This window comes from Algibacillus agarilyticus (assembly GCF_003286125.1).
Lineage (GTDB): Bacteria > Pseudomonadota > Gammaproteobacteria > Enterobacterales > Alteromonadaceae > Algibacillus > Algibacillus agarilyticus.
On the sequence record NZ_QMED01000027.1, the window covers coordinates 1 to 57671 of the forward strand.

Here is a 57671-nt window from a genome sequence, read left to right on the forward strand (position 1 = left end):
AACTGAACCAACGGGCGATATAGATGCTCCTGAGATTGAAGTCGATGATGAAATAGATTTATCCGAGTTTGAACTTGAAGAAGATGAAAATACTTCTGTTCCAGATGAATCTAGCGACGAGCCAGTTGAAGAACCAACTCAACCCACGGGTGATATAGATGCTCCTGAGGTGGAAGCCGAAGACGAAATTGAGCTATCCGAGTTTGAGCTTGAAGACTCAGATGACGATATTGATCTAGCCGCGTTAACTTCAGAATCTGAAGATGATACTGAAACGCCTGAATCAGAGTTTGTCGATTCAGATAATGATATTGATTTATCTGAATTTGAACTTGAAGAAGACGAAAATCTTTCTACTTCAGATGAATTAGCCAACGAGCCAGTTGAAGAGTTAACTGAGCCAACGGGTGATATAGATGCTCCTGAGATTCAAGTCGAAGACGAAATTGATCTAGCCGAGTTTGAGCTTGAAGACTCAGATGGCGATATTGATCTAGCCGCGTTAACTTCAGAATCCGAAAATGATACTGAAACGCCAGAATTAGATCTTACCGAATTTGAGCTTGAAGACTCCGATGACGATATTGATCTAGCAGCGCTAACTTCAGAACTTGAAGATGATGAGAATACTCCTGATACAGAAAAATTAGCCGACGAGCCTGTTGAAGAGTTAATTGAGCCTTCGGGTGTTCTAGATGCTCCTGAAATTCAAGTCGAAGAAGATGAAAATACTTCTGATCCAGATGAATCTAGCGACGAGCCAGTTGAAGAACTAACTGAACCAACGGGCGATATAGATGCTCCTGAGATTGAAGTCGATGATGAAATAGATTTATCAGAGTTTGAACTTGAAGAAGATGAAAATACTTCTGTTCCAGATGAATTTAGCGACGAGCCAGTTGAAGAACTAACTGAACCCACGGGTGATATAGATGCTCCTGAGATTGAAGTCGATGATGAAATAGATTTATCTGAATTCGAACTTGAAGATGATGAGAATACTCCTGATACAGAAGTATTAGCTGACGAGCCAGTTGAAGATCTAACTGAACCAACGGGTGATATAGATGCACCTGAGATGGGAGTCGAAGACGAAATAGATTTATCCGAATTTGAGCTTGAAGACTCAGATGACGATATTGATCTAGCCACGTTAACTTCAGAATTCGAAGATGATACTGAAACGCCAGAATTCGATCTTACCGATTTAGACACTGATTCAGATAATGATATTGATTTATCTGAATTCGAACTTGAAGATGATGAGAATACTCCTGATACAGAAGAATCTAGCGATGAGCCAGTTGAAGAGTTATCTAAGCCAACGGGTGATATAGATGCTTCTGAGGTGGAAGTCGAAGATGAAATTGATCTATCTGAGTTTGAGCTTGAAGACTCAGATGACGATATTGATCTAGCCGCGTTAACTTCAGAATTCGAAGATGATAATGAAACACCTGAGTTAGACCTGACCGGTTTAGACACCGATCCGGATGAAGATATTGATCTAGCTACATTAACTTCAGAGTTCGAAGATGATAATGAAACACCTGAGTTAGATCTGACCGATTTAGACACCGATCCGGATGAAGAAATTGATTTAGCTGCGTTAACTTCAGAGTTCGAAGATGATAATGAAACACCTGAGTTAGATCTGACCGATTTAGACACCGATCCGGATGAAGAAATTGATTTAGCTACGCTAACTTCAGAATTCGAAGATGATAATGAAACACCTGAGTTAGATCTGACCCGTTTAGATGAAGAATCAGATGAAGAGATTGATTTAGAATCGTTAAACGCTGAATCAGAAAAACACAGCGAGTCTGCAGAAGCGGGTCTAAACAGCCTAAATAAAGAAAAAACATTTGAAATTACATCGCCAGATGATGAGCTGCTAAAAGCGGAATTTGATGAACTTGATGCATTATTAGCTGATGCAACTGACGAGTTTGATGCTGATTTACATAAATCGATAACAGATGACAAAGCGGTCAGCAATTTATATGAAACGGAAACGGTATCTGAACTCGATAGTTTATTAAATGATAGCGATGATGCAGATGATCTTGACACCATTGATGAAGTAGCCGAGCTTGAAAATATTGATTTTGACGAGCTATTAGGCAGCATTGAAAAAGTACCTGAGTTAACCCCTGAAGATTCAATTGAAGATTTTGCAGACAGTATTGATTTAGATAGTTTACTTGAAGAAGAAGTTATTCCTGAACCAAGTCACTTGAATTCAGAAGAACCGTTAGAAGATACCGAACTTGCTGATGAAGATGAGTTAATCGACATTGAAACGTTATTAGAAAGTAGTCATGATGCCGAGTTAAAAGATGAACCCTATACACCTAAAAATATTGATGTAGGCTTAGAAGAGTTTATCCAAAAAGAGAATATTGATCTTATTGATGTTGATGAAGGTAATGAAAAAGGCATGTCTTCACAATTAGATTTAGCGCGTGCGTATATTGAGATTGGTGATGTTGATGGGGCTATCACCGCATTGGAAAAAATCATTCTTAAAGGTGATGAATCACAAAAAGCACAAGCTGAAATATTATTAAAGCAAATTGAATCTTGATGTTAATCGTGATTAATCGGGCCGTTTTTAGCTCCTTTTCTATTAGGCCGCGTTTGGTAATTGCGTAAAGTTTAAGAATGGTTGATACTATCGCCTTTTTTGGTGGAGTAAAGATAAAGCAATGCGTTATGCGGTCGGAATAGAGTACAACGGTGCTAATTACTGTGGTTGGCAAAAGCAGTATTTAAAAAATGTAATTGGGGTCGAACAGCGGGTAGAAGAAGCGCTATCGAAAGTTGCTAACGAGCCTTTATTACTGACTTGTGCCGGAAGAACCGATACAGGTGTGCATGCAACTGCACAGCTTGTACATTTTGAGACCAATGCTATCCGCTCTGAAAAATCTTGGGTATTGGGTGCAAATAGCAATTTACCAGATGATATCTCTGTTAAATGGGCGGTTCCCGTTAGTGATGATTTTGATGCTCGATATTCTGCAACTGCTCGCCGTTACCGTTATGTGATTTTTAACCGCCGTGAGCGGCCTGCTATATTACGAGAAGGTCTAACGCAATGTTACGAGCCGCTAGATCATGAATTGATGCATCAGGGGGCGCAATACCTCGTTGGCGAACACGACTTTTCAGCGTTTAGATCGTCTAGTTGTGAATCTAAAACACCTTGCCGACATATGACTCATATCAAAGTTAATCGTTTTGGTGATTATATTGTTATTGATGTGCAAGCTAACGCCTTTTTACATCACATGGTCAGAAATATTGCAGGGTCATTAATGTTAATTGGCTTAGGGACTCAACCTGTTAATTGGCTTCAAACTTTACTTGAAGGCAAAGATCGTACGGTTGCCGGTCCGACTGCTAAACCAAATGGTTTATACTTAGTGCGGGTAATATACCCTGAAAAATTCAATATTCCTCAAGTTCCAATGGGCCCTATATTTTTTACTGATGATTAAAAAGTAACCGAGTTTAAATGAGTTGCTTAATTATTCAGTTAATTTAGACAGTTTAGACCAGTTAAGCTTAATATTTCATACAGTTTATGATTTAATTAGCGCCAAATTTTCCAGGTAGTTGTAGCATCCTTGTATTTTTGATGTATTCTGCGGCTATTAAATATTCCAAGTATTATCTGTTAGAGATCACTCATGAGTTGGATAGAAAAAATTCTGCCTAAGACCAATGTTAGCGCACAGAAAAAAGCAAATGTTCCAGAAGGTGTCTGGGCTAAATGTTCAGATTGTAATTCAATTATTTATCATGCTGAGTTAGAGCAAAATTTAAATGTTTGCCCTAAGTGTGACCATCACATGCGTATTGGTGCTCGAAAACGTTTAGAAAGTTTTCTTGATACTGAAAATCGAGTTGAATTAGCCGCTGATCTAGAACCTCAAGACGCTTTAAAATTTAAAGATTCTAAAAAGTATAAAGACCGCATTAGTGCGGCACAAAAATCAACTAACGAAAAAGATGCATTAGTGGTAATGAAAGGGCAAGTTAAAGGCGTTCCTGTTGTTGCTTGTTCTTTTGAGTTTGCTTTTATGGGTGGGTCTATGGCTTCGGTTGTGGGCGCTAAATTTGTTAAAGCGGCTGAAGAGTGTTTAAAACATGATTTACCACTTATCTGTTTTTCAGCGAGTGGCGGTGCCCGTATGCAAGAAGCGTTGTTTTCATTAATGCAAATGGCGAAAACCAGTGCCGCGTTAGCTAAAATGACCGAGAAAGGTTTACCGTATATATCGGTTATGACCGATCCGACAATGGGCGGTGTATCGGCAAGTTTAGCCATGCTAGGTGATATTAACGTTGCTGAACCTAAAGCGCTAATTGGTTTTGCTGGCCCTCGCGTTATTGAGCAAACAGTACGTGAAAAATTACCTGAAGGCTTTCAGCGTAGTGAATTTTTACTTGAGAAAGGCGCTATCGATGTGATTGTTGATCGCCGTGATATGCGTAACAAATTATCAGGTATCTTAAGCAAATTAATGAACTTACCTTCGGTTGAACAATTTTAATTTGCGTTATTGATTTATAAATGGGTAACCACTTTTATGAAATTTGATTCACTTTCAGCATGGCTTACCCATTTAGAATCGATTCATCCTAGTAATATAGAACTGGGTTTGTCACGCGTTAAAACCGTTTTTGATGCACTCGCATTAGATTTTACGGCCAGTAAAATTGTGTTAATTGGTGGCACAAATGGCAAAGGCACAACTTGTCATTTATTACAAAATTTACTCACATCCCAAGGTTATCGTGTAGGGTGTTATAACTCACCCCACATGGTCGATTATCGTGAACGTACAACTCTCGATAATGAATGGTTCACAGAAGTGGAGCATTGTGCTGCATTTGAGCAAATAGAATTAGCTCGTAAAGAAACACTGCTGACTTATTTCGAGATGGGTACGCTCGCCGCACTTTGTCTATTAGCTAAAGCTAAACCTGATTATATCTTGCTTGAAGTTGGATTAGGGGGGCGTTTAGATGCAACCAATATCATCGAACCTGATCTCTCTATCATCACGACCGTGGCCTTAGATCACCTTGACTGGTTAGGTGATACACGAGAAAAAATTGGCTACGAAAAAGCCGGTATCATGCGTCATAATAAGCCTTGTATCTGCGGTGATCTTGAACCCCCAACGAGTTTACTTAAACACGCTGCTAGCCTTAATACTTCGCTCTATTGTGCTCAGCAAGATTATAAATGGCAAGAAAATTCAGCTGTTTGGCATTACCAAGGCTCGCATGCATATACTGATTTGCCAGTGCCTAATATGCCTATACAAAATGCGGCAGGCGTATTAAAAGCCTTAGAAATTTTAAATGTAACGATATCTGTTGAATCTATCCGATCTATTTTATCTCGTTTTAAACTACAAGGCCGCTGGCAAACGGTTAAGTATTCACCTCATGTTATTGTTGATGTTGGGCACAATGAACAAGCGGCTACCTATATTCTAAACCAACTTGATGCCCATTTGATGCTGCATCCGCACGTTAATGTGAGCGCCGTTGTCGGGATGCTAAAAGATAAAGCCGTTGAAGAGACGCTTAAGTTATTTATTGGCAAGTTTACACGTTGGTATCTTGCGTCGACAGATGGGCCACGAGGGACAAGTTCTGAGTATTTAGCTTCGGTATTACCCGCTTCTGAAAAAAAACAGTTGTTTCCACATGTATTAGATGCGTATCAAGGCGCAATTAATGACTGCGCTTCAAATGATTTGATCTTAGTGTTTGGTTCTTTTCTCGTTGTATCTGACGTTATTCAAAAGGAAAGTTATTGTGTCTAGCGCATTTCAGAACCGTCTAGTGGGCACTATTGTTATCGTGGCTTTATTAGTGATCTTTTTACCTGAATTTTTAGATGGAAAAAAAGAAAGCCATCAGGATAAGTTTCAAACAATTCCAACCGCACCAACCTATAATATACCGATTGCAGATATACATTTTCCGGAAGAAGAATATCAAACTTTATCTAGCCAGAATGAATTAAGTGATGAAGTTGCATTAGATGAGCATTTTGAAAATGCGACTAAGCTAAATACTGATGCAATAGATGTTGAAATAGAGCCAGAGCCTGAACCCAAAGCTGATGAATCTAATTTAGTCATTGATGTAACGGCAACAAATACACAATTAAAAAAAGAACAGTCACAGTTTGAGCATCCGGCTTGGGTGATCCAACTGGGTAGTTTTAAACATCAAAAAAATGTCACGATATTATTGGAAACACTAAAACGCGAAGGCTATATCGCATTTACAAAACCAATTGAAACAAAATCGGGTCCATTAACCAAAGTATTTGTCGGACCGGATTTAGAAAAAGAAAAATTGAACAAGTTGATCCCCGAGCTACAAAAATTAACTCGACTAAGTGGTAAACTCGCGGTATATCAACCTGCTAATTAATCGCCTCTGATAAAAAATGTTTTTTCAGATAATTTAACTTAAGTGCACGTAATACTACTCACGCATTTATATCATTTATTTTTAATAATATAAGGCAATTAGCTAAGGCTTCTGGTAGAATTCGCCCGCATTTTTCAACACGGCTATAATCGTGGATTACATGATTTGGATTGATTACGCCATTATTGGCGTTGTAACAATTTCTACATTAATTAGTTTAGTTAGAGGCTTTGTTAAAGAGGCGCTTTCGCTCGCTATATGGGCTGCTGCGTTCTTTATATCAAGTCAATTCTATTCTGACCTCTCGGCTTTCATCACTCAAGTTGATGATCTTATGCTGCGTAAAGCTATTGCGGTGGCTGCATTATTTATTGCAACGATCGTATTGGGCTCACTCATTAGTTACCTTATTGGCTTGCTGGTTTTAAAATCCGGTTTGTCGGGCACTGATCGTGTGCTTGGTTTAGTCTTTGGTGGTTTACGAGGTGTATTAATTGTGGCGGCTATGCTGTTCTTTTTAGATGCGTTTACGCCAGCATCAAGTTCAGAGTGGTGGACTCAATCTGTTTTAATTCCCGAGTTTAGAGACGTGATTGAATGGTTTTTTGAATACCTAAAAAATTCATCCAGTTTTCTAAATGACGTTAAGCCTGTCTAAGAGGTAGTTTACTCATGTGTGGTGTAGTAGGAATAGTTTCTCATTCTCCTGTAAATCAATATTTATACGACGCGTTGACTGTTTTACAGCATCGTGGCCAAGATGCCGCTGGTATCATGACAATAAACAATGGAATGTTTAAATTACGTAAAGCTAACGGTTTGGTTAAAGATGTGTTTGAACAAAAACATATGTTTCGCTTAGCCGGAAATTGGGGAATTGGCCACGTACGTTATCCAACTGCGGGTTCAAGTACTTCAGCTGAAGCTCAGCCTTTTTATACCAATTCACCTTTTGGTATTTCTTTAGCGCACAATGGTAATCTAACCAACGCAGAAGAGCTCGGTAACCGACTCAAAGTTGAAGCTCGACGTCATGTGAATACATCGTCTGATTCTGAATTGTTGATGAACTTATTTGCTCATGAAATCGATGAAGCTTCAACGATGGATTTGAAGCCTGAGAATGTTTTCACTGCTGTTCGAGCTGTGCATGAAAAAGCGCATGGCGCTTATGGTGTTGTTGCGGCTATTGTTGGTTATGGTTTAGTTGCTTTTAGAGATATTAATGGTGTTAGACCGCTTGTCTTGGGCATCAGAGAATCAGAAAGTGGCAACGAATACATGGTTGCTTCTGAAAGTGTTGCGTTAGACGCTGTTGGTTTTAAATTTGTTCGTGATGTTGCACCTGGTGAAGCGGTTTATATCACTGAGCAAGGCGAGTTATATTCTGAGTTATGCTCGGACAATGCTAAATTAGTGCCTTGTATTTTTGAATATGTTTATTTCGCTAGACCTGATTCAACTATCGATGGGATCTCGGTTTATGATGCTCGCGTTCACATGGGCAGAAGTTTAGGTGAAAAAATAAAGCGTGAATGGGATCATTTAGACATTGATGTTGTTATTCCTATTCCTGAAACGTCATGTGACATAGCGTTAGAAATTGCAACAACCTTAGATATTCCTTACCGACAAGGTTATGTTAAAAACCGTTATATTGGTCGTACCTTTATTATGCCGGGACAACTGCAACGTCGTAAATCAGTGCGTCGCAAGTTAAATGCAATAGGTAGTGAGTTTAAAGGTAAAAATGTTTTGCTAGTAGATGACTCTATTGTACGTGGTACAACATCAGAGCAAATTATTGAAATGGCAAGAGAAGCAGGCGCTAATAAAGTTTATTTTGCCTCTGCCGCGCCTGAAATTCGTTTCCCTAATGTATACGGTATTGATATGCCAACCCCTAATGAGCTTATCGCACATGGTCGAGACGTTGATGAAGTTTGTGAACTCATCAAAGCAGACGGTTTGATTTTCCAAGATTTAACCGACTTAGTGACTGCTGTTAAAGCTGATCATGAAAATATAACTCAATTTGAAACATCTGTTTTTAATGGTTGTTATATAACGGGTGATGTTACGCAAGAGTATCTTCAGCACTTAGATAATCTACGTAATGACTCTGCCAAAAAAGACGAGAGTCAAAATCAAACTGCCAGTCTAGATATACACAACATAAACTAAAATACTGAAGCCGCTCATAGAGCGGCTTTTTTGTATAATTGGCTAAATATCTGATCCTTATATGCTAAAGTAGCATCTGCATAAAAATTTTTAATACGAGTCTATGTCTTTTAAGCTAATCGAAAATCAAACCGAACTTGAATCATTATGTAAAGTTTTGAATCAACGCACGGTACTCGCCATTGACACCGAATTTGTGCGTCAACGTACTTATTACCCTAAAATTGGTTTAATACAAATAAATTGTGGTGAACACATCTATTTGATTGACCCACTTGAAGTTGAAAGCTGGCAATCTTTTAATCGTATTTTAGAAAATGAAAATATTATTAAGGTGATCCATTCATGCAGTGAAGACGTTGAAGTTTTTAAATCGGCTTTAGGTGCGAATGTAAAAGGGTTTTATGATACACAGATTGCTGAATCTTTTTGTAGTGGGGCGATGTCTTTAGGCTTAGCCGCGTTAGTTAATCAATACAAACATATTCAACTAGACAAAGGCCACGCGCGAACTGATTGGTTACAGCGTCCTCTCACGCCAGAGCAATTAAATTACGCTGCATCGGATGTGTTATATTTACTCGATATATATCATTTGCAAATAGTAACATTAGGTCAAAAATATGCTCAAGCAAAAGAAGATGTTGAGTCGGTGATCGCTAAAAAATACCTGATTCCAAACCCTGATTTAGCGTGGCGTGATATAAAATCTAATTGGTTGCTAAGTCCTCGGCAATTAGCCGTTTTAAGGTTACTCGCTAAATGGCGTTTAGAAAATGCGATTGCTCGAGATATGGCAATTAATTTTGTTATTCATGAGCGCTCTATTATCGCTTTAGCGACTCGTCAACCGATGTCAATAAATAGCATGAAAAACGTACCTGATATTCATCCAATGGAGATCCGAAAACACGGTAACACATTACTTGAATTTATTGAGCAAGGTAAAAACGTTCCTATCGCAGAATGTCCTCCAAAAGTACGCCGCTTATCTGAATTAGCACAATACAAACCTTTATATACAGAAGCTAAAGCATTAATAAGTGAAATAGCGCAAACGGTTGGTATTAATGTTGAATTGTTAGCGTCTAAACGGCAGATTAACCAATATATTAGCTATCACTGGCAGATAAACCCGTGGTGCCAAGATGAATTGCCTGAGTTAGGGACTGGCTGGCGCGGTGAATTGCTAGATGATGCGCTTAAAAATATTGTATTAAAAGGTTGAGAATTCGACCTTTTTTATTAAAAAACACGTTATTGTTCTTCCCCCGCTTTACCTAGGTTAGCCTTGCATTCCTACTGAAACCCTGTATAATTCGCGAGCTTTTTTTGAGTCAGTAATCAATTGATTCAACTTAAGCAAGCCAATTAATCGGGGAGCAGACCTCCCTACATTTTATTAACTTTCATTTATATTGAGGACGATATGGTAACTATTCGTTTATCACGTGGTGGCTCTAAAAAGCGTCCATTCTACCAAGTAGTGGTAGCGGACAGCCGTCGTAGCCGCGATGGTCGTTTCATTGAGCGTATTGGATTTTTTAACCCAATCGCACAAGGCAACGCAGAACGCTTAAAAATCGATTTGGATCGTGTTGATCACTGGGTAGGTAACGGTGCACAAGCTTCAGATCGCGTAGCGAAATTAATTAAAGACGCTCGTAAAGCGGCTTAATTACAGTATTTAGAAGGTTTAAGTTATGTCATCAACTCAAAATAAAGTCGTTTTAGGTCGCCTTGGCGCTGTTTACGGCATAAAGGGTTGGTTAAAAGTGCAAGCTTATACTGACTATGCTGAAAGCATATTTGATTATGATAAATGGCAGATAGGTCAAGATGATTCTTGGCAAGAAGCTGAAGTTGTCGAATGGCGCAAGCATAATAAAGGAATCATCGTTAAATTTAATAACGTTGATGTTCGCGAGAAAGCCCAATTGTTAACAGGTATGGAAGTTGCTGTACTTGAAACACAGTTGCCTGAATTAGCGGAAGATGAGTTTTACTGGCGCGACTTGGTCGGAATGGCTGTAGTGAATACACAAGGCTATAACATGGGTGAAGTTAAATCACTTATGGAAACCGGCTCTAATGACGTGTTAGTCGTCAAAGCTAATAAAAATGACGCCTTTGGCAAGACTGAGCGTCTGATCCCTTTTGTTGAATCTCAAACGATTTCTAAAGTAGATCAGGAACAGCGAGTTATAACTGTTGAATGGGATGCGGATTTTTAATCTATGTCATCATTAAAATGGATTGGGGTGATAAGCCTTTTTCCCGAAATGTTTGACGCAGTCACTCAACATGGCATAACAGGTCGTGCGTTTAAAAAAGGTTTGTTAGAGTTTCATTGTTGGAATCCACGTGATTTTACTCACGATAAGCACCGAACAGTTGATGATCGGCCTTATGGTGGTGGTCCCGGGATGCTCATGATGGTGCAACCATTAAAAGATGCGATTAAAGCGGCTAAAGCATCGGCTGGTGAGGGTGTTAAGACTATATATTTGTCTCCTCAGGGTCGTAAATTAGATCAGCAAGGTGTCGTTGAACTGGCTTCAAATGAGAAGTTAATCTTGGTTGCCGGTCGCTATGAAGGTATCGATGAACGATTAATTCAATCTGAAGTCGACGAAGAGTGGTCAATTGGTGATTATGTGTTGAGTGGCGGAGAGCTACCGGCCATGACATTAATTGATAGCGTTAGCCGCATGGTACCCGACGTGTTAGGGCATAAGTTATCTGCTGAACAGGACTCGTTTACAGAAGGCTTATTAGATTGTCCACATTATACACGTCCAGAAAATCTTGATGAGGAATGTGTGCCCGAGGTATTACTGAGTGGTAACCATAAACTTATTGAGAAATGGCGAATGAAACAGGCATTGGGTCGGACTTGGCTTAGACGTCCCGACTTATTAAAATCCCTAGCTCTGACTGATGAGCAGGCCAAGTTATTGATTGAGTTTAAAAACGAATATCAAACTGAGTTTGCAAAAAATACAGTCCATTCTAGGTAAAGAGGTTAAAATGAGTAATATTCTCAAAATGCTCGAAGACGAGCAATTGAAAGCAGACTTACCAGCGTACGCGCCTGGTGATACAGTTGTTGTTCAAGTTAAAGTTAAAGAAGGTGAGCGTGAGCGTTTACAAGCATTCGAAGGTGTTGTAATTGCTAAGCGTAACCGTGGTCTACATTCAAGCGCTACTGTTCGTAAAATGTCAGGCGGTGAAGGTGTAGAACGTACTTTCCAAGTACACAGTCCTCTAGTTGATAGCATTACGGTTAAGCGTCGTGGTGCGGTACGTCGTGCTAAATTGTACTACTTACGTGGTCGTACAGGTAAGGCTGCACGTATTAAAGAAAAGCTTAGTTAATTGGCTGATTGACAAGCAATATAATTATATTGTTTGTATATTTAAAAAGGCTCGCATTTGCGAGCCTTTTTTCGTTTTAAAGCAGGCCTTACTAGGTATACCAATCGTTCTTAATAGCAGGGCACCATAGTAATTACCAATCCGTAATAATAAGTGCCCACTCAGCGATCGTTTCAATGCGCATAATCAAGGTGCTTGAAAGAATAGTGGTGCTCTTTTGAGTTCGATCAATATAGAGTAAGCGCATTTAAAAATCGTTTGAAAGGAATACCCAGCGGATTTTGACTTGCGTTATCGGTATTTGAAAGGGAGCAACCATTCCTACACAAAAATGTCTGGAACATTTTTGAACCGCTTTCTAGCTTTAGCGAAAGGCAGGATGCCTGAAGTACACTGATGCCTTGTTTAAACCGCTGGATTCATTTTGAGCGATCACTTATTAGTATGAATTGGTATCAGTTAAAATACTGGATAAAATGGTGTTTGAAATTAACGGGTAGAAATACGACTTTGATGGTTTTTACTTTGTTCTCAATCTTTTTCTTATGTTCATCCGGTTCACTTATTTACTTTGATTGCTATAAGAATTAAATCTATTGTCCCTATTTGACACATGGTAGAGGTGAATCATTATTATTGTCATTATTTGGGGTTAGTTTGTGTGTGATTTTTTTGACGTCAAATGGTATATACAGGGCATAAAAAAAGCCCGTTCAAATATCCTTTGAACGGGCTGGGAAATGGCTCTCTAGAGCCTTGCGCTAACAAAAAGGGTTAAAAAACAATTAAGTAAGTTACTTAAGTTACAGTAATTGTAGTTAATAATTTGAATTTTTGTTGAATTAAAATGATATAAAGAAATGGTTTTAAACGTTTTAATTTATAACAGGGGTTATTAACCCGTAGTCACTTATATAGGCTACTGTTTTATATGAATTAATAATATTTAATTGGGGGATTAAAGGTATTATATAACATATAGATTGAATAGTTATATTTTTGAGGTTAATTTTATTTTTATGTTATAAGTTTGATTTGTTATCTGTGGCGGCGATGCATTATTTGCTTAGTATGATTGGGCTGCGCATTTTAAGCGCTAACGAGCTTCAATAAATTTAAAAACATCAGTCATTATTCAAATATACAAATCTCAGCCTAAAAGAGTAAGGCCAACGGCAGATATATGGTCGATCAATTTATTTTCAAATACGTAATTTAAACTTAAATGACTGTGGGTTAGTTACCTAAATGCTTATTAAATTATTTTAAAAATGATAGCCCTTCATACTTAAATTCAAGAGCGTCTTATCATAAATATCGCCGTATTTTATTTAAAGCGAGCATGTATTTGGAGGCCGAATTTAATATCTAATATCAGAGCTGTTTAAAAATCATGCTAAAAGGCGAGATTTATGCTGAGTGGCGGCATATTAATTTGAGGCTCTAATAAACGCTCATCTAACTTACTACCTTTAAATTGAGTGATTTTTAGCTTCAAATTATAACGTTTGTTAAGTGCTTTAACTATTGCATATTGCGACCACATTCTATTCGAATCTAGATGATAGATCCCGCCGTTGAGGTTTAAATGGTTTGTGATAGCCAAGTAAGTTTGGTTGATAAATGAACAGGCTGGATAATAATGTTTATTCAGTAGTATTTTTTCGTCAGACGTACTTTGCTTAATAATATCACTGATTAGGTGCGATTTATTTTCACCTTCAGTAATCAGCCAACCCACTCGGTATATTTGACAAGTAGGGCATTCAGAAAGCAGCGAGTATTCTGCCATTCTTTTTTCATAGCCAATTCCCGAGCGCGCAGTTGCTTTATCTTGTTTGCGATAAGGGCCTGTTATCGTTGAAGAGAAAACGTCGCTTGATGATAAATAAACCAATTTTATGTTGAGTTTAAAACACACTTTGGCTAATAATCTAGGCCACTCGTAATTAACTAACCAAGATTCATTTTTGATCCCTTGATTGTATTTTTCATTCGCTAAATGAAAAACCGTATCAACACGTGTTCGGGATAAAAATTGATATATTTCTTTTTCATCAAATATAGAAACGATATTGCGATCCCAAGCTAGAACTTGCCAGTTTTGATTATGTAAATGATGTACTAGGTATTGACCTCTAATATGGGTAGAACCGGTCACAATCGCTTTCATGTAGATACCTCAAGTTTGACTTCTCTTTAAGCATACTTAATTGTGGATGCTTTTGATGTTTACGCATACGTATTCATTTAACAAATATTTAACTAGTTAACATCATTATTCATGATGTGTAAAAGGGTCATATCTAAAATAGTCTTTTATTAACAATATGTTGAAGGTGAACGATTCTGTTTAAATGCTGTAGGTTTGTTTTTTTGTATTGTTTTTGTGTTTTTATTGTAAATATTGCATACGTATGCGAAGCGTTGAATTCAAGCACGGTAGTCTACTATGCTAAAAACGAGTATTAGTAAGGTACTAATTGTGAGCTTAAATCTAGATTTTCCAATAGAGGACGTTTGATGAGTACACTAGAGTGGTGGCGTGGGGCTGTCTTATATCAGGTTTATCCACGGAGTTTTATGGATAGCAATAATGATGGTATAGGTGATTTAGCGGGGATTACTTCAAAGCTGCCTTATATTGCTGATTTAGGTGTTGATGCGATATGGATTTCACCATTTTATAAATCGCCCATGGCTGATTTTGGTTATGATGTAAGCGATCATTGTTCTGTTGACCCCATATTTGGTGATCTTAATGATTTTAGCCAGTTAGTGCAAAAAGCGCATTCTCTTAATTTGAAAGTGCTAATTGATGCCGTATTGAATCATACCTCTGAGCAACATGAATGGTTTAATGAAAGCCGCCAAAATCAAGATAACGCTAAAGCTGATTGGTATGTTTGGGCTGATCCTAAAGAGGATGGTACACCACCTAATAATTGGCTATCTATATTTGGAGGCCCCGCTTGGGCGTGGGATCCTAGACGTAAACAATATTATTTACACAACTTTTTAGCTGCTCAGCCCGATCTTAACTATCATCACTCTGGTGTGCGTAAAGCTGTATTAGAAAACATTGAATTTTGGCTTAAGTTGGGAGTAGATGGAATTAGAGTCGATGCCGCCAATTTCTGTTGTCATGATCTATTACTAAGAGATAACCCACCTAGAACTAAAGAACGATTAACGGTGATGGGGATCAGAGGGGATAACCCTTACGCTTATCAAGAGCATTTATTTAATCATACTCAACCTGAAAACCTTGAATTTATCAGCGAGTTACGTCAGCTGTTAAACCAATACCCGGGTACTACGTCATTAGCCGAAATTTCATCTGAAGATTCACTTGCCACCATGGCTGAATACACTAAAGGTCAACATGGCCTTCATATGGCTTATAGTTTTGAGTTACTTAATGATAAGTATAGCGCCGCACATATTCGCCAAACCATTGAACGTTTAGAAGATAAGCTTGAAGATGGTTGGCCTTGTTGGGCGCTAGGAAATCATGATGTTGAGCGTGTTGTTACGCGCTGGGATCGCAGCCAAAGACATGAAGACAAAGCAAAAATGTTAAATGCTTTATTAGGTTCGTTAAAAGGCAGTGTTTGTGTTTACCAAGGAGAAGAGCTCGGTCTACCTCAAGCTGATATACAATTTGAGGATATGCAAGATCCGTATGGCATCAATTTTTGGCCTACTTTTGCTGGTCGAGATGGCTGTCGAACGCCTTTACCTTGGAATCGCACCATGAATGCAGGTTTTTCGTTAGAAACACCGTGGTTACCGATCCCAGATGAGCATATAAAAATGTCTATTCGGGACCAGCAATTAAATAGTGAATCGGTTATTAATGCATTTAAATCTTTTATGAAATGGCGAGCAACACAACCCGCATTGATTGAAGGCGATATCAAGTTTTTAGATGCACCAGAACCTATTTTATTATTCTGTCGTCATGCTGAAGATAGGGCAATTGTATGTGGCTTTAATCTGTCAGGCGATTCACAACAATTTACTTTGCCAAGTCATTTACAAGCACACCAACTCGTTGGACATGAGTTTAACAACACATTGCTAGATGAATCTAATCAATTAAGATTTTTACCCTATGGTGTGTTTTTTGCTGTATTAAATACCGCCCAATGTAATTAGGCGGTTTTATGTTTGTTATTCGGGGGTGGTGTCTTCGTTCTTTTTCTTTTTAAGGCCTAACCCTAAATATTGGCCTTGCCACCGTGCATAATAACAAGCACCGGTAAAAAATAGCACACAAAGGCAAAATTCAACAATAGCGAGGATTCGCTCGCCCGGTTCGGCATACATAATTGTTAAACTGTGTAATACATACAGTAAAGTTAAAAAATTAACCCATGCATAAGTATAAGGTTTACCTTGAATTAAACCTTTCATTGGTAAAAATAACGGCAGCCACCAAAGGGTAAGTAAAAAGCCGAGAGAAATCTCGGGGTGAGGGGCAATTTCAATATGCCACAAAGGCACAAGTAAAAATAACCCCCAATAACCTGTAAGTGCCGCTATTTTCGCTTTTTTAGTTTTAGCGATATGTTCTGGTGTATTGTATATGTTAACTGCTTCAACGGTACTATTTGTCATTTGATAATCGTATTACTGTTTTTGCCAAACGTTGGCCTAACGAAAAAGCTAGATTATATTCCTCTTCACTTAATTGTGCACGTTTGTTTGATGATAAATGTGATGCACCGTAGGGTGTACCGCCTGTCTGGGTGTGCATTAATTCACTTTCGCTGTACGGGATCCCCATTAATATCATGCCGTGATGCAATAAAGGTAACATCATGGAGATTAATGTTGTTTCTTGCCCGCCATGCATTGAGCCTGTTGACGTAAAAACGCCAGCCGGTTTGTCTTGTAGTGCACCTTTCAGCCACAATTCACTTGTTGAGTCTATGAAGTGTTTTAATGGCGCTGCCATATTGCCAAAACGTGTTGGGCTGCCCAATAAAAGCCCATCACAATTTTTTAAATCAGCAAGGGTACAGTACAAGTCACCTTCATCAGGAATGGTTGGGGCTGTTTGTTCTGCCACATGAGATAATTCGGGCACTGTTCTTATTACCGCTTCAGCACCTGTTGATTCAACCCCTTGAGCAATCGCCTCTGCTAAGCGTTTGGTTGAACCATGACGGCTATAATATAAAACTAATAGTTGATGCATGAGTTAAATTATCTTTAGCACATTTTCAGGTGGGCGGCCTAATGCGGCTTTTTGACCGTTAACGACAATTGGACGCTCTATTAATTTGGGGTATTTAAGCATCGCTTGTATAAGCACTTGCTCATCGGTTTCTTTGGCGAGGTTGTTTTCTTTATAATCCGCTTCCTTAACACGCATTAATTGTCTGGCGCTGCTAAACCCAAGTTTCGTTAACAATTCGGTTAATTCTGCTGAAGTCGGCACCGTTTTTAAATATTCAACTATTTCAATATCAAGGTTTTGTTCTTTTAATAATGCTAACGTTTCGCGGCTTTTAGAACAGCGGGGATTATGAAAAATTTGGATCGACATGGTAGGTCTCTTGTTAATTGTTTGGGTTATAGTTGAGTAAGCTTGTCTTGTGCTTCTCTGAACTGCTTAATACGAGCTGATATACGTTTTCTATCGGCTATGTTCTCTTTTGGCGTTTTGTTATAGCCAGTGTGTAATTCATCGATAGCAATTAAATACCCCAATTTTTGTGCATACACCTCTGCTTTAGCTTGATGATATTGGCTAGCTTGTTCATTACCTAAGTAGGCTTCGGTGAGCAGTTGCCAAGCTAAATGATGCTCAGGGTACAATAAAATAAAATCTTTTAGTAAATCGATGGCTTGGTTGTATTGTTTGCCATAGGTCAGTGCATTGGCATAATTTAAAACAATAACCTGGTTGTTTGGTCGTTTTTGTAAATAGTTATCTAATAGGGTGAAGATTTCATCAAACTTATTTAAACCTATCATCGCATCAGTTAAAGCATCAACAAAGTGCAAATTATTGGGATCAAGCGTTAATAATTCATCGATGAGTGCTTTAGCTTCACTGTATTTTTTAAGATCAATTAAAGCCAGTGCTAACCCATATTGCGTGAGTATTTTATCTAACCCTTGTGCTGACTTTAAATGATGCTTAAACGCTTTTTCATGGTAGTCAGGTGCTAAAGTATTGCGAGTTAAAGTACGAGTTCTTATAAATTGAAACTCATCATTATCGCTGTAAAAACGGTAAGGTAAACTGTCTACTCGTGCTTTGATATCGGCCATTCTCGCTTCGGGTAACGGATGAGAATAAAGCATAGGTGGTTTTTTAGTTGTGTATCGTTGTTGTTCGGCTAGTCGACCAAAAAAGGTTTCAGCGCCTTTAGGGTTAAATCCAGCTTGTATTAATGTTTGCAAACCAATTCGATCGGCTTCTTTTTCATGATGCCGAGTATAATTTAGTGCCATTTGTTGCTGTGCGCCAGTTGTTGTCATTAATGCCGCGGTACCCACGCTTGGGTTAATCATGGTTAAGATAACTGAACCGAGTAATGCCGCCATTGAGGCCGCACTTGAACGAGCATTAAGTTCGCCTTTACGGGCTATATGACGTTGTGTAACGTGTGCTATTTCGTGAGCAAGCACCGAAGCAAACTCACTTTCTGTTTGAGCTTCAATTAAGGTTTCGCTATGTATGACGACGGTGCCACCAAAAGTTGCAAAAGCGTTTAAGCTTGGTTCTTTTAGTGCAAAAAAGTGAAAGGGGTATTTGACATCATCTGCTTTTGCGACGAGCTTGTTACCTAAATGGCTTAAATATTCACTTAAAAGAGGATCGTAAATAACCGGGGCTTGCGCTCTTAATTGGCGACGTATTATATCGCCCATTATTTTTTCTTTTTCAATTGATAATGTAGAAGACGCGACAGTGCCCATTTCGGGTAAGATATTTTTGTCTTGCTGGTTAACACTGTAGGCGCTTGGCGCGATCGAGAAAGTGAGGGCAAATAACACTATTTGGGGCAAATATTTACAAATTGTTTGTCGGATCACGTTATTTATCTTTTTTGAATGAAGGCTCTGTAGATAGGTTTGACTCGTCAAAGGCGATAGTGTTCCCTTTAAGATCACTTAATTCAAGCTCATCCATATCATACTCATCAAGCAGCTTACGTTGTTGCTCATAAAATTGCTCTATTGTAATGCCATCCACTTTAACAACATTTACATGGTTTTTCATATAAGTGATTAAAATATTAACTAATTTAATGGTATGTTTAATTAAAGCATTGTCTGCTTTATCACCACTTTGAAAAGAGTACGCAATAAATTGATGCAACATATTAATGCGGCAAAGCAAGCGCATTGAACCTGGATCCCATGTGTTGAATTCGACTAAACGGTGATTTTTTATATATTGATCTATTTCTTTATTTTTGGCAAAAGGGAAGCAATGGATCTCAAAACCTCGTTCAGTAAACACTTGATACATCGAAATTCGCGGCAATCTTTTTACATGCACTTCATTGTCTTTATCGATATAACCATCGAGTAAGTCTAAGTTCCAATTATGTTTATCCAATATTCGTTTTAAGGCGTTATCGAATCCCATGGAACCTAAGCTTTCAAGTTCACTGACGGATGAGGATACCAAGTGATAAAAAGCGGGCATATCACCCCAATTAAGTTGCTTTTTAAACTTATTGATGTCCTTTACTTTGTGGTTTGCAGGCAATTCAGGACGGTTTATCGAGCTGTCTGACATAATGATCCTCAAAATGTTTTCGGTCTCAAGTGGTTTAGGTTATATTGTTTATATTCATATCCATTTTTAGCTTAAACCCAAAGGCTTCAAATGTCACATAAATTAGATGCACGAGGTTTAATTTGTCCTCTGCCGCTATTAAAATTAAAACTTAAATTAAAAGATTTAAATCAAGGTGATAAGATTCAAATTATTGTTTCTGATACAGGCTCTCGTGCTGATATTCCTAAATGGGCTAACAAAATGGGTTATGAAGTTTCAATCAATAAATTGTCATCACACGAAACTGAAATAAACATCAAAATATGATCTATAACAATAAAAAGGATATTTAAGTGTTCAACGCGTTATCTAATTGGTTTTATCGACGATTTTCTGATCCGGATGCGATTGGTTTAGCCTCAATCTTACTGCTTGTTTTTTTAATTCTCTATTTTTTAGGCAACATTTTAACGCCCGTTTTATTTGCGCTTGTGATCGCTTATTTATTAGAGTGGCCCGTTTGCAAATTAACCCAATGGGGAGTTAGACGCACTTTTGCTGTTGTCTCTGTGCTGTTTGTTTTTATTTGGCTAACCGTTGTTATGTTATTAGGCTTAACACCTCTGATATGGCAACAAGCCGCTAATTTAGTCTCGGAATTTCCGCAAATTGTACAAAATGGTCAAACATACCTTTTTGAATTACAACATAAATACCCAACCTTAATAAGCTCAGAACAAGCGGCTACTTTTATTAATGATATTACACAACAGATGGTTCAAGCTGGTAAGTCGTTAATATCAATCTCGTTTTCGTCTTTGTTTAATTTAGTTGCTGTGCTTATTTACTTAGTGCTCGTGCCTTTAATGATCTTTTTTATGCTGAAAGATAAAGACGAGCTTTTGAGAAAGTCATTGCGTTTTATTCCTCGCCATCGTCGGTTAGCGATCAAAGTTTGGGGGGAAATGGATCTGCAGATAGGAAAATATATTCAAGGCAAAGTAATTGAGATTTTCATTGTTGGCATTGCGTCAGTGATCGCATTTTGGCTTTTAGATTTACGTTATGCTGTGTTATTAGGGGTCGCGGTAGGGCTTTCCGTGTTAATTCCTTATATTGGTGCTGCCGTCGTGACAATTCCAGTTGCTATGGTGGCTTTGTTTCAATTTGGCATCAGCGCTGAGTTTTGGTATGTGATGATAGCTTACGGTATCATCCAAGGTATTGATGGTAACGTGATTGTACCTGTTTTGTTTTCTCAAGCGGTTAATTTGAACCCTGTTGTGATTATTATCGCTGTTTTATTTTTTGGTGGGATATGGGGATTCTGGGGGATCTTTTTTGCTATCCCTTTGGCTGCTTTAGTTAAAGCGGTTATAAATGCATGGCCTGCTGTCGTTAATGAAGAAAATTAATTAAAAACAAAATCAAAAAAGGCGCTGTTAGCGCCTTTTTTGTATCATATGTTTTTTATTGATTACATATTCTTGATAAAATCAATCACTACTTCATGATGATCTTTCGTTTTAAATTTATTGAAAACATGCACTATTTTACCGTCTAAACCAACTAAAAAGCTAATACGGTGTATGCCATCATACTCACGGCCCATGAACTTTTTCAGGCCCCAGATACCGTACGCATCGGCAATCGCATGATCTTCATCAGACAATAAGTCGAAATTAAGAGATTGTTTGGTGACAAAGTTAGTAATACGCTTGACCGGATCGGGACTGATACCAAATACTTTAACATTTAAGTCTGCTAATATTTGATCACTATCGCGTAAATTACAGGCTTGCACTGTGCAACCCGGGGTTGATGCTTTTGGATAAAAATAAACGAGCGCATATTGCTTGCCGATTGTATCGGCCAAATTAACGAGCTCATCATTTTGATTTTTTAAAGAAAAAATAGGGGCGATAGTGCCGACTTCGATTGGTTGCATATTTTACCTATATATTTTAATTCGAGAGTAATTCGATATTTAAATTTCTATTGTGCCTTGAACTTGCATTTCATCTAACAGTTGCTGTAAACCGGCAACAAATGCATCAGGGTCCCAGGATTCAGGTTTATTGAAAGCAATTTCAGTCAGGGCTTGACCTTTACCTGCATCAATGGGAATGCCTTCACAACGCAAATTAGCCAAGCTAACACCTTGTTGCGCAAAATATTGCGTGAATTTAGACAGCAGACCGGGTTTATCCAAAGCCGTGTAGGTTAACTTACCACATCGTTGTTCTATTTCTTGCTTGCGATGATTGCTTGTTCGTTTGACAACGCTCATCAAATCAAGCCGGGCACATAAGTTAATAAAAGCGCTTTCAAAACGATTAATCCGCATTGATGAGCCTTCAACCAGCATAACATAGGTAAATTCATTACCCATGATGGCCATTCGGCTATACAAAATATTGAGTTCATTTGCAGCTGCAAGCGACGTAATTTCGTTTACCATACCGCGTCGATTTGTACCAATTGAGGTGACAACAAGTTGTTCTGACATTGATTTAAACTGTATGAAAGTAAGTTAAATTGAGTAATTTACACATAGTAACATAAAAATTATTTATTATGGCTTTGAATTCTTTGCTGATTCTTGTCTTTAGTTTCAATGCCAAGTACCATAGTGCGCTTGATTGAATGAGGATGAATAAATGATTCGTGGAAGTATAGTTGCATTAGTTACACCAATGACATCGTCTGGTGATGTCGATTTTACGGCATTAACGACTTTGGTGGAACATCATATTGCGGCTGGCACGCATGGTATTGTTGCTGTTGGCACAACGGGTGAATCCGCAACATTACCTGTTGGCGAGCATATCAAAGTGGTTACTGCCATTGTTAAACAAGTGGCAGGCCGAGTTAAAGTGATTGCCGGTAATGGCGGTAACTCAACAGCTGAAGCAATAGAATTAACGAAAGCAATCACCCCTTTAGGTGTTGATGCTTTTTTAAATGTAACACCTTATTACAATAAACCATCACAACGTGGTTTGATAAAGCACTTTGAAGCGATTGCGAATAGCACCGATGTGCCACAAATTTTATATAACGTACCTGGGCGCACAGCGGTAGACATGTTACCTGAAACCGTTGCTGAACTTGCTAAGCACCCTAAAATTATTGGTATAAAAGAAGCGACTGGCAGTTTACAACGTTTAAAAGATATTCAAGCATTGGTTGATGATAGTTTTATATTATTAAGCGGTGATGATGAGACGGGGTTAGACTTCTTAAAACTGGGTGGTCATGGGGTTATTTCTGTAACCAATAATATTGCGGCTAAAGAAATGGCTGAAATGTGTAATGCGGTTGTAGAGGGTGATTTTGAATTAGCGGATGCGATTGATCAACGTTTAAAAGCGGTTCATTCCGCTATGTTTGTTGAATCAAACCCTGTGCCTGTAAAATGGGCTTTATGCAAAATGGGCCTTATTCCAGAATGTATTTATCGATTACCTTTAGTTGAACCGGAACTAAATACCCAAAACGTAATCGAAGAAGCATTAAAAAATGCAAATTTATTGTAGTCGGGAGACATTTTGAAAACTGCGCATCAACTTATAATTGCTTTAGCATCACTCACTATTTCAGCTTGTACTGTTGCTCCTAAAAAGGCAGAAGGCAGCTTTGAATATATCAATGCTAAAGTAAGCCAACCGATTGTTGTTAGTGAAGGACTTGATAAACCTAAACATAATCCAGAATTCGACATTCCATCGACTGTTGTTAAGCGCAGTATTGGTGAATCTATCTCTGTTTTTCCTCCGCGTTTATTAATGGCTTTGGCTGAAGGTAGTCGAGTTGATGAGCAAGACCCCCATTCGACAATTTGGTTTGAGCAAACTGAAGACATAGCCAACCTTGAAGCAACCATCTGGGATGCTTTCACGCATTATTTCCAAGACAAAAATATTCCATTAGTTAAATCTGATCGTGCGACTGGTTTTATCGAAACAAGTTGGGTTCCGCATGTTATTGAAACCGGTTGGTGGTTATGGGAAACCGATATTGTTGTTGAAAGTCGTCGCTTTACCTTTAAAGTCGATATGAAGCCTCATGGTCGTACGGGTACGGTCAAAGTTGATTTAATTGAACGAAAAGCTGAAGGTTTTACTCGCGCTTCATCACTTAAGGCGGAAGAAAACCCTGGTTTAGCAACTGATATGCTAAACAGTTTGATTGGACATTTTGATTACCGTTTGCGTTTAGCTGCTGAACAACGTCGGGCTGAATACGCTAAAGGGGTCGTTGTTGAAACGTATACCGATACGAATGACGAAATGTCGATGATCGTCAAAGCTCGATTTGGTCATGCTTGGTTACGCACTTTGGATGCCATGAACAAATTAGGTTTTGTTATTACTGATTTGAATAAAATTGAAGGTCGTGTTTATGGCCGAATTAACAAAAAGAATGTTGGGTTGTGGGATTCGCTATTTGGGGAAGAAAAACAATCTGAACTGGCATTTGAACCTGGCGATTATGTTATTGAGTTAATTCGAAAAGAAACAGAAACCGAAGTTGTATTCACGACTAATAACTTAGAAGCGGTATCTAATGATATTCTTAAGCAGGTGTTTCCTGAATTCATAGAGATTATGGGTAAGAACATCGATTAAGTTCAATTGGCACTTGGCTTATATCAAGTGCCAAATCATCACCTTATTTCGCTTCGAATCTATCTTGTAAAAAATTCAACATCATACTGACTTATTTAGTTGATTTTTATAGTAGGCAGATTCTGTTAAAAACTATACAATACGCGCCATACAATCCCGGTTACCTAAGACATTTTTAAGCAGGAGACACCATGTTAACTCGCAGCATGCAAATAGCTGATTTTGACCCTGAATTATATCAAGCAATTCAAGCTGAAACCGTTCGTCAAGAAGAACACATCGAGCTGATCGCTTCAGAAAACTACTGTAGCCCTCGAGTACTCGAAGCTCAAGGTTCACAATTAACCAATAAATATGCAGAAGGTTACCCTGGTAAGCGTTATTATGGTGGTTGTGAGCATGTTGATGTGGCTGAAAGTTTAGCTATCGAAAGAGCTAAAACATTATTCGGCGCTACCTATGCTAACGTGCAACCTCATTCTGGTTCACAAGCAAATGCGGCTGTTTTTCAAGCATTACTTAAGCCACATGATACGGTTTTAGGAATGAGCCTTGCACACGGTGGTCATTTAACTCATGGTTCACATGTGAACTTTTCAGGTAAAACCTATAATGCTGTTCAATATGGATTAAATGAAGCCACAGGCGAGATTGATTACGATCAAGTTGAAGCTTTAGCATTAGAGCATAAACCCGCTATGGTTATTGCGGGCTTTTCTGCTTATTCAGGTATTGTTGACTGGGCTCGATTCCGTGAAATCGCGGATAAAGTGGGTGCTTATTTAATGGTTGATATGGCTCACGTTGCAGGTTTAATTGCAGCTGGCGTATATCCTTCACCTATGGCTTATGCTGATGTGGTGACAACCACAACTCATAAAACATTAGCGGGTCCACGTGGTGGCTTAATTTTATCGGCTAAATCTGATGAAACGATTGAGAAAAAATTAAACAGTGCTGTTTTCCCTGGTGGTCAAGGTGGTCCTTTATGTCACGTGATCGCAGCAAAAGCGGTTGCTTTTAAAGAAGCATTAGAACCTGAATTTAAAGCTTACCAAACACAAGTGATTAAAAATGCACAAGCGATGGTTGCTGTTTTACAAGAGCGCGGCTACAGAGTTGTGTCAGGTAAAACTGAAAATCACTTGTTCTTAGTTGATTTAATCGACAAAGATATTACAGGTAAAGATGCAGATGCTGCATTAGGTTTTGCTAACATTACGGTTAATAAAAACTCAGTACCTAATGATCCGCGTTCACCGTTTGTGACATCTGGTTTACGTATCGGAACGCCTTCAATTACGCGTCGTGGTTTCCAAGAAGCAGAAGCGAAAGAGTTAGCCGGTTGGATTTGTGACGTATTAGACAACATCGAAAATCAAGATGTAATCGATACGGTAAAAGCAAAAGTATTAGACGTTTGTAAACGTTTACCTGTTTACGCTTAGTTTTTATACTGAACTTAGTTACACCCATTTAAGGTCGCTTATAGCGACCTTTTGTTTATGTTTAGTTTGAAGGTACGGCATGCATTGTCCGTTTTGCTCAGCTCAAGATACCAAGGTGATCGATAGTCGGCTTGTTGGCGAAGGACATCAAATAAGACGTCGCCGCACATGCATTGCTTGCAATGAACGTTTCACCACTTTCGAAACCGCCGAATTAGTGATGCCTCGTGTTGTTAAAACCGATGGCACACGTGAACCTTTTAATGAAGATAAACTACGTAATGGTTTGATCCGGGCTTTAGAAAAACGCCCTGTCAGTGTTGAAGAGGCAGAACAGCTCATTAACCGAATTAAGTCTGAACTAAGAGCGACAGGTGAACGAGAAGTTTCAAGCCAATTAATTGGTAATTTGATGATGGAGTCGTTACGTAAACTCGATCAAGTTGCCTATGTTCGATTTGCTTCAGTTTATCGATCTTTTGAAGATATTAAAGAATTTGGCGAAGCCATTGCTAATTTGAATATAACAGGGGTTAACCCAAAATCATGACTGTCACACATGCTGATCGTAAGTGGATGGCACAAGCGGTTGCACTCGCTAAGCAAGGATTATATACAACCTCTCCCAATCCGAGAGTCGGCTGTGTCATTGTTAAAAATGACAATGTCATTGCGCAAGGGTTTCATATTCAAGCGGGTCAAGGCCATGCTGAACGCAATGCACTTGCACAAATTAAGGGTCAAGCTCAAGGCGCGACAGCTTACGTAACACTTGAGCCTTGTTCGCATTTTGGTCGAACACCGCCTTGTGCCGATGGGCTCATCGAGGCCGGTATTTCAAGAGTCGTTGTCGGTATGATTGATCCTAATCCATCTGTTCAAGGACAGGGGATTGAAAAATTACGAGCGGCAGGTATCAACGTCGACTATCCTTGTTTAGAACAAGATTGTAATGCGCTGAACCTTGGCTTCATTAAACGCATGGCAGAAAAAAAACCATACGTTCGACTTAAGTTAGCGTCAAGTTTAGATGGGCGAACAGCGATGCATTCAGGCGAAAGCCAGTGGATAACCGGTGCTGAAGCCCGAGCCGATGTTCAACATTATCGTGCGCTAAGTTGCGCTATTATAACGGGTTCCGGCACGGTCGAAGTTGATCAACCCTCATTAAATATACGAGCTGAACAGCTTAATCGGCCTTATCCAACTCACAATATACGCCAGCCATTACGCGTTGTTGTTGATAGTAAATTACGGGTGAGTGCTGATAATCCTTTTTTCTCTGTATCAGGGCCGATTGCTGTTGCCACTCTAGTTGAGCGTTCAACTGAAGATTATTCTGCTAATGTTAGCGTGCTGCATGTAAATGAATGTAATGGCAAAGTTGATTTAAATCATTTACTAGAACAATTAGCCCAACAGCAAATTAATGAAGTTTGGGTTGAAGCCGGTGCCCATATGGCAGGGGCTTTTATTGAGAATGATTTAGTTGATGAGCTTATTGTGTATCAAGCCCCCTTGTTAATGGGTGAAAATACACTTGGAATGGTCAATTTACCGAATGTCGTCTCATTGAAAAATGCGAGCCAATGGCACTATAAATCAGTAACCCAAATTGGCTCAGATATAAAATTAGTATTGGTAAAAAAATAGATATGTTTACAGGTATTATCGAAGCCGTTGGTAAAATAAAATTACTGGCATCACAAGGTCAAGCATTCAAATTAAATATTAATGTCGGCAAACTAGATATGTCAGATGTTAAATTAGGCGACTCTATCGCGGTTAATGGGACTTGCCTTACGGTAACCGCATTTGATGACAGTTCTTTTTCAGCTGATGTTTCAAGTGAAACCGTTCAACGAACAAAGCTTGCTCAATTAAGTATTGGCAGTGCCGTTAATTTAGAAAAAGCCTGTACACCCCAAACTCGTTTGGGTGGACATATAGTCAGTGGTCATGTTGATGGTGTGGCTGAAATAGCATCGGTTAATAAACAGGCTAATTCGACAGACTACTGGGTTACCGCCCCAGAAAATTTAGCTAAATACATTGCCGAAAAAGGGTCGATTACGGTTGATGGTATTAGCTTAACGGTGAATGAAATTAGCGGTAATAAATTTAGATTAACGATTATTCCTCATACCACAAGTGAAACGACAATAAATGAATGGAATAGTGGCAGCTTGGTTAATATTGAAGTTGATATGTTAGCCCGCTATTTAGAACGATTAATGAATTATAAAACGCCACAAGCACAAGATGATAATATGATGAGCTTGCTGGCTAAATCTGGCTTTATTAAATAAATTTTAGAGATCTCGCATGAAATTAAATACCGCAGCAGAATTAATTGAAGACATTAAACACGGTAAAATGGTTGTTTTAATGGATGATGAAGATCGTGAGAATGAAGGCGACTTGATCATGGCCGCTGAATTTGTCACACCAGAAGCCATTAACTTTATGGCAACGCATGGCCGTGGATTAATTTGTATGCCTTTAACCGCGGAACGCTGTGCTCAATTAAACCTACCATTGATGTCTGATCGTAATAAAGCGGCATTTGCAACTAATTTTACGGTTTCTATTGAAGCCGCAGAGGGCGTTACCACGGGCATATCGGCGGCTGATCGTGCGACTACAATACTCGCTGCCGTTGCTAAAAATGCGTTACCAGAAGACATTGTTCAACCTGGCCATATTTTTCCATTAATGGCACAAGATGGCGGTGTACTCAATCGAGCCGGTCACACCGAAGCGGGTTGCGATCTTGCACGTTTAGCTGGATGTGAACCTGCCGCGGTGATTGTCGAAATTCTTAAAGAAGACGGCAACATGGCACGTCGACCTGATTTAGAAAAATTTGCTGAACAACATCAATTAAAAATAGGTACGATTGCTGACTTAATTGAGCATCGCAATGTGACTGAAACAACGATTGAAAAAATAGCTGAGTGTAAACTACCCACCGCGTATGGCGAGTTTGATTTAATTACCTTTAAAGACACGATTGATGATCAAATCCATTTTGTATTGAAAAATGTTGATGTTAAACCTGAAGAACCAACTTTAGTCCGTGTACATTTGATAAATACTTTCAATGATTTATTACGCTCTACTCGTGATAATAATAGTCATTGGTCTTTAAACCGGGCGATGAAAAAAATAGCAGATGAGGGCGGTGTCGTTTTATTACTCGGCAAAAATGAATCCGCTAATGAGTTAATTAATATCGTAGAACGTTTTGCTAATGAAGATGTAGGTAAAAAAGTGAAAACGAAATCAACTGTGGGTACTTCACGCACTGTTGGGGTTGGTTCTCAGATTTTAGCGGCGTTAAATATTGGCAAAATGCGTTTACTCAGTGCACCTAAACGTTATCACGCCTTATCAGGTTTCGGTTTAGAAGTTGTTGAATACGTAACTGAATAAATTAACAACCAACTTAATACAAAATTATACGGTGTTTTGGTCTACTTTTTGGTAGACTACGCCGAAAAATATACTCACGTTTAAAATAGGAAAATTCATGCAGGTTATCGAAGGTCAAGTTTCTGCTAAAGGTAAAAAATTTGCTTTAGTTATCGCTCGTTTTAATGCTTTTGTTGTTGAAAGTTTAGTTGATGGTGCGGTTGATGCACTCAAGCGTTACGGTGATGTAAGTGCTGAAGATATAACACTTATTCGTGTACCTGGTGCTCATGAACTTCCCGTTGTTACTAAAAAAGTAGCGGCGTCAGGTAAATATGATGCCATTATTGCATTAGGCGCTGTTATTCGCGGCGGTACACCACATTTTGAATTTGTTGCTGGTGAAGCAAGTAAAGGGTTATCAAGTGTAGCCTTAGAATATACTATTCCTGTTGCTTTTGGTGTTATTACAACAGAGTCAATTGAGCAAGCTATTGAGCGTTCGGGTACTAAAGCCGGAAATAAAGGCGCTGAAGCGGCTCTTACAGCCATTGAAATGGTTAACGTTTTAGATCAAATTTAAGGTATAAAATTGAAAGGTTCACAGCGTAGAAAAGCCAGACAACTTGCGGCTCAAGCCATTTATTCTTGGCAAATAACCAATAATGCGGTTTCAGACATTATTGAATCGATGGAAGAAGAAAACAACGTTAATGAATTTGACGTAGTATACTTTGAAAAATTGGTTAATGGTGTTTTTAGGCATCTTGACAGTATTGATATTGCTTATAAACCGCATTTAGCACGAGCTATTGACGAAGTTGATCTAGTTGAAAAAGCCGTTTTACGTGTTGCAACTTATGAACTTTGTGAGTGCAGAGAAGTACCTTATAAAGTCGTTATAAACGAAGCCATTGAAGTGGCAAAATTATTTGCGGCTGATGATAGCCATAAATTCGTTAACGGCGTATTAGATAAAGCGGTTAAATTTATTCGTAAAGAAGAGTTTAAGTAACACCCGCCAGTGGTATTATCAGCATTAACTCAGCTGATAATACTGCAATACTCTCCCTCTAAAACACACTCATCACATGAATGAATTTCAGTTAATCAAAACTTACTTTTATCGTTATGTTTCGGCCGAATCTGCAGCTGACATTATTATTGATAAAGGTGATGATTGTGCATTATTAGCGCCTGTTAAACATGCTTTGGCCATTACGACTGATACTTTAGTTGAAGGCGTGCATTTTTTACCCACTATTTCACCTCATGCATTAGGGCATCGAGTGTTAGCCACTAATTTAAGTGATTTAGCGGCGATGGGGGCAATGCCTAAGTGGTTTAATTTAGCCATTACTTTGCCGGCTTTAAATGAAAATTGGTTAGCCGAATTTAGTGAAGGCATGTGGCAATTAGCTACACAGCATAATATTGCATTAATTGGTGGTGATACAACCAAGGGGCCGTTGTCTATTACGATCTCAGCGATGGGTGATGTTGAGCCAAGTAAGGCATTGAAGCGCAATGCGGCGCAATTAGATGATGATATCTATGTTTCAGGCACGATTGGTGACGCAGCTGCGGGGCTACAGGTATTATTAGCTGAACAAGTTAAGTATACCGATAGTGAGCAATATTTAATTACACGCTTTGATTATCCGACTCCGCGAGTCGAGCTTGGTTTAGCATTATTAAATGTTGCGCATGCCGCTCTCGATATATCAGATGGTCTGTTAGCCGATTTAGGTCATATTTGCCAAGAGTCGGGTTTAAATGCCCAAATACATATTGAATCTCTACCTTTATCGGTCGCACTTAGAACGTCTGTGGATCCACAAAAAGCGGTGCAATATGCATTAAGTGGTGGTGATGATTATGAGCTCTGTTTTACCGCTCCTCAATCTAAAAGAGCTGATATTCAAAAAATAGCGCAAAATTTAGGATTAACGTTAAGTCGAATTGGTTCTTTTACAGCGACGAATGAGCAAAGCCCAACCATTGAGTGTTTACACGAAGGCCAACCTTATTTAGCTAAGGCTGATGGCTTTAAGCACTTCTAACGTGATCAATACGTAATTGTTTGTTTGCGTTCCAATGCCTTAACTTGTTCGTATAACCGTTGATTATTGACTAATTCTATCTGCTCTTTTTGCGCTATTTTGACTAAATAGCCGTTGATATATTCAACCTCGGTTTTACGGTTATTCGCAATATCTTGACGCATCGAAGAGTAGTTGTCTCCTGTTGCATGCGCGACTTTTTTTACGGCTTCAACCAATTCTTGGGCCGACAATTTTATATATTGTGTTGCTGCTATTTGACTTATTTCTTGGCATAAATCACGAATGAGTACTGAATATGCCGGTTGCAATACCGATTTATTACGTTGTTGATTTATGGCGGTGATCGGGTTAATACACGCATTAATGGCGAGTTTTAACCAAAGTGATTTGGCTATATCGTTTTGCCATTCGATTGTCGCTATCTGTTTAATTAGGCTTTTGATCGTGCTGGGCTGTATTTTTGTGGTTGTATCGGCAAAACCCAGATAGATGTTGCCCAAACCTGTATGAATTATTTTGTTGTCTTGAATCAGCACCCCATGTGTTACCGAGGCCAAGAGTAAAGTTTGTTTAGGTTTTAAAAAGGGTTTGATCGCCCCAGCGACACCCATTCCATTATTTAATAAGATTATACAAGCATTAGGTGATAGCCTATGACTTACTTGCTTAAATGCACTCACAATATCATAAGCTTTTAACGGTAAAAAAAGCGTCGTGATTAACTCATCATCAGGCAATAACTGAGTGTAAAAGTCCGTTTCATTTTTTGCAAAATCAATAAAAATATTTGGTTTTCTGTGTTGGTTCTTTTGTTTAAGAACAACATTAAAGCCGAGTTGGCTTTGATAAAGTTGGTATGCAATCAAAGAGCCTATGGCGCCTTGGCCCACCACTGTGTAATTTTTTGCCATATGTTATATTTCAACATTAAGAAAAAAGTAGCGATACCAACCGCATCGGCCAATAAATCTAACCAACTACCACTGCGGTTAGCGATCCGAGATTGAATAACTTCAATGGCAGCGCCATACATTACTAATGAAATGGCTTTGGTGTAAATATCGTAAGTAAACGCTTTGTTAACCGCAAAGCTGAGGATGAAAAAAATACCAAAGTGTGCCAATTTATCTAAATGTGTATAGCTTTGTAGGCCATGTGGTACTTTCTTTAAAAATAAAACAGTGAAAGCCACAATAGCAAGGGCAAATAGGGCTAAAAAATAAGGGTTACGCATTCCAGTTTCGCTTTTAACAACATAAACTAATTATCTAGTGTTACTGGATAAAAACCAAGTCTTAAACGTGTTTAGTTTGATTTATTTGTTGTTTGCAAAAAATTGATGAATGCATCAGCGGTTAATGGTTTGCTATAAAAGTACCCTTGTATTTCATGGCATCCCATCTGATGCAATAAATCCCAATGTTTTTGTTTTTCGACCCCTTCTGCGATTAAAGTCAGATTTAAGTTACGACCTAAATCAATAATGGTTTGCACAATAGATTGATCTTTAGGGTTAAGCTCAAGCTCTTTTATAAACGCTTGATCAATTTTTAATTTATCAATCGGAAAGTGCGTTAAATAACTTAATGAAGAATAACCCGTACCAAAATCGTCAATCGACAGTTGAACTCCTAAACTACGCAATTGATCTAATACTTCAATCGTATCGTGTTCATTTCCTAAAATAACACCTTCCGTGATCTCTAATTCTAGGTTTTTTGCCGGTATGTTGACTTGATTGATTGTACTCGACACGGTTTTTATAAAGTCAGGGTGCCTAAATTGGCGTGGTGAAATATTGACTGCAACCACTAAATCATAACCTTGTTCTAATAATGTTTTAGTAAATATACAAGCTTGTAATAATATCCAATCACCTAGTTTTATGATTAAACCGCTTTGTTCCGCGATTGGAATAAATTCGGCAGGTGATATCCATTGTCCATTGTGGTGCCAACGAACTAAAGTTTCCATACCGATGAGTTTTTGATTTTGAATGTCATATTGTGGTTGAAAGTTTAGACAAATCTCTTGTTTCGTTAGTGCATAACTCAATTCATTTTGTAAATTTAAGCGCTTGTCTAACAGTAAACCTAGGTTATCAGAATAAATAACAAAGGTACTATGCTCATGTTCAATGGCTTGGTCTAATGCGGCACGAGTGTGTTTAAGTAAATCGGTTTTATGCTGGCCATGTTGCGGATAACAACTAAAACCAAAATCGAGTTCTATTTTTAATTCACCACATTCAGTACTTATTGGTTTTTCTATCTCAACTTCAATAAGCTTACAAGTTTGTTCTAAAGCATTAACATCGGTTTGATTAAGAATGATAAGGCCAAAAACATGTTGGCTAATATGAAAAAGCTGAAAATTATCAGTCTTTTCAAATTGTAAAATGGACTTATTTAATTGTTCAGAAAATGTTTTGACTAATGTTAACGAGGCTTCTATGCCTTGCCCGGCTAACAATTGATTAAAATGCCGTATTTCTAGCATACCGAGCGAAAAAGAAAGGCCTTGTTGAACAAGCTCGTCTAAATGCGTTAATAATTGATGATGATTTGCTAAGCCAGATGTTTGATCATGGAATGCTTGAAATGTTAACTTTCTCTGGGCCATTTTTTGCGCAGTAATATCCTGAATATGCACATCGAAACCACCTTTAAGACCATGCCAATGAATGTTAGCTAGCAAAAAAGTTGAATTAATTGCATATTCGATTTGAAAATGCTCATCACCTTGAGCTAAGTGAGCTGAAAAATCTTGTTGGTATGAGGTCGGTAATAAACACGTCGGCGATAAATTACCTTCAGCACAGACCTTTTCCATCAAACGATGTGTTGCTGGGTTGGTATACGTTATTGTTAACGTGTTATCTAAGCTAATAATTGGATTAGGGTTAGCCATTGGAAATAACGCTAAGCGCTTACTCTTAGCCGACTCAAGCACATAACTTTTTAATAATCTAGCGACAAAGTAAGAAATAATAATAAGTGAGAAGCTATAAATAAAAACCGTTATATTGGTCGTTTGTAATTGCTCATTATTCTCTTCATAGGCTTGTTGTACGGCTTGTTTTATATCTTCATGCAAACTGACTAATAATGGTTCACTGTCGTTTCTAAAATCCGCAATTTTACTTAAACTGCTTCTGGCTTGATCCCAGTTGGTATGAGTTGATGCCATATTCGCATGCAACATTAACGCTTCTTGATCCATATAAGATAATAAATATGACAACTGCGTAATGCGCTTATCAGCATTTAATTCACTGGCTAACTGAGTGAGTAAAGCTTTGGTCTTAATACTTTGACTGGTGAAATTATGGCCGCTATCGTCAGTTTGATACAACAACCCATTATCGGTTGCATAATACTCATACAGTAAACGTTCTTGATCAATCAGGTTTGATCTGAATTTTTCGACTAATTGATATTGCGGAATATTATGGTCGACTAAGTTTTGCGTGGTTGTGGCAACACGTTGTGCAGACAAATAAACCATTACGGATAAACCCAGACCAAGAAACAAAACCAAACTAAAAATAAAGCGGGTTTTTAGATCTAATAATTTAGCGTAAATATTCATTTTTAATTAGGTATCCGTTTCCAGTAAGAAATGAGGTAGCTTATTAATAATAGACTGGAAAATGCACAATAATATTTCAATACTCATTAAATTTAAAAAATAGGGTTGTTTCTACCCATAATTCAACTGAATTCGATGGCTTAGACAAGAACGACTCGATTTATAACCAAACTGGCTAAAAATGTACTTGCTAAAAGTGGCGATACAGTGAAGAATCATAGGGTTGCTCCTACATATATTGAATTAACAAGATAGTAATTAATAATGATAATTTTACAGCTGTATTTTACATCGTACTTCTCTACCTACTATTATTAATACGTAACTTTAATTTTATATAAACCACGCTCTAATTCTAAATTCCAAGCTCGGACCTAAAATGCTTAAAGATACTTTAAACAATGTGCATGTAAATGCAGAAGAGGTGTTAGTTACACCCGAAGAGTTAAAAAAAGAACTACCGATTTCACAGCATGCACTTGATGTTATTTCTAAATCACGCCAAGTGATTGCAGACATCGTACATGGTAAAGACAAACGCTTACTTGTTATTAGTGGCCCTTGCTCAATTCATGATGTTGATGCCGCTATTGAATATGCTAAACGGTTAAAAGTACTACATGATGAATTAGGTGATTCAATCTATGTTGTGATGCGTGTGTACTTTGAAAAACCTCGTACCACGGTTGGTTGGAAAGGGTTAATTAATGATCCTGATTTAAACGGCACTTTTAATATAGAAGCTGGTTTACGCAAAGCGCGTAAATTATTAATTGCGATCGCTGAAATGGAATTACCGATGGCAACTGAAGCGCTTGACCCAATAAGCCCTCAGTATTTAGCCGAATTATTTAGCTGGTCAGCAATTGGTGCACGCACAACTGAATCGCAAACACATCGCGAAATGGCTTCAGGTCTTTCAATGCCGGTTGGCTTTAAGAATGGCACTGATGGCAGTTTAGGCACCGCGATTAATGCATTAGAGGCTGCTGCATCGGGTCACTCATTTATGGGTATAAACCAAAGTGGTCAAGTTGCGGTTATTCAAACCTCTGGTAATCCAGATGGTCATGTTATTTTACGTGGTGGTAAAAAACCAAACTATCAAGCGGAACATGTTGCGGCTTGTGAAGCATTGCTTGAAAAATCAAACTTACCAAAAGCAATTGTCGTTGACTGTAGCCATGGTAACTCAAGTAAAAATCATGAAAACCAACCACTGGTTGCACGTGATGTAATACAACAAATTACAGCGGGTAATGAATCGGTTATGGGGATCATGTTAGAAAGTCATATTAATGCAGGTAACCAACCTTCTAACGTTGATAAGTCAGAGTTTAAGTATGGTGTATCTATCACTGATGCTTGTATTGATTGGCCATCAACAGATGCATTATTGCGTGAAGCCGCGGCGGCATTAGGTAAGCGTAAATAATCTATTATGTCTGATTTAGCCTTACAACAAAAGATGGATTTGCTGCAACGCAATATCGAAGCTATGCAAGCTGAATATCAAACGTTAGCAGCTCAACTAAGTGCACAAACCAATCAAACGACAATAGCTTTACAAAGACGTAATATTGTCGTTGTGGGTGGTGCCGGTCGTTTAGGTTCACTTTTTGTAAAATGGTTTAAATCGTTTGGCCATCAGGTTGCTGTTGTAGAGCAGTCTGATTGGTCAAATATTGATAATATAGTCGCCAAAGCTGAATTAGTCTTAGTGTCGGTGCCGATCAATCAAACTGAAAATATTATCAATTTGTTAGCACCACATCTAGCTAAAACGACTATTTTAGCTGACGTAACAAGTATTAAAGTAAAGCCTCTGGCAACCATGTTAGCGGCTCATAATGGACCAGTGGTTGGTTTGCACCCGATGTTTGGTCCCGATGTTGAAGATTTAGACGATCAAGTTATTGTTCATTGTCAAGGGCGTCAAGCCGACGCTTATGCGTGGTTACTTGATGAATTTAAACAGCAAGGTGCAAATTTACATGCCACCACGGCTGAATCACATGATAAAGCGATGGCTTTTATCCAGGTAATGCGTCACTTTACGACGTTTGTTTATGGTTTACATTTACAACAAGAAAGCCCTGACTTAAAGGAACTAATCGCCATTAGCTCTCCAATATATCGCTTAGAGATTGCGATGGTTGGTCGTTTGTTTGCACAAAACTCTCAATTATACGCCGACATTATTTTTTCTAATGCCGATAACTTTGATTTATTAAAGCGGTATATGCTGCATTACCAAAAAGGCATTGAATTGCTAGAGCAGGGTTGCAAAGAAGAGTTTAAAAAAGAGTTTAGCAAAGTGACCGATTGGTTTGGCGATTTTGCTGAACATTTTTTAGAAGAAAGTAGCGACTTACTCGAAGCCGCACACCACACCGTAAAAAAACATAACAGTATTTTATGGAAGTAAACGTTTATACTTTATTGTGTTTTGATTCCAGAAATCGCTTCTAATCCTTTGGGATCAAGTAGAGTAATAAATTTACCATTCACTTCGATTAGCTTTTCTTTTTGATATTTACTCAGCAAACGGCTAATTGTCTCAATTGTTAAACCCAAATAATTACCTATATCGGCTCTGGTCATTGATAAACGAAATTCTTTTGCTGAAAAACCTCGTTGCTTAAATCGATAAGATAAGCTTGAAATAAACGCCGCTAACTTTTGTTCTGCTGTTTTTCTATTTAACAGTGCAAAGAGTGCTTGGTCGGTGGTGATCTCATTACTCATTAACTTCATTATTTGATGGCGTAATTCAGGCATGGCAACGGACATGTCATCGAGTGTGTCATAAGGTATCTCACAAACAAGAGATGTTTCAAGTGCAAGCGCAAAGCTTGGGTGTTTACGGCTATTGATCCCGTCAAACCCAATAATATCACCGGGTAGATGAAATGCAGTCACTTGCTCATCGCCATTATCGGCTAATGTATAAGACTTAAATGAGCCCGAACGAACAGCATAAAGCGATTTAAACTCTTTATCCGCTTTAAAAATAAATTCGTTTTTTTGTAAAGGTTGTTTACGCTCTACAATATCGTCGAGTTTTGTTAAATCAGTTTGATTTAATGCAACAGGGAGGCAAAGTTGACTAATACTGCAATTTTGACATGAGACTGAACAATCGAAATTTGATTTTTGCATATTTAACCTTTTATGTAGCGGTCAGTCAAAGCACTAAACTCGTTAATGTTGAAAATAGAGTAGGTGATTACTGGTGCTTAAATCCTTGTTCTTTAAGTTTAATCGGTAAAGGATCAGAGTTGCAAGAGGGCAATGTAAATAGTGTAGCTACCGTACATAATAAGTAGACTCCCCGACACTCTTTTTACGTTATTATTCTTCAAATACCCTAAGATTTGTTGTGAAAATATCGATGTAAGCAACATTGAAGGTAATGTGCCTAGGCCGAAAAATAGCATCAATAGTGGTGATAACTGGCTATCAGTAAAGGTAGCAGACCAAGCTAACGTAGAATATACCAATCCACAAGGTAACCACCCCCATAAGCAGCCTGCGATAAAACGATGATAATAAGAGTTTAAACTGAGTGAGCGTGCCGCTTGAGGTTGGATAACGCGCCAGATAGGGACAAATAAAGCTTCAAATTTTGTCAATAAAAAACTCCATCTCGCGATATATAATCCCATTAAAATAACGAGGAAGCCTGCTAATAACTTAAGCAGGAGTAAAGCTTCGGAGTAAGCTGATAATGTAAATTCGCCTAGTAGTCCAACAATTAGACCCAGTAGCGAATAAGTACAAATTCGACCCAATTGATAAGTGATTATTTTACTTAATGTCGTCGATTGACCTAAACTGGCTGCAATACCTCCACACATTGCGATGCAATGAGTAGAAGCTAAAAAGCCAATCGAAAATGCGGTAAAGAGTGAAATAAGCACAAGTGTTAATCGTTATTTGATGGTTGGTCTTTTCGTTGTTCGTTATTTTTATTTGCTTGATCAGGCTCTTCATCAAATAAAATACTGTGGCCTTGGCGATCTAAATCTTCAAATTGTTCCGATTTTACAGCCCAAAAAAAGACAGCAATAGCGATTAATATAATGACAATAGCGATTGGGATTAAAACGTAAATAACATTCATTTTTTGAGTAATCTAGTTGAATTAATAGTAACTAACAAAGAGCTAAGTGACATGCCTAAAACTGCAACGTAAGGCGATAAAATATTCATGCATGCGAGCGGTAATACAAGCGTGTTGTAACTAAGCGCCCATAATAAATTTTGCTTAATTATTAAGTTTAGTTTTATGGAGTGACTAAACAGCGTATTGATAGAACTTAATTGGCCATTCATTAAAATAATATCGGCTTTTTGTTTACTTAAATCTGAAGCATTTGCGACAGCGACACTCGCGTCAGCTTGTGCCAGAACCATTACATCGTTTAACCCATCACCGACCATGCCCACTAAACCGGTCTGTTGTAATTTGACTAAACGTTGAACTTTATCTTCTGGTGATAATCCTGCTTCAAACGGTAATTTTAGCTGTTTAGCAACGCTCTCAACTGAATCTTGTTTATCACCACTCAAGAGTATTTTATTACATGTCAGTGCTGAGAGCATCGAACTGCTATCTTCACGTAACGGATCTGATAGGTAAATTGCCCCCATGAGTTCAGATCCTTTAGTAATAAAAATACGTGCAGCTTGATGTTCACTCGGTATGAGGTGTTGTATGTAATCAGCATTACCGATTTTTAAATGTTGTTCGTTGTAATAACCTTCAATGCCTTTGCCCGCTGTGATATTGATATCTGAGACAACCTTATTGCTGATATATGGCTTGAAAGCGCTGGCAATAGGATGCGCTGAATGGCTTTCAATAGCGGCGACAATACTCAGTAATTCATCTTGTTTTGATTTTGAATTTAATAACGTGGGTGAAAACCAAACACAATGCTCAATGGCTAACGTGCCTTTAGTGAGTGTTCCGGTTTTATCAAAGGCCAGCGTTTTCAATTTACTAAATGTTTCAAGTGCTTGTGTACTATTAACCAGTATACCACTACGTTTTAATGAGGTCGCTGCGGCTGTCATAGCTGTTGGCATGGCTAATGATAAGGCACAAGGGCAGGTTGCAACTAAGACCGCAATCATTGGCCAAAAACCGTTACCGCCGAGTAAAAACTGCCAAACGAAAAAAGTGACCGCTGCAATTAATAAGACCGCACTGACAAAGTACTTTGCTAATTTATCGGCAACGCCAACAAAAGATGAATTTGAACTTATTTGTGCGTCTGAACTTGCGATCTGTAAAAGTGTTGTTGCAGCGCCTGCAGCCGATACCGTAAGCTCAATTGTTTGGCTAGCTAATATTGAACCTGCGTATACCTGATCGCCTTCTCGTTTTTGTACGGGCTCACTCTCGCCCGTTAACATTGATTCATCGATGTAACAGGTTTTATTAATCAAACAGCCATCAGCGGGTAATGCATCACCTTCAAGCACCCTTATTACTTGGCCAGGTATTAGAGCACGGGCAGACGTTTCTGTATAAGTACCATCTTCTTGTTTTAAAGTGGCGGATAACGGGATCAGTTTTAATAAATTTGCGGTTACACTCGCCGCTGCTGACTTCACATTGTGCTCTAAATACCGCCCTAATAATAAAAGGAGGGTAAACATAGAAACGGATTCAAAATAGACTTCACCCGTTTGGGTTATGGTGGCATATAAAGAGGCGATAAAGGTGCCCATAATCGCAATAGATACCGGTACATCCATATTAACGGTTTTATTTAATACGGCCCTGCAGCCTGAACTAAAAATGGGATAGGCCGAATAGCAAAAAATAGGTAAAGTCAGTACTAAACTGACCCAACGAAAAAATAATTCAAATTCTGGTTCAATAACACCTGAATACATTGCAAAAGCAAGCATCATAATTTGCATTGTCATGAGCCCTGCAACCGCGACTCGCTTTAAAAATTGACTGTTTTTTTGCTTAAATCTGACTTCTTGTTCACTTAATTTAAAGGGGTGGGCATGGTAACCAATTTCATTAATCGCTTTGAATAAATCGCTAACACTTAATTGCTCTGTGCGCCAACTGATTTGTGCACGTTGTGTTGTTGAGTTAACTTGCACTTTACTCACGCCTTCAATAAGCAGTAAGCGCTGTTCGATTAACCAAGCACAGGCCGCACAATGCATACCTTCAATGGCTATATCGGCTTTTCTTTCTGTATTCGATAATTCAGTAATAAATTCAGCTTGGATCGCAGGCTCGTCATATTTTAAATATTCATCAAGCTTGGCTGCAGTCGAAATCGTTGGGCTTTTTGTTGTTCTAAATTGATAATATTGGGCAAAACCGCCTGCAAGAATGGTTTCAGCAACCGCTTTACAGCCTTCACAACAGACAGCGTTATCTTGATTGTTTGCTCGCACAGATAAATGCACATTATCGGGAACGAGCTCTGTACAATGAAAACAGCTTAAACTCATCGAGGCAATAAAACCTGTTTTTCTTCTAAAGGTAGCGTGACCCGCTGTTGAATTTTCCATGATTTATCATGGGGTTCAACCGTGACTTGCCAATTACCATTGGATAATTTGTCGCTTGACGCTTGAAAAATGCCATTAGCACGTTGTGTTGCCATCACTTTAAAATCGCGTACCGATAAAGTGGAATGGTAAAAGCTAATCGATAAAGCGGCTAACTCCGGTGCATTTTTTCCTTTATTGACATCTAAAAGAATATTATTGCCTTGCACATCGAGAATGGCACTTAAACCGTAGGTTTTTGCGAGTTTAATACGGCTAAGCTCTTGGTTTATCGCTTTGCCTTTTTTGTAATAATCATCGACCACCATTTCAACATTATGATTGTTAAAGGTTGAAATCATATAAACGGCGGCACTCACACTTGTGAAAGGTAAAATTATTAAAAACCAAGTCCAGGGCTCTTTATACCAAGGACGTTTGTTGTCGTTGTCTGTCATTTATTATTCATGCTTATATAAAAAAGCCCTGCACGAAACAGGGCTTAATAGTGTATTACTGCGATGCCTTATTTACTGTTAGATAAACTGTAAACATAAGCTGAAATTAAGTGAACTTTGTCTTTACCTAAGATGTCTTTCCAAGCGGGCATAACACCGTTACGTCCATAGGCTAGTGTCTCTTGTATTGCACGCTCTGAACCACCGTATAACCAAATATCATCAGTTAAGTTTGGTGCACCCATCGGCAAGCCTAATGCTAAGCTACCTTGGCCTTCAGTACCATGACAAGCACTACAAATGGCAAATTGAGCTTTACCGGCAGCGGCAGAGCCTTCTTTTGCTTCACGACCACTTAAGGTTAATACATAAGCTGTCATGTCTTTAATGCCCTGATCACCAAGCGATGCTTGCCAAGCTGGCATTGCCGCTTTTCGGCCGTGCATTAATGTTTGTTTAATTTGCTCAAACTCACCACCGTATAACCAATCTTTATCGGTTAAGTCTGGGAAGCCTTCACCACCACGTGCATTTGAACCATGACACTGTGAACAGTTTTGTAGATACAAGCGCTGCCCAATCTCCAGTGCGTCATCATCAGCCAAGAGCTGGTTGATATTTTTTTCTGCAAATGCTTTAAAAATAGGGCCAAACACTTCTTCGGCGTGCACTATTTCTTTGTCATATGCAACGCGAATGCCGGCTTCTTTAGAGGCGACTACAGCCGCTTTAGATTCTGCAATTGAACGAATATCTTGGTTTGAACTTCTCCAACCACCAAATAAACCTTCAAAACTCCCTAAGCCAGGGTAAAGCGCTAAATAAAAAATAGCCCATATACCGGTTGCCCAATACATGTTTCGCCACCATTTAGGTAACGGGTTGTTTAATTCTTTAATGCCATCAAACTCGTGGCCCATTTCTTCGCCTTCTTCCACACCTGTATAATTTTTCTGATTTAAATACAAGGTGATGAAAACGAAAGCCAAACAGATTAGGGTTATGATAATAACCCAAGCACTCCAAAACGTACTCATGTCACTTCCTCAATTCTTTATCATTAGCTTGCTTGTCGACCGCTTCTTTTTGATTATCTTCTTCAAAAATAGAATTAGCTGCATCATCAAACTTAGACTTACTTGTTTTACTATAGGCCCACCAAATGATGCCGCCAAATACCAGCATCATGATTATGGTGTAAACGCCTCGATAAGTACCGTAGTCCATACTATTTAAGCGCCGTGCCTAACGTTTGCAAGTAAGCTATTAGCGCTTGCATCTCTGTTTTACCTTTAACCGCAGCCTGTGCACCGGCAATATCTTCATCGGTATAAGGCACGCCAAAGTCTTTAAAAACACTTAATTTTTTAGCGGTGTATTCACCAGTAATAATGTTTTTAGCTAACCAAGGAAAGCCCGGCATATTTGATTCAGGTACAACAGCACGTGGATTGATTAAATGAACACGATGCCAATCATCTGAATAACGACCGCCCACACGTGCTAAATCTGGACCTGTACGTTTTGAACCCCACAAAAACGGATGTTCCCATACCGATTCACCTGCAACAGAGTAGTGACCATAACGCTCTGTTTCTGCACGGAAAGGACGGATCATTTGACTGTGACAGTTATTACACCCTTCACGAATGTAGATATCACGACCTTCCATTTGTAATGCGGTATAGGGTTCTAAACCATCAACCGGTTGAGTGGTTTGCTTTTGAAATATAAGCGGTGTTATTTCAACTAATGCACCAAAACTGATAACAATAATGGTGAATATCGCCATCAAACCTATATTTTTTTCAAGTATTTCATGCTTGTTTTGTTTATTACTCATGTCCGTTACTCCTTATGCTGGTTGCGCAGCTAAGTTATTAGCTTTGTCGGCACGTTTATCAGAAGTAATGGTTTTAATAACATTAAATAACATTAACACCATACCCGTAACAACAAAACAACCACCAATCCAACGTAGGATATTGTAAGGTTTTTTCTCTGCTACAATTTCAACAAAACTATACATTAATGTACCGTCAGCATTAACACTGCGCCACATCATGCCTTCCATTACACCTGAAATCCACATGGCTACAATGTAAAGCACTACGCCGATAGTCGCTAACCAGAAGTGAATATTAATTAATTTAGTACTGAACATTTGTTCTTTACCAAATAATTTAGGGATCATATGGTAAAGCGAACCAATTGAAACCATGGCAACCCAACCTAAAGCACCAGAGTGAACGTGACCAACAGTCCAATCAGTATAATGAGATAATGCATTTACTGATTTTATTGCCATCATCGGGCCTTCAAACGTCGACATACCATAAAAAGAAAGTGAAACAATTAAGAATCGTAAGATTGGGTCGGTTCTTAATTTATGCCATGCACCTGATAGGGTCATGATACCGTTGATCATACCGCCCCACGAAGGCACAAATAAGATAACGGACATCACCATACCAATTGATTGAGTCCAATCAGGTAAGGCGGTGTAATGTAAATGATGCGGACCAGCCCAAATGTATAACGATACAAGTGCCCAGAAGTGAACAACTGAGAGTCTATATGAATAAACCGGACGTTCAGCTTGTTTTGGTACAAAGTAGTACATCATCCCTAAAAAGCCAGCCGTTAAGAAAAAGCCTACTGCATTATGTCCATACCACCATTGCATCATTGCATCGACAGCACCTGCATAAATGGAATATGACTTAGTCAGGCTAACCGGAATCGCCATACTGTTACCGATATGCAAAACAGCAACGGTTAAAATAAAGCCACCGTAGAACCAGTTAGCAACATAAATATGTGAGGTTTTACGTTTAACGATGGTGCCAAAAAACACAATGGCATAAGCGATCCAAACGACAGCAATTAAAATATCGATTGGCCATTCTAATTCTGCATACTCTTTAGACGTTGTGTAGCCTAACGGAAGCGAAATAACCGCACTTAAAATAATAACCTGCCAGCCCCAAAAGGTAAATTTGGCGAGTTTGTCACTGAATAAGCGAACATTACAGGTACGCTGAACAACGTAATAAGATGTTGCGAACAACGCACAACCACCAAATGCAAAAATAACAGCATTAGTATGCAAAGGTCTTATGCGTGAAAAGGTTAACCAAGGGGTATCAAAATTTAGTTCAGGCCAAACGAGTTGTGCTGCGATTAAAACACCGCAAGACATCCCAATGATGCCCCAAACGACAGCCATTACGGCAAACTGTTTTACAACATCAAAGTTGTAATTAGGTGATATAGAACTTGTTGAGCTCATTATTGTCTCTTCCAAATCAATAAACTATAAAGCTTATGGTCTCAAATTCGATTTTTCGTTAAATCGTATTGTTTACTACAATTTTCTGCACCAAGGGCACTAGCTTGAAAAGCTAATTTTATTTTTAAAGCAAATTTGCTGATTTATTAATCAAAAAAATAACAAATTAGCTAATTCGCTTAAATTAGGTGCAAAAGCGCGGCAGATGATACGTTTTTTGCGTCAAAAAATATAGTCGGGTTTAAAAAAAACATGATTTAAGTCAATATAGTGGCTTAAATTATTTAATGAGTTAAAAATTTGAAAACAAAAAATAAGCAACTTGTTTTAATTACGTCATTTTTAGCGCTATTGTTGACTGTTTTTATTTTTTTAAATCTATCTGAAAAACAGGCTGTTACACATTCATCAAGCCAACTTTGTGATTTATCAGTGCAAAATTGCCAACAAACGATAAATAAGACAGCGGCTAGCTATACGATCAAAATAAATCAAAAGCCGATTGAAATTGAAACATTGAATGAAATAGTTATGACTTTTGATGCACCTTTTAATGATGAAATACACGATAAATTACAGATTGAAAGTAAAATAGAAGGCCTTAATATGCAAATGGGGTTTATTCCAGTCAATTTCAAACATGATCAGGTAAAAGGTGTATGGCGAGGCTCGTTTATGTTGGGAGCTTGTATTGAACCCGAAATGACTTGGCTATTGACCATCAACTTAGATTTTTCAATACCGGTATTTGTTCAACAAAATGCCGATACACTGGCTGCTAAAACCGATAGTACAATGCAAGATATGTATCAGCAGCAAACGTATTTATATGTTTTTAAAACAGAGATGTAAAAATAATATATATTTAATGAGAACGTTTTAGTTAATGCATCAAAGGTGCTTTAATTTATCTTAAACAGTGCGAGCCTAAATTCGGAAAATTTAATAATATGAATCAATATAAAATCATTTATTTAGGGACATTTGATACGTCATTAGCGTTTTCAAAACAAGTAAAGCTAATTGCTAAAGTTGCTAATATTGATGAATTAAAAGCCGAAACAGTGTTAACAACGGGTAAAAAATGTATTTTGCGGACGCTAACTGATAAAGCAGAAGCAAGTAAAATGGCAAAATTGTTATTAACCCATGGAATTAAATTAACGGTGAGTCAAGCCCCGTCTGTTAATAAAGAAATAGACTCTCCACCGCCGTCAACAAATACTCAGGTCACTTTATTGCAACAACAAGTTCGTTCATTGCAAAACGAAATTGCAGATGTTAAAGCGCAAATGAATAGTTTAAGTGAATTTGTTGATGAATATGTACATAAAAAAGATTTGGACGTAGCAGATGAAGAAGACGATTTATTAGCGCTAGATGATGATATATACGAACCCAGCCCAGAACTTAACCAAGCTAAATTTGATGAATTAGACTTTGATAATGAACCTAGCGCTTTAGAGAAATATCTCCCTATTATTATCAGCCTAGGTGTTATTGTGATTGGCAGTTTAGTTGCGTGGCAATATTTGCTTAATTAAGTGGATTTTATCAGTTGTCGCTGTAGCTAAAGAGGGGGATTAAAAAGATTAATAATAAAATCTTTTTAATTAAATTAACCTTTTAGGCTCTAATTACATTAAAAATAGTTGAAATTTAACAGGGTTGCCCTTTAAACTGGGGGAATATATAACCATAGAATGTTGATTAAGACGTTGAATATACTAATAATTTTAAAAAAATCTCCAATTAGTCAAATTGCATTATCGTTGTTTAAATCGAAAGTTGATCAAATAACTTGGGTTGAGTCTAGCCTCGATGCGGTTTCATTTCTTAAAACACATCAAGTTGATTTGGTTATATCCGAAGTTGAAATTGGCAGTGTTGATGGTTGGCGGCTAAGTCGATTAATCCGCTCTGGCGTTTTTCCCTCTGGTCCACAAATTCCTATCCTACTCGTTGTCGATAACTATTGTGCACGATTAGCCGAAGCAACCGCACGCCTATTTGATATAAACCGCGTGATCACTTTTCAAGACATTAATCACCTTGACGATATTAGTGCTCAAGTTGTTGGCAATGTAGGAAACTTAAACAACCCTCAAGATTTACTTGTCATAGAAGATACCGAAGACACTGCGCATCTAGTCCAGCGTATGCTTAGGCAAACTTTTAATGTCGATATTGCTTATGACGGCGATTCAGGGATTAATCTATTTAAACAAAAGCATTATGATCTTGTATTACTCGACGTCATGATGCCGGGGTTATCAGGTGAAGAAGTACTGGATGTATTATTAAGCCTCAAACCTAATCAAGTCGTTATTATGATGACTGCGCACGGTACAGTTGATTTAGCTGGGCTGATGATGGAGAAGGGCGCTGCCGATTATATTCAAAAACCTTTTAAAGCTGAACAGTTAAGACGCGTATGTGATATAGCATCTAAACATGAAGATTTTATGGTTAGTAATATGCAATTTGCTGCCCGTTCTGTTGCACTTGAAACTGAGCAGCAAAAATTTCAGTCGTTGTCTCAAACACATTATCGAATCTTAGACAGTTTGAACTCTGTTGTATTAGAATTAAACTATGAAGGCCGGATCAGCTTTTTGAACGACGCTTGGTATCAATTATTTGGCTTTTTAGTCATCGAATCCATTGGCCGTTTGTTTACCGAATTTGTGCATGATTCTGAATCTAACTTTACTGAAACGGTTGAAAAATCGATATTTGATCTTTTACACGGCCATAAGACTAACTATTATGTTGAACTCAAATTAGCCCGACAAGATGGCGCTTCTATTTGGTGTGAACTTAATTTATCGCCCTATTACGATGAAAACGATACATTAATTGGTATTGCGGGTACGATTGATGATATTTCAGTGCGTAAAAAAGCAGAGACTCGATTAAGACATGTCGCGTTACATGATTCATTGACTGGCTTAAATAATCGATACTATTTTGAAAACGAGTTATTAAGCATTGGCCAAGCGGCGGCTAAAAATAAAACTCACCATTGTTTACTTTATTTAGATCTCGACCACTTTAAGGTGATCAATGATTCTCAAGGTCATCATCAAGGCGATTTAGTCTTACAAGAAATAGCCCATATTTTATCTGAAAAATTATTAAAAGATGATTTGCTGTGCCGTATCGGTGGTGATGAGTTTGTTTACTTATTACACCATACACAAGTTGAAGAAGCTGAAGTCTTTGCGCAATCTATTTGTCAGGCGATTGCAGAGTCTAGTTTTCAATTTGATGGAAATGTATATCGAGTTAGCTGCAGTATAGGTATTTCGGTGATAGATGGCCGTGCATTATCTTATGATCAATACTTACAGCAAGCTGATATTGCAATGTTTGCGGCTAAGCATAAAGGGCGAAACTGTGTTCATGTTTACCTCGAATCCGACAAGTTAACCGATGATTTAAAGCAAAGCTTTGACTGGGCGCAAAAATTACAAGCGGCTTTAGTTGAAGATAATATCGTTATACATTTTCAACCTATTATTGATGTTAAAACACGAGAAATAGTTTATTACGAAGCGCTGGTTCGTTTGATGGTCGATAATAAAATTGTTTATCCTGGTGATTTTATTCCTTCTCTTGAAAAAGCAGAAGACATGAATCTTCTCGACCGTCATGTGATTGGTAAAGTGCTTAAAACAATTGCTGAATACGAGTGCATAGCTAAAGTCGCGATTAATTTATCTGCGCAAGCTTTTTCCGATCAAGCCTTATTACCTTTTATAGAAAGCAAATTAGCGTTTTATCATGTTGATCCGAGCCGAGTGATTTTCGAATTAACCGAAACCGATAGTTTAAGTAATTTGACCGGCACACAACGAATGGTTAACCGCTTAAATGAAGTAGGGTGCTCGTTTTCGATTGATGACTTTGGAACAGGCTTTAGTACTTTTGCTTATTTAAAACAAATACCTGCATCGAGCGTTAAAATTGATGGGTCATTTGTAAAAGACATGATGGAAGATCCGACTGATGCCGCATTAGTTAAAGCGATACATGAAACAGCGCAAGCGCTTAATAAAAAAACCGTCGCAGAATTTGTTGAAAATGAAGCTATTTTAATTGCTCTTGATTGCCTTGGCGTGCAATATGCCCAAGGTTATCATATTGGTAAACCGATGCCGGTAGAGGTTATTTTAAATAAACAGTAATTGCCCACAGTCGGGTTAATTATTCATCAATGTTCAATTGTATTAACAAGGAAATAACTTTTCGTTGTTTTCTTGTTCTCTCCATTCCACCTGAAATGACATACATTCGTTGTTCTACTTTTTATATTTATAAAAGGCTAATGGTTTTGTACTTTCATTGAGCTTGTTCTTTACTTGGGTATAGATATAAATGATTGATATTATTGTAATTAATTATTAAAACTAGTATCGCCACTTGCCATATTTAGTGTACTCTGTTGCATAATTGCTTTAAAAATGACGACGAAATGTGGTTCTTATGACGGTAAATACTTCAAGTTTAGTTATTAATGATTACGCCGATCTTATTTTAGAATATTTACGCCAACTTGGTGTTGAATATATTTTTGGTGTGCCTGGCGGTGCTATCGAACCTTTTTTTAATGCATTAGCTCGGTCTGAGCGCAATGGGGGCCCCAGAGTTATTATTGCTCGGCATGAATGTGCGGCCGCTTTTATGGCCGATGGTTATTACCGAGAAACGGGTAAACTCGGTGTTGTATGCTCGACTACTGGGCCGGGTGCAACAAACTTAATAACTGGGGTTGCTTCTGCTTCGGTTGATAGATCAGCCATGTTGGTGATCTCAGCGCAAACGGCATTGCCCAAATTCGGTAAAAAACCGCTTCAAGATTCTAGTGAAACCGCTATTGATACTGTTGGCATATTTAGAAATTGCACAAAATTTAATGCTTTGGTTTCGCATCACGAGCAACTTGAAACCAAACTTATATCGGCGTTAATGGAAGCAATGCAATCGCCTAAAGGCCCTGTACATATCTCTATCCCATCTGATGTTTTACAAGTGCCATACGAAAAGAATAAAGCTAACATTCATGTTAATTATTTAATGAATCGGGCTATTTTAACCGACAAACGTGCGCTTGACACACTTATTGATTTAATTACGGATGTAGATAAAGTTGCTCTGTTCATTGGTCATGGTTGTGAGCGTGCTTATAATCAAATAGAACAATTTGCCGAAGCATTAAATGCGCCTTTTGTTTCGGGCCCTATGGGTAAACGTTGGGTCAATGAACGCCATCCTCTCTACCGAGGTGTTTTAGGTTATGCAGGGCATACCTCTGCACGTGATATATTTGAACACCCTGATGTTGAATTAGTATTTGCTATTGGGGCAACAATTACCGAAATGGGTTTTGGTTGTGTTGACGAAGAGGTCCTCACTGAAAAGCTCATTCATATTGATTCATCCGTTGAGAGCTTTAGTCGTTCTCCTATGGCTAAATTACATGTTTGTGGTGACTTAAATACTATTTTTAACACTCTGCTAGATAAAGTCAACGAAGCTCATAAATGGCGTCGAGTTTGGTATGGGCTTGATATTAAAATAACCAGTAATTCATTAGATAGCTATGTATCGTTAATTAATGAAGAAAAATGTTTTTCAAACGACGTACCTATTAAACCGCAACGCTTAATGGCCTGTTTATCTTCTAGTTTACCTACCCATACACGGGTCTTCATTGATACCGGCAATATTTGGGCTTGGGCAACACACTATTTAATTGGTAGTGCTAATCAAGGTTATTATCGTGTTGCAATGGGTTTTGGTAGTATGGCTTGGTCTATTGGTGCTGCTATAGGCTCAGCTTTTGCTGCTCGTAATGAACCGCACGTGTGTATTGTAGGCGATGGTGCCTGGTTAATGAGTTCACATGAAATTGGCGTGGCTGTGCAACATACTTTACCCATTGTGTTTATTGTTTTAAATGACTCGGCATTTGGCATGATCCGCCATGGTCAAAATCTTAACAATGCGGAGTCGATTGGTTGGCAGTTAAATAAAGTTGATTTTTCGGCTTTAGCCGTTGCGCAAGGAGCAAACGGTATTATTATTGAAACACCTGAACAGCTTGATGAACTCGACATCAATCAATTGTTTACACTTAAAGTACCGACTTTAATTGATGTGCGGATTGATCCTGACGAAGTGCCGCCCATGATGAATAGAGTCAATAATTTACGTAATAATGAGCAAGGTTCAATTACAGGTTATAAATAATTTTTATAGTCTATTAATTGTTAATTAACAGTGGTTTATATTTATATATTTGGCTATATTGTTTTAAGTGATTCTTTACAGAAAAAAATAATAATATAAAGGTCAATAACATGAAATTAAATATTTTATCGGTAGCCTTGCTATCCGCCTTGGCACTTCAAATAAGTGCAAGTGAATATATTGATTCACAAGATGATTATTTTGATGATTTTTATGGAGGCGAAGAATTAATTGAAATTGCGACAGGCACTAAAAAGCAATTTCACTTATTACCCTCTGTTGCAACGGTTATTACCGCCAACGACATTGCAAAAATGGGCGCGCTTAACATTGACGAAGTATTACAACGAGTACCTGGCCTAAATGTTGCCCCTTCAACCGCCGCTCGTTTAACCCCTGTTTATTCTGTTCGCGGTGTGCAAACCGGATTTAACCCACAAATTTTAGTATTACTTGATGGGGTCGAATTTAAACACCCAACCAGCTCATCATTAACCTATGGTTTTCGCTACCCTGTTAATAACATAGAACGTATCGAAGTGATCCGAGGCCCTGGTTCTGCTGTTTATGGTGCTGATGCTTTTAGCGGCGTAATAAATATTATTACTAAAAAAACAAGCAACAATAGCTCAAGAATTGGCTTTACTGCAGGTTCGTTTGGCACAACCGAAGCTTGGGGTAATATACAAGGCTCAATGGGAGATGTTGATATCGGGCTCTCTTTTAGCCAATTTGAAACGGATGGTGATGATGAACGAATTATCGAACATGATCTACAAACTAATTTAGATAATACATTTTCTACCTCGGCGTCACTTGCGCCGACTAAAATGCCTACACAAGCTAAAATTACAAATATTCATTTAAATTTAAATTATGCGGATTGGTCGCTAGAAAATTGGTATTGGAATTTAAGTGATGGTGGTGCTGGAAATGGCGCAACACAAACCATTGATAATATCGGTTCAGATGAAGCTTATATTGCACGCACTAAGTTATCTTATGATGCGCAAATAACGGAAGACTGGAATATCTCAGCTGATGCTTCATATTATCAAACAGAGACTGATAGCTATTTGGTATTATTCCCTAAAGGTGCAAAAGTTGCTATTGGTGATGATGGTAATTTATTTACGCCAAATGATCCCAACGTTGTTGGTGGAGGTGTAGCTCATTTTCCTGACGGTGTCGTTGGCAACCCTATCCCTAAATTAACGGAATACCGAACCAATTTTGTTTCAAAGTATGATGGATATAAAAATCACCATATACGTATAGGTGTCGGCCTTTTGCATAGTGAACTGGTGGCACGTGAGCATAAAAACTTTGGACCTGGTATATTAGATGGTGAAAAATTTAAAGCAGAAGTCAGTGGTCTTTTAACCGATGTAACCGGAACGCCTAATATTTATGTTGGTGATAAATCGCGGGATAGTTATTATCTCTCATTGCAAGATGAGTGGCGTTTAGCCAACGATTGGGAAGTCACGTTTGGTTTACGTTATGATGATTATTCTGATATTGGCAGCACGTTCAACCCTCGTGGTGCTATCGTTTGGCAAGCTCATCATAATTTAACCTTAAAATTATTGCACGGGAGTGCATTTAGAGCGCCGAGTTTTTCTGAGTTATTTATTACGAATAACCCGTCTGCATTAGGTAATCCTGATATTGAACCCGAAAAAATAAGCACATCCGAACTCGTTATTGATTATCGCCCAACAACTGACAGTATGATTGCTATCAATTTTTATCAATACAGCGCGAAAGATCTAATTATTAAAGTTCAAGATCCTGAACCTGCAACTAGCACAACATCGCAAAATGCGAGTTCACAAGATGGTTATGGATTTGAAGTAGAAGGTCGGTATCAATTTAGTGATGATGTGAGCTGGAATGGGAGCTTTTCATATCAACATTCAGAAGATGGCATCACAGGGCTTGAGGTCGCTAACTCACCGAGTATACTGTTATATAACGCATTAAGTTATGATGTAAACAGTGAACTGACCTTAGCTACACAAATTAATTCAGTGATGGATCAACAACGTGCTATAACCGATAGTCGTGAAAATATAAAAAATTTCACATTAGTTAATTTAACCGCATTGTATAAAATCAATACTAACTTACAAATTAAAGCATCCGTTAAAAATCTATTTGATGAGCAATATGTAGTTGCGACAGACGGACGTATACCTAACGATATCCCGATGGAAGGTCGTAGTTTATATGGTTTTGTTGAGTTTGCATTTTGATTAATTAATTTCACTTTAAACTAAACTTAATCCACACATCATTAAATTTTATAAAGGTGCATGACCTTGTCTGCGAATAAAGAAGCGCTTGGGTTTGCTAAAACATTAGCGACCCAAATCTGTGATGAAACACCGACTAAAGATAACCCTTTTTTGGCTGAAGAACGCCATATTTCAGGCTATAATATTTTTGATATTAGTCAAAAGCTTGATTACATCGAAACAATATTTTTATTATTCAAGCTTGAGTTACCCAGCTCACAACAAAAAGTATTGTTGAATACTTTGTTTAACTTTTTAAGTAATTTAGGTCCTCGCCATCCCGCTATTAGAGCGGCAATGACAGCCGGTGTTAGTAAAGCAAACGTTGAACATTTATTGCCTATCGGGCTAATGACACTGGGTGGTGAAAATGGCGGTGCCAATGAAGTTGAGCGGGCATATCGTTTTATAGAAAAAATAAATCAAACATCTCTCAGTGAATTAGATGATCTTAGTTCTCGTTCAGCATTAAATAATAAAACCCCAGGTTTTGGTACTCGATTCGCACAAGTTGATCCAATTGCCCAGCGTTTTGCTGAGCAATTATTATCATTAACACCTGATACTGAGTGTTTAAAAAAATGCCAAGTTTGGCTTGAACAAATAAACAGCTCAAATAACCAGCCTAAAATTGGTTGGTTAGAATCAGGTATTGCCGCTGCCGTGTTTTATGAGCTAAGAGTTGGCGCCCGCGAAGCCGCGGGATTATTCCAACTGGCTTGTGCGCCCGGCATATTAGCGCACGGTGTTGAACAAACGCATAAACCGATCACGGCTATGCCATTGCTAGAAGACAACCAATATGAATTGCGAAAATAAATCAGTCCCTCAACGTTCAGAGCCTACATCTGAACTAGCATCAGAGCAAACAGCTCTAAATCAAGCATCCGATCACAATCCACAAGCTTATTGGCTGCAACGATATAATAAAATATCGACCACCATCGGCAAGTGGATTGGTGGTGAAGAAATAACTATTCGTGAGCATAAATTGCTAGGTGAGCTATTTAACAACGTATCGTACATGCAACTACATGCATTAAACGTAACTGGGCGCATGATTTCACCCCAGCTAGGCAAATGGCTTGAAAATAACTTTATGGTGATGAGTTATCCGGATGCGCGTATATGGTGTAATAACATAGGTGCGTTAACCGGCGATATGTCGACGAGCCCAGTAGCGGGAACGGTTGCCGGTGTATTGGCATCTGATTCACGTGTTTACGGCGGAAACCACACCGCCAAGCTAGCCATGACGTTTTTACAACAAGCATTGGTTGAATACAAACAAGGTAAAAGCATTGCTGATATTGTTAATAGTGTGGCTAAAAAGCAAGGTAAACCCGCATTAATGGGATTTGCCAGACCCATTAACCGAACTGACGAAAGAATAGAACCGCATCGAAAAATGAGTGCTGAATTAGGATTTGAAGTGGGGGAGTATATGCAACTAGCAAACCAGCTCGATGCTTATGTAACTCAACATTATCAGTTAGGCATTAATATTGGTGGTTACACATCTGCATTTTTACTTGATCAAGGTTTTAGTGCAGATGAAGTTTATGCATTAAAAGCGCTATGCGTAAATAGCGGCGTTACGGCTTGTTATGTCGATTATAAAGCGCAACCGAAAGACTCTTTTTTACCGTTAAAATGCGCGGATATTCATTACCAAGGTAAAGCCCCGCGCTCATTATAATTTCTTAATCAACCAAGACGTTAGTTTTATTCTGACGGTTGAACTTGTAAACGGTGCACTAGGTCGCTCAACAGTATCAACTCCGTGTTTTATACGCCCATACCAATGACTCAACTCATCTAAAGTAACCGATGAATATTCACAAGTGTGCTCGCCTCTATAGAATTCAAATGAACCAAAGTTCGGGTCAATCAAGGTTAATTTAGGTGAGGCGTTTAATATATCGGTCACCCGTTGTGCCAATACTAAATTACTGAGGTGATCGGTATCTTCATCTAAAAAGGCTAACAGCTCATCTCCCGCTTGATTTGCCGTTTCTACATGCCATGCATGGCGATTAAGCGAAATAAAACGATGATTTTCAATAGCTTCACCTTGGCGAGTTAATTGAGTCATGGCACTGGCTACACCCACACCAAAAGTTAAAATAACAGGGTGGGGTTCGTGGTCGTCTATTAATGCATACCAAGGGTTGCCCATGTTAGTGGGTGGTGGATAATCTAACGGTTTTTTTTGTTCGAGCAAGCGTTTAAATAAGGCCGACTTTAGTAAATCATTTTTACCGTAAACCGGTACAACCCGTGCGACTTTAGTTGGCTTTTTATTTTGCAGCTCAACAAAGTTTTGCGCAATAATTTGGCTATACGCTTTTAATGCAGTGTTAACAAGATCACGCTGCTGTGCATTCAGCATCATTTTCATCTCATTAAATTCTTGATTAGATAACTTGATATGCGGTAACTCAATCACATTTTGATCTGGCATATTAATACTTCTTTTAATTATTCATTAAGCTGAATGATATAGCCAAAGTTTATTGGCTATATACCAATCAAGTCTTCTCTTTATTAAGCATACAAAACACTTGAAAATATACAAGCGAACTCATTGATATTTCTATTTAAAAGTAATGTTAAGCAAGCTGCCAGTTAATACCGTGTTTCTTCCAATTAAACCAGCTCAACGTTAACAACAAGATGGCACTCACAACGATGGCAAACATAATTGAAACCGACAAATCAATCACATCAAAATAGTACATCAGCGTATAAATATTAATAGCAATGAAAAAAACGATGGGTAAAAGCATCATTATTTTTTTATGCATTAAATTATAACTTAGTCCTAACAGCAGCAGGCTCGTTACATAACAGAACACAACTAGGTATATACTTAAAAGCTGGGCTAAAAAATAGACATTCATTCTGCCCAATAAACTGAAAAAGATCACAACAAACACAGTAGAAAATACAATGCAGGTGGCTTGCTGCTTTAAATAGGTTTTAAAGAGTGATGCCGAGAAATCATCATCATTTTTAAACAATGGCGTTAAGCGCAATTTAGCTAAATATAATCGGTTGAGCCTATAGTGCGTTAAAAAATTAATGAAGCTTAATAGCATTAATGACCCACTGAATCCGACTAAAGCAAACACGGTTACATCAGTCAACGAGACTAAAAATAAATCGATGCTTGCCAATGCATACGAGACTAAAAACACCCCTAAAATAATACTCATACTTAACCAAGTTAAAAAAGGCGGGTGACCATTCGCAATAATAAGTAACTGTTGTTTATTGAGTTGTTTTTGAGTGGCCAACAGCTTTCTTAACCCAATATAAGGTTTATCGGTCGGCATCGAAAAATTGATAAACGTAAACCTTTTTTTAGTTTTTTCTTGCGCGTCAGCTTGGTTGTTAGCGCGACTATTATTTAAGCTAACCGGTTTAAATTTATTACCACTAAAGCCCGATTTTATTTGTGCTAACTTATCTGCACTCAGTTTAAAATTATCTAATCGCCAAATCATGATACCAAGTGCTAAAAGTGAAAAAGGTATTGTTAACGGTAAGGCAAGCGCCACGAGTGCTATCACCTGATTAAATGACTCCGTTAAATTAAATTCAGTTACTATGTAAGAAAACGCACCATTTAAAATAAACACACCCACAAACAACCAAAAAAGAGGGGTGAAAATATAGCATAAGCCTATTACCAATATGATCAGTAATTGACCAGCCAGCACGTTGCTAAACAAATCAAAATTAGGCATAAAAGCTAAACTGGGTAATAAACTAAGCGCAATAGTGACAACAACGGCTTGTTTCGTTTTGGCAAAAAACTGAGGCGTTAAATGGGCATGCGCACTGTGGATCAAAGTAATTAAACGCCAGCTCATATTTAGATAAAAAGCGAATGTAAA

The 57671-nt window shown here is 38.2% G+C and carries 56 protein-coding genes (1 of these 56 running past the window's edge); 34 read left to right on the forward strand and 22 right to left on the reverse strand.

The window, feature by feature from the left end; all coding sequences use genetic code 11:
• The 12 genes from DPX34_RS16895 to rplS all read left to right on the forward strand — a co-directional run.
• On the forward strand, window positions 1-2590 hold a 2590-nt coding region (locus DPX34_RS16895; protein ID WP_332872834.1), incomplete at its 5' end, for a FimV/HubP family polar landmark protein.
• A gap of 121 nt (window positions 2591-2711) precedes the next feature.
• Window positions 2712-3506 carry a tRNA pseudouridine(38-40) synthase TruA gene (gene truA, locus DPX34_RS16900; RefSeq protein ID WP_111979629.1) on the forward strand — a complete coding sequence of 265 codons (795 nt, stop codon included), beginning with the start codon at window positions 2712-2714 and terminating at the stop codon, window positions 3504-3506.
• Between the two features lie 192 nt (window positions 3507-3698).
• A complete protein-coding gene (gene accD, locus DPX34_RS16905; RefSeq protein ID WP_111979630.1) occupies window positions 3699-4565 on the forward strand; it encodes an acetyl-CoA carboxylase, carboxyltransferase subunit beta in 867 nt (288 codons plus the stop codon).
• A gap of 36 nt (window positions 4566-4601) precedes the next feature.
• Entirely contained in the window at window positions 4602-5852 is a 1251-nt protein-coding gene (folC, locus tag DPX34_RS16910) for a bifunctional tetrahydrofolate synthase/dihydrofolate synthase (RefSeq protein ID WP_111979631.1), read from the forward strand.
• A complete protein-coding gene (locus tag DPX34_RS16915; protein WP_157964771.1) occupies window positions 5845-6471 on the forward strand; it encodes an SPOR domain-containing protein in 627 nt (208 codons plus the stop codon). The genes folC and DPX34_RS16915 overlap by 8 nt, the downstream gene beginning before the upstream one ends.
• A 160-nt stretch (window positions 6472-6631) precedes the next feature.
• Entirely contained in the window at window positions 6632-7129 is a 498-nt protein-coding gene (locus DPX34_RS16920) for a CvpA family protein (RefSeq protein ID WP_111979633.1), read from the forward strand.
• Window positions 7130-7143: 14 nt separating this feature from the next.
• Entirely contained in the window at window positions 7144-8655 is a 1512-nt protein-coding gene (gene purF / locus DPX34_RS16925; RefSeq protein WP_111979634.1) for an amidophosphoribosyltransferase, read from the forward strand.
• A 103-nt stretch (window positions 8656-8758) separates the two neighbouring features.
• Window positions 8759-9883 carry a ribonuclease D gene (rnd, locus tag DPX34_RS16930; RefSeq protein ID WP_111979635.1) on the forward strand — a complete coding sequence of 375 codons (1125 nt, stop codon included), beginning with the start codon at window positions 8759-8761 and terminating at the stop codon, window positions 9881-9883.
• A gap of 201 nt (window positions 9884-10084) precedes the next feature.
• Window positions 10085-10333, forward strand: a complete 249-nt coding sequence (gene rpsP / locus DPX34_RS16935; protein WP_111979636.1) for a 30S ribosomal protein S16 — start codon at window positions 10085-10087, stop codon at window positions 10331-10333.
• A gap of 25 nt (window positions 10334-10358) precedes the next feature.
• Window positions 10359-10889 carry a ribosome maturation factor RimM gene (gene rimM, locus DPX34_RS16940; RefSeq protein ID WP_111979637.1) on the forward strand — a complete coding sequence of 177 codons (531 nt, stop codon included), beginning with the start codon at window positions 10359-10361 and terminating at the stop codon, window positions 10887-10889.
• A 3-nt stretch (window positions 10890-10892) separates the two neighbouring features.
• A complete protein-coding gene (gene trmD / locus DPX34_RS16945; RefSeq protein ID WP_111979638.1) occupies window positions 10893-11675 on the forward strand; it encodes a tRNA (guanosine(37)-N1)-methyltransferase TrmD in 783 nt (260 codons plus the stop codon).
• Between the two features lie 10 nt (window positions 11676-11685).
• A complete protein-coding gene (rplS, locus tag DPX34_RS16950) occupies window positions 11686-12033 on the forward strand; it encodes a 50S ribosomal protein L19 (RefSeq protein WP_111979639.1) in 348 nt (115 codons plus the stop codon).
• A 1396-nt stretch (window positions 12034-13429) separates the two neighbouring features.
• Here rplS and DPX34_RS16955 read toward each other — a convergent pair.
• Window positions 13430-14206, reverse strand: a complete 777-nt coding sequence (locus DPX34_RS16955) for a sugar nucleotide-binding protein (RefSeq protein WP_111979640.1) — start codon at window positions 14204-14206, stop codon at window positions 13430-13432.
• 350 nt (window positions 14207-14556) lie between these two features.
• Here DPX34_RS16955 and DPX34_RS16960 point away from each other — a divergent pair, with 350 nt between their 5' ends.
• Entirely contained in the window at window positions 14557-16194 is a 1638-nt protein-coding gene (locus DPX34_RS16960) for an alpha-amylase family glycosyl hydrolase (protein WP_111979641.1), read from the forward strand.
• A gap of 15 nt (window positions 16195-16209) precedes the next feature.
• Here DPX34_RS16960 and DPX34_RS16965 read toward each other — a convergent pair whose 3' ends face one another.
• The 5 genes from DPX34_RS16965 to DPX34_RS16985 are packed head-to-tail and all read right to left on the reverse strand — an operon-like array spanning window position 16210 to window position 19801.
• The gene (locus DPX34_RS16965; RefSeq protein WP_111979642.1) at window positions 16210-16656 is read right to left on the reverse strand and encodes a DUF2069 domain-containing protein; all 447 of its coding nucleotides are present in this window, start codon (window positions 16654-16656) and stop codon (window positions 16210-16212) included.
• Window positions 16646-17239 (reverse strand): NAD(P)H:quinone oxidoreductase, encoded by a 594-nt coding sequence (wrbA, locus tag DPX34_RS16970; protein ID WP_111979643.1) that lies wholly within the window; start codon window positions 17237-17239, stop codon window positions 16646-16648. The genes DPX34_RS16965 and wrbA overlap by 11 nt, the downstream gene beginning before the upstream one ends.
• Before the next feature lie 3 nt (window positions 17240-17242).
• Window positions 17243-17590: an arsenate reductase (glutaredoxin) gene (gene arsC, locus DPX34_RS16975; RefSeq protein WP_111979644.1), complete on the reverse strand. Its 348-nt coding sequence runs from the start codon at window positions 17588-17590 to the stop codon at window positions 17243-17245.
• Between the two features lie 26 nt (window positions 17591-17616).
• Entirely contained in the window at window positions 17617-19089 is a 1473-nt protein-coding gene (locus tag DPX34_RS16980; RefSeq protein ID WP_111979645.1) for a M48 family metalloprotease, read from the reverse strand.
• A 1-nt stretch (window position 19090) separates the two neighbouring features.
• Window positions 19091-19801: a hypothetical protein gene (locus tag DPX34_RS16985; RefSeq protein ID WP_198673740.1), complete on the reverse strand. Its 711-nt coding sequence runs from the start codon at window positions 19799-19801 to the stop codon at window positions 19091-19093.
• Between the two features lie 90 nt (window positions 19802-19891).
• On the opposite strand from DPX34_RS16985, the gene DPX34_RS16990 reads away from it, so the two are divergent.
• Window positions 19892-20110, forward strand: a complete 219-nt coding sequence (locus tag DPX34_RS16990; protein WP_111979646.1) for a sulfurtransferase TusA family protein — start codon at window positions 19892-19894, stop codon at window positions 20108-20110.
• A 26-nt stretch (window positions 20111-20136) separates the two neighbouring features.
• Window positions 20137-21198, forward strand: coding sequence for an AI-2E family transporter (locus DPX34_RS16995; RefSeq protein ID WP_111979647.1), 1062 nt, complete (start codon window positions 20137-20139; stop codon window positions 21196-21198).
• Window positions 21199-21260: 62 nt separating this feature from the next.
• Here the strand turns inward: DPX34_RS16995 and bcp are convergent, their stop codons facing one another.
• Together bcp and DPX34_RS17005 are read right to left on the reverse strand one after the other, a co-directional pair.
• Entirely contained in the window at window positions 21261-21731 is a 471-nt protein-coding gene (gene bcp, locus DPX34_RS17000; protein ID WP_111979648.1) for a thioredoxin-dependent thiol peroxidase, read from the reverse strand.
• Between the two features lie 39 nt (window positions 21732-21770).
• The gene (locus DPX34_RS17005; protein WP_111979649.1) at window positions 21771-22292 is read right to left on the reverse strand and encodes a glycine cleavage system transcriptional repressor; all 522 of its coding nucleotides are present in this window, start codon (window positions 22290-22292) and stop codon (window positions 21771-21773) included.
• 151 nt (window positions 22293-22443) lie between these two features.
• On the opposite strand from DPX34_RS17005, the gene dapA reads away from it, so the two are divergent.
• From dapA to thiL, 10 genes are all read left to right on the forward strand, one after another.
• Window positions 22444-23322 (forward strand): 4-hydroxy-tetrahydrodipicolinate synthase, encoded by an 879-nt coding sequence (gene dapA / locus DPX34_RS17010; protein WP_111979650.1) that lies wholly within the window; start codon window positions 22444-22446, stop codon window positions 23320-23322.
• 12 nt (window positions 23323-23334) lie between these two features.
• Window positions 23335-24414 carry an NlpB/DapX family lipoprotein gene (bamC, locus tag DPX34_RS17015; RefSeq protein ID WP_157964772.1) on the forward strand — a complete coding sequence of 360 codons (1080 nt, stop codon included), beginning with the start codon at window positions 23335-23337 and terminating at the stop codon, window positions 24412-24414.
• A gap of 191 nt (window positions 24415-24605) precedes the next feature.
• Complete coding sequence (glyA, locus tag DPX34_RS17020; protein WP_111979652.1) at window positions 24606-25862, forward strand: serine hydroxymethyltransferase; 1257 nt, start codon at window positions 24606-24608, stop codon at window positions 25860-25862.
• Between the two features lie 79 nt (window positions 25863-25941).
• Window positions 25942-26412, forward strand: a complete 471-nt coding sequence (nrdR, locus tag DPX34_RS17025; protein ID WP_111979653.1) for a transcriptional regulator NrdR — start codon at window positions 25942-25944, stop codon at window positions 26410-26412.
• Window positions 26409-27515 (forward strand): bifunctional diaminohydroxyphosphoribosylaminopyrimidine deaminase/5-amino-6-(5-phosphoribosylamino)uracil reductase RibD, encoded by a 1107-nt coding sequence (ribD, locus tag DPX34_RS17030; protein ID WP_111979654.1) that lies wholly within the window; start codon window positions 26409-26411, stop codon window positions 27513-27515. The genes nrdR and ribD overlap by 4 nt, the downstream gene beginning before the upstream one ends.
• A 2-nt stretch (window positions 27516-27517) precedes the next feature.
• Entirely contained in the window at window positions 27518-28171 is a 654-nt protein-coding gene (locus tag DPX34_RS17035) for a riboflavin synthase (RefSeq protein ID WP_111979655.1), read from the forward strand.
• A 16-nt stretch (window positions 28172-28187) separates the two neighbouring features.
• Window positions 28188-29297 carry a bifunctional 3,4-dihydroxy-2-butanone-4-phosphate synthase/GTP cyclohydrolase II gene (gene ribBA, locus DPX34_RS17040; protein WP_111979656.1) on the forward strand — a complete coding sequence of 370 codons (1110 nt, stop codon included), beginning with the start codon at window positions 28188-28190 and terminating at the stop codon, window positions 29295-29297.
• Between the two features lie 97 nt (window positions 29298-29394).
• Complete coding sequence (ribH, locus tag DPX34_RS17045; protein ID WP_111979657.1) at window positions 29395-29859, forward strand: 6,7-dimethyl-8-ribityllumazine synthase; 465 nt, start codon at window positions 29395-29397, stop codon at window positions 29857-29859.
• A gap of 9 nt (window positions 29860-29868) precedes the next feature.
• A complete protein-coding gene (gene nusB / locus DPX34_RS17050) occupies window positions 29869-30291 on the forward strand; it encodes a transcription antitermination factor NusB (protein WP_111979658.1) in 423 nt (140 codons plus the stop codon).
• A gap of 76 nt (window positions 30292-30367) precedes the next feature.
• Window positions 30368-31339, forward strand: coding sequence for a thiamine-phosphate kinase (gene thiL, locus DPX34_RS17055; protein ID WP_111979659.1), 972 nt, complete (start codon window positions 30368-30370; stop codon window positions 31337-31339).
• Between the two features lie 5 nt (window positions 31340-31344).
• On the opposite strand, the gene DPX34_RS17060 is transcribed toward thiL, so the two are convergent.
• From DPX34_RS17060 to DPX34_RS17070, 3 genes are all read right to left on the reverse strand, one after another.
• Window positions 31345-32253: a ketopantoate reductase family protein gene (locus DPX34_RS17060; protein WP_111979660.1), complete on the reverse strand. Its 909-nt coding sequence runs from the start codon at window positions 32251-32253 to the stop codon at window positions 31345-31347.
• Entirely contained in the window at window positions 32214-32576 is a 363-nt protein-coding gene (locus tag DPX34_RS17065) for a VanZ family protein (protein ID WP_111979661.1), read from the reverse strand. Before DPX34_RS17065 ends, DPX34_RS17060 begins: the two co-directional genes overlap by 40 nt.
• Before the next feature lie 71 nt (window positions 32577-32647).
• Complete coding sequence (locus DPX34_RS17070; RefSeq protein ID WP_111979662.1) at window positions 32648-34933, reverse strand: GGDEF domain-containing phosphodiesterase; 2286 nt, start codon at window positions 34931-34933, stop codon at window positions 32648-32650.
• Between the two features lie 379 nt (window positions 34934-35312).
• Here DPX34_RS17070 and DPX34_RS17075 point away from each other — a divergent pair, with 379 nt between their 5' ends.
• Both DPX34_RS17075 and tyrA read left to right on the forward strand, forming a co-directional pair.
• The gene (locus tag DPX34_RS17075; RefSeq protein WP_111979663.1) at window positions 35313-36368 is read left to right on the forward strand and encodes a 3-deoxy-7-phosphoheptulonate synthase; all 1056 of its coding nucleotides are present in this window, start codon (window positions 35313-35315) and stop codon (window positions 36366-36368) included.
• A 6-nt stretch (window positions 36369-36374) separates the two neighbouring features.
• Window positions 36375-37361, forward strand: coding sequence for a bifunctional chorismate mutase/prephenate dehydrogenase (gene tyrA / locus DPX34_RS17080; protein WP_111979664.1), 987 nt, complete (start codon window positions 36375-36377; stop codon window positions 37359-37361).
• An 11-nt stretch (window positions 37362-37372) separates the two neighbouring features.
• Here tyrA and fnr read toward each other — a convergent pair whose 3' ends face one another.
• From fnr to ccoN, 9 genes are all read right to left on the reverse strand, one after another.
• On the reverse strand, window positions 37373-38095 hold the full coding sequence (fnr, locus tag DPX34_RS17085; RefSeq protein WP_111979665.1) for a fumarate/nitrate reduction transcriptional regulator Fnr: 723 nt from the start codon (window positions 38093-38095) through the stop codon (window positions 37373-37375).
• A gap of 113 nt (window positions 38096-38208) precedes the next feature.
• Entirely contained in the window at window positions 38209-38856 is a 648-nt protein-coding gene (locus DPX34_RS17090; RefSeq protein WP_111979666.1) for a sulfite exporter TauE/SafE family protein, read from the reverse strand.
• 5 nt (window positions 38857-38861) lie between these two features.
• A complete protein-coding gene (gene ccoS / locus DPX34_RS17095; protein WP_111979667.1) occupies window positions 38862-39059 on the reverse strand; it encodes a cbb3-type cytochrome oxidase assembly protein CcoS in 198 nt (65 codons plus the stop codon).
• Window positions 39056-41485, reverse strand: coding sequence for a heavy metal translocating P-type ATPase (locus DPX34_RS17100; protein ID WP_111979668.1), 2430 nt, complete (start codon window positions 41483-41485; stop codon window positions 39056-39058). The genes ccoS and DPX34_RS17100 overlap by 4 nt, the downstream gene beginning before the upstream one ends.
• Complete coding sequence (locus DPX34_RS17105; protein WP_111979669.1) at window positions 41422-41922, reverse strand: FixH family protein; 501 nt, start codon at window positions 41920-41922, stop codon at window positions 41422-41424. The genes DPX34_RS17100 and DPX34_RS17105 overlap by 64 nt, the downstream gene beginning before the upstream one ends.
• 68 nt (window positions 41923-41990) lie before the next feature.
• Window positions 41991-42959 carry a cytochrome-c oxidase, cbb3-type subunit III gene (ccoP, locus tag DPX34_RS17110; protein WP_111979670.1) on the reverse strand — a complete coding sequence of 323 codons (969 nt, stop codon included), beginning with the start codon at window positions 42957-42959 and terminating at the stop codon, window positions 41991-41993.
• Window position 42960: 1 nt separating this feature from the next.
• Window positions 42961-43149 carry a cbb3-type cytochrome oxidase subunit 3 gene (locus DPX34_RS17115; RefSeq protein ID WP_111979671.1) on the reverse strand — a complete coding sequence of 63 codons (189 nt, stop codon included), beginning with the start codon at window positions 43147-43149 and terminating at the stop codon, window positions 42961-42963.
• Window position 43150: 1 nt separating this feature from the next.
• Window positions 43151-43765, reverse strand: a complete 615-nt coding sequence (gene ccoO, locus DPX34_RS17120; RefSeq protein ID WP_111979672.1) for a cytochrome-c oxidase, cbb3-type subunit II — start codon at window positions 43763-43765, stop codon at window positions 43151-43153.
• A gap of 12 nt (window positions 43766-43777) precedes the next feature.
• A complete protein-coding gene (gene ccoN / locus DPX34_RS17125; protein ID WP_111979673.1) occupies window positions 43778-45214 on the reverse strand; it encodes a cytochrome-c oxidase, cbb3-type subunit I in 1437 nt (478 codons plus the stop codon).
• A 300-nt stretch (window positions 45215-45514) separates the two neighbouring features.
• Here ccoN and DPX34_RS17130 point away from each other — a divergent pair, with 300 nt between their 5' ends.
• From DPX34_RS17130 to DPX34_RS17160, 7 genes are all read left to right on the forward strand, one after another.
• Window positions 45515-46066, forward strand: coding sequence for a hypothetical protein (locus tag DPX34_RS17130; protein ID WP_111979674.1), 552 nt, complete (start codon window positions 45515-45517; stop codon window positions 46064-46066).
• A gap of 98 nt (window positions 46067-46164) precedes the next feature.
• Window positions 46165-46758, forward strand: a complete 594-nt coding sequence (locus DPX34_RS17135) for a DUF5320 domain-containing protein (RefSeq protein ID WP_111979675.1) — start codon at window positions 46165-46167, stop codon at window positions 46756-46758.
• A 228-nt stretch (window positions 46759-46986) separates the two neighbouring features.
• A complete protein-coding gene (locus DPX34_RS17140) occupies window positions 46987-49404 on the forward strand; it encodes an EAL domain-containing protein (RefSeq protein WP_198673741.1) in 2418 nt (805 codons plus the stop codon).
• A 298-nt stretch (window positions 49405-49702) separates the two neighbouring features.
• Window positions 49703-51469, forward strand: coding sequence for a thiamine pyrophosphate-binding protein (locus tag DPX34_RS17145; RefSeq protein WP_111979677.1), 1767 nt, complete (start codon window positions 49703-49705; stop codon window positions 51467-51469).
• 110 nt (window positions 51470-51579) lie between these two features.
• The gene (locus tag DPX34_RS17150; protein ID WP_111979678.1) at window positions 51580-53727 is read left to right on the forward strand and encodes a TonB-dependent receptor plug domain-containing protein; all 2148 of its coding nucleotides are present in this window, start codon (window positions 51580-51582) and stop codon (window positions 53725-53727) included.
• 66 nt (window positions 53728-53793) lie between these two features.
• Window positions 53794-54588, forward strand: a complete 795-nt coding sequence (locus tag DPX34_RS17155) for a citrate synthase family protein (RefSeq protein ID WP_157964774.1) — start codon at window positions 53794-53796, stop codon at window positions 54586-54588.
• Window positions 54572-55468, forward strand: coding sequence for a citrate synthase family protein (locus DPX34_RS17160; RefSeq protein WP_111979680.1), 897 nt, complete (start codon window positions 54572-54574; stop codon window positions 55466-55468). Before DPX34_RS17155 ends, DPX34_RS17160 begins: the two co-directional genes overlap by 17 nt.
• Here the strand turns inward: DPX34_RS17160 and DPX34_RS17165 are convergent.
• Together DPX34_RS17165 and DPX34_RS17170 are read right to left on the reverse strand one after the other, a co-directional pair.
• Window positions 55463-56233 carry a hypothetical protein gene (locus DPX34_RS17165; RefSeq protein ID WP_111979681.1) on the reverse strand — a complete coding sequence of 257 codons (771 nt, stop codon included), beginning with the start codon at window positions 56231-56233 and terminating at the stop codon, window positions 55463-55465. The two genes, DPX34_RS17160 and DPX34_RS17165, sit on opposite strands and share 6 nt — an antisense overlap.
• Before the next feature lie 148 nt (window positions 56234-56381).
• Window positions 56382-57671: the 3' portion of a hypothetical protein gene (locus DPX34_RS17170; RefSeq protein ID WP_111979682.1), read on the reverse strand. 144 nt of this gene lie beyond the right edge of the window; only the last 1290 of its 1434 coding nucleotides appear in the window; its start codon lies off the right edge, out of view; its stop codon occupies window positions 56382-56384.

Excerpts from the sequence above, each read along its gene's own strand:
- truA (WP_111979629.1), top strand. The coding sequence starts at position 2,712 with ATGCGTTATGCGGTCGGAATAGAGTACAACGGTGCTAATTACTGTGGT.
- accD (WP_111979630.1), top strand. The coding sequence starts at position 3,699 with ATGAGTTGGATAGAAAAAATTCTGCCTAAGACCAATGTTAGCGCACAG.
- folC (WP_111979631.1), top strand. The coding sequence starts at position 4,602 with ATGAAATTTGATTCACTTTCAGCATGGCTTACCCATTTAGAATCGATT.
- DPX34_RS16920 (WP_111979633.1), top strand. The coding sequence starts at position 6,632 with ATGATTTGGATTGATTACGCCATTATTGGCGTTGTAACAATTTCTACA.
- purF (WP_111979634.1), top strand. The coding sequence starts at position 7,144 with ATGTGTGGTGTAGTAGGAATAGTTTCTCATTCTCCTGTAAATCAATAT.
- rnd (WP_111979635.1), top strand. The coding sequence starts at position 8,759 with ATGTCTTTTAAGCTAATCGAAAATCAAACCGAACTTGAATCATTATGT.
- rpsP (WP_111979636.1), top strand. The coding sequence starts at position 10,085 with ATGGTAACTATTCGTTTATCACGTGGTGGCTCTAAAAAGCGTCCATTC.
- rimM (WP_111979637.1), top strand. The coding sequence starts at position 10,359 with ATGTCATCAACTCAAAATAAAGTCGTTTTAGGTCGCCTTGGCGCTGTT.
- trmD (WP_111979638.1), top strand. The coding sequence starts at position 10,893 with ATGTCATCATTAAAATGGATTGGGGTGATAAGCCTTTTTCCCGAAATG.
- rplS (WP_111979639.1), top strand. The coding sequence starts at position 11,686 with ATGAGTAATATTCTCAAAATGCTCGAAGACGAGCAATTGAAAGCAGAC.
- DPX34_RS16955 (WP_111979640.1), bottom strand. The coding sequence starts at position 14,206 with ATGAAAGCGATTGTGACCGGTTCTACCCATATTAGAGGTCAATACCTA.
- DPX34_RS16960 (WP_111979641.1), top strand. The coding sequence starts at position 14,557 with ATGAGTACACTAGAGTGGTGGCGTGGGGCTGTCTTATATCAGGTTTAT.
- DPX34_RS16965 (WP_111979642.1), bottom strand. The coding sequence starts at position 16,656 with ATGACAAATAGTACCGTTGAAGCAGTTAACATATACAATACACCAGAA.
- wrbA (WP_111979643.1), bottom strand. The coding sequence starts at position 17,239 with ATGCATCAACTATTAGTTTTATATTATAGCCGTCATGGTTCAACCAAA.
- arsC (WP_111979644.1), bottom strand. The coding sequence starts at position 17,590 with ATGTCGATCCAAATTTTTCATAATCCCCGCTGTTCTAAAAGCCGCGAA.
- DPX34_RS16985 (WP_198673740.1), bottom strand. The coding sequence starts at position 19,801 with ATGTCAGACAGCTCGATAAACCGTCCTGAATTGCCTGCAAACCACAAA.
- DPX34_RS16990 (WP_111979646.1), top strand. The coding sequence starts at position 19,892 with ATGTCACATAAATTAGATGCACGAGGTTTAATTTGTCCTCTGCCGCTA.
- bcp (WP_111979648.1), bottom strand. The coding sequence starts at position 21,731 with ATGCAACCAATCGAAGTCGGCACTATCGCCCCTATTTTTTCTTTAAAA.
- DPX34_RS17005 (WP_111979649.1), bottom strand. The coding sequence starts at position 22,292 with ATGTCAGAACAACTTGTTGTCACCTCAATTGGTACAAATCGACGCGGT.
- dapA (WP_111979650.1), top strand. The coding sequence starts at position 22,444 with ATGATTCGTGGAAGTATAGTTGCATTAGTTACACCAATGACATCGTCT.
- glyA (WP_111979652.1), top strand. The coding sequence starts at position 24,606 with ATGTTAACTCGCAGCATGCAAATAGCTGATTTTGACCCTGAATTATAT.
- nrdR (WP_111979653.1), top strand. The coding sequence starts at position 25,942 with ATGCATTGTCCGTTTTGCTCAGCTCAAGATACCAAGGTGATCGATAGT.
- ribD (WP_111979654.1), top strand. The coding sequence starts at position 26,409 with ATGACTGTCACACATGCTGATCGTAAGTGGATGGCACAAGCGGTTGCA.
- DPX34_RS17035 (WP_111979655.1), top strand. The coding sequence starts at position 27,518 with ATGTTTACAGGTATTATCGAAGCCGTTGGTAAAATAAAATTACTGGCA.
- ribBA (WP_111979656.1), top strand. The coding sequence starts at position 28,188 with ATGAAATTAAATACCGCAGCAGAATTAATTGAAGACATTAAACACGGT.
- ribH (WP_111979657.1), top strand. The coding sequence starts at position 29,395 with ATGCAGGTTATCGAAGGTCAAGTTTCTGCTAAAGGTAAAAAATTTGCT.
- thiL (WP_111979659.1), top strand. The coding sequence starts at position 30,368 with ATGAATGAATTTCAGTTAATCAAAACTTACTTTTATCGTTATGTTTCG.
- DPX34_RS17060 (WP_111979660.1), bottom strand. The coding sequence starts at position 32,253 with ATGGCAAAAAATTACACAGTGGTGGGCCAAGGCGCCATAGGCTCTTTG.
- DPX34_RS17065 (WP_111979661.1), bottom strand. The coding sequence starts at position 32,576 with ATGCGTAACCCTTATTTTTTAGCCCTATTTGCCCTTGCTATTGTGGCT.
- DPX34_RS17070 (WP_111979662.1), bottom strand. The coding sequence starts at position 34,933 with ATGAATATTTACGCTAAATTATTAGATCTAAAAACCCGCTTTATTTTT.
- DPX34_RS17075 (WP_111979663.1), top strand. The coding sequence starts at position 35,313 with ATGCTTAAAGATACTTTAAACAATGTGCATGTAAATGCAGAAGAGGTG.
- tyrA (WP_111979664.1), top strand. The coding sequence starts at position 36,375 with ATGTCTGATTTAGCCTTACAACAAAAGATGGATTTGCTGCAACGCAAT.
- fnr (WP_111979665.1), bottom strand. The coding sequence starts at position 38,095 with ATGCAAAAATCAAATTTCGATTGTTCAGTCTCATGTCAAAATTGCAGT.
- ccoS (WP_111979667.1), bottom strand. The coding sequence starts at position 39,059 with ATGAATGTTATTTACGTTTTAATCCCAATCGCTATTGTCATTATATTA.
- DPX34_RS17100 (WP_111979668.1), bottom strand. The coding sequence starts at position 41,485 with ATGGAAAATTCAACAGCGGGTCACGCTACCTTTAGAAGAAAAACAGGT.
- DPX34_RS17105 (WP_111979669.1), bottom strand. The coding sequence starts at position 41,922 with ATGACAGACAACGACAACAAACGTCCTTGGTATAAAGAGCCCTGGACT.
- ccoP (WP_111979670.1), bottom strand. The coding sequence starts at position 42,959 with ATGAGTACGTTTTGGAGTGCTTGGGTTATTATCATAACCCTAATCTGT.
- DPX34_RS17115 (WP_111979671.1), bottom strand. The coding sequence starts at position 43,149 with ATGGACTACGGTACTTATCGAGGCGTTTACACCATAATCATGATGCTG.
- ccoO (WP_111979672.1), bottom strand. The coding sequence starts at position 43,765 with ATGAGTAATAAACAAAACAAGCATGAAATACTTGAAAAAAATATAGGT.
- ccoN (WP_111979673.1), bottom strand. The coding sequence starts at position 45,214 with ATGAGCTCAACAAGTTCTATATCACCTAATTACAACTTTGATGTTGTA.
- DPX34_RS17135 (WP_111979675.1), top strand. The coding sequence starts at position 46,165 with ATGAATCAATATAAAATCATTTATTTAGGGACATTTGATACGTCATTA.
- DPX34_RS17145 (WP_111979677.1), top strand. The coding sequence starts at position 49,703 with ATGACGGTAAATACTTCAAGTTTAGTTATTAATGATTACGCCGATCTT.
- DPX34_RS17150 (WP_111979678.1), top strand. The coding sequence starts at position 51,580 with ATGAAATTAAATATTTTATCGGTAGCCTTGCTATCCGCCTTGGCACTT.
- DPX34_RS17160 (WP_111979680.1), top strand. The coding sequence starts at position 54,572 with ATGAATTGCGAAAATAAATCAGTCCCTCAACGTTCAGAGCCTACATCT.
- DPX34_RS17165 (WP_111979681.1), bottom strand. The coding sequence starts at position 56,233 with ATGCCAGATCAAAATGTGATTGAGTTACCGCATATCAAGTTATCTAAT.